This window comes from Pokkaliibacter sp. MBI-7, from assembly GCF_029846635.1.
In the GTDB taxonomy this organism is placed as follows: domain Bacteria; phylum Pseudomonadota; class Gammaproteobacteria; order Pseudomonadales; family Balneatricaceae; genus Pokkaliibacter.
Genome location: NZ_JARVTG010000001.1, coordinates 4264044 through 4321714, shown reverse-complemented (window position 1 = coordinate 4321714; position 57671 = coordinate 4264044). Strand labels below are relative to the sequence as shown.

The 57671-nt window shown below is 57.4% G+C and carries 50 protein-coding genes (2 of these 50 cut by a window edge); 22 read left to right on the top strand and 28 right to left on the bottom strand.

Annotated elements, in window-relative coordinates; genetic code table 11:
* From QCD60_RS19080 to QCD60_RS19060, 5 genes are all read left to right on the top strand, one after another.
* Positions 1-1835: the 3' portion of a PAS domain S-box protein gene (locus QCD60_RS19080; protein ID WP_279787797.1), read on the top strand. Its footprint begins 1174 nt before the window's first position; the window shows 1835 of its 3009 coding nt (coding positions 1175-3009); the start codon falls outside the window, past its left edge; its stop codon occupies positions 1833-1835.
* Positions 1836-1897: 62 nt separating this feature from the next.
* Positions 1898-3676: an EAL domain-containing protein gene (locus tag QCD60_RS19075; RefSeq protein WP_279787796.1), complete on the top strand. Its 1779-nt coding sequence runs from the start codon at positions 1898-1900 to the stop codon at positions 3674-3676.
* Positions 3673-4566: a LysR family transcriptional regulator gene (locus tag QCD60_RS19070; protein ID WP_279787795.1), complete on the top strand. Its 894-nt coding sequence runs from the start codon at positions 3673-3675 to the stop codon at positions 4564-4566. Before QCD60_RS19075 ends, QCD60_RS19070 begins: the two co-directional genes overlap by 4 nt.
* A 465-nt stretch (positions 4567-5031) precedes the next feature.
* On the top strand, positions 5032-5643 hold the full coding sequence (locus QCD60_RS19065; RefSeq protein WP_279787794.1) for a hypothetical protein: 612 nt from the start codon (positions 5032-5034) through the stop codon (positions 5641-5643).
* A gap of 135 nt (positions 5644-5778) precedes the next feature.
* Positions 5779-7062 (top strand): tyrosinase family protein, encoded by a 1284-nt coding sequence (locus tag QCD60_RS19060; protein ID WP_279787793.1) that lies wholly within the window; start codon positions 5779-5781, stop codon positions 7060-7062.
* 93 nt (positions 7063-7155) lie between these two features.
* On the opposite strand, the gene QCD60_RS19055 is transcribed toward QCD60_RS19060, so the two are convergent.
* Both QCD60_RS19055 and QCD60_RS19050 read right to left on the bottom strand, forming a co-directional pair.
* Complete coding sequence (locus tag QCD60_RS19055) at positions 7156-7596, bottom strand: hypothetical protein (protein WP_279787792.1); 441 nt, start codon at positions 7594-7596, stop codon at positions 7156-7158.
* A 136-nt stretch (positions 7597-7732) separates the two neighbouring features.
* On the bottom strand, positions 7733-8650 hold the full coding sequence (locus QCD60_RS19050) for a LysR family transcriptional regulator (RefSeq protein ID WP_279787791.1): 918 nt from the start codon (positions 8648-8650) through the stop codon (positions 7733-7735).
* Between the two features lie 152 nt (positions 8651-8802).
* Here QCD60_RS19050 and QCD60_RS19045 point away from each other — a divergent pair, with 152 nt between their 5' ends.
* The 3 genes from QCD60_RS19045 (at position 8803) to QCD60_RS19035 (ending at position 13061) form a co-directional block, all read left to right on the top strand.
* Positions 8803-9864, top strand: a complete 1062-nt coding sequence (locus tag QCD60_RS19045; RefSeq protein WP_279787790.1) for a 4-oxalomesaconate tautomerase — start codon at positions 8803-8805, stop codon at positions 9862-9864.
* 50 nt (positions 9865-9914) lie between these two features.
* The gene (locus QCD60_RS19040; protein ID WP_279787789.1) at positions 9915-10994 is read left to right on the top strand and encodes a tricarboxylate transporter; all 1080 of its coding nucleotides are present in this window, start codon (positions 9915-9917) and stop codon (positions 10992-10994) included.
* 96 nt (positions 10995-11090) lie between these two features.
* Positions 11091-13061, top strand: a complete 1971-nt coding sequence (locus tag QCD60_RS19035) for a tripartite tricarboxylate transporter permease (protein ID WP_279787788.1) — start codon at positions 11091-11093, stop codon at positions 13059-13061.
* On the opposite strand, the gene QCD60_RS19030 is transcribed toward QCD60_RS19035, so the two are convergent.
* Positions 13058-13240 (bottom strand): hypothetical protein, encoded by a 183-nt coding sequence (locus QCD60_RS19030; RefSeq protein ID WP_279787787.1) that lies wholly within the window; start codon positions 13238-13240, stop codon positions 13058-13060. The two genes, QCD60_RS19035 and QCD60_RS19030, sit on opposite strands and share 4 nt — an antisense overlap.
* A gap of 115 nt (positions 13241-13355) precedes the next feature.
* On the opposite strand from QCD60_RS19030, the gene QCD60_RS19025 reads away from it, so the two are divergent.
* Positions 13356-16766 carry a diguanylate cyclase gene (locus QCD60_RS19025; RefSeq protein WP_279787786.1) on the top strand — a complete coding sequence of 1137 codons (3411 nt, stop codon included), beginning with the start codon at positions 13356-13358 and terminating at the stop codon, positions 16764-16766.
* Positions 16767-16789: 23 nt separating this feature from the next.
* Here QCD60_RS19025 and QCD60_RS19020 read toward each other — a convergent pair whose 3' ends face one another.
* The 3 genes from QCD60_RS19020 to QCD60_RS19010 all read right to left on the bottom strand — a co-directional run bounded on the left by QCD60_RS19020 (position 16790) and on the right by QCD60_RS19010 (position 20103).
* Positions 16790-18016 (bottom strand): glycosyl transferase, encoded by a 1227-nt coding sequence (locus tag QCD60_RS19020; protein WP_279787785.1) that lies wholly within the window; start codon positions 18014-18016, stop codon positions 16790-16792.
* Positions 18009-18860: an HAD-IIB family hydrolase gene (locus QCD60_RS19015; RefSeq protein WP_279787784.1), complete on the bottom strand. Its 852-nt coding sequence runs from the start codon at positions 18858-18860 to the stop codon at positions 18009-18011. The genes QCD60_RS19020 and QCD60_RS19015 overlap by 8 nt, the downstream gene beginning before the upstream one ends.
* Positions 18861-19173: 313 nt before the next feature.
* The gene (locus tag QCD60_RS19010) at positions 19174-20103 is read right to left on the bottom strand and encodes a LysR family transcriptional regulator (protein ID WP_279787783.1); all 930 of its coding nucleotides are present in this window, start codon (positions 20101-20103) and stop codon (positions 19174-19176) included.
* Between the two features lie 166 nt (positions 20104-20269).
* Between QCD60_RS19010 and QCD60_RS19005 the strand changes: the two genes are divergently transcribed.
* From QCD60_RS19005 to QCD60_RS18975, 7 genes are all read left to right on the top strand, one after another.
* Positions 20270-21751 carry an MFS transporter gene (locus QCD60_RS19005; RefSeq protein ID WP_279787782.1) on the top strand — a complete coding sequence of 494 codons (1482 nt, stop codon included), beginning with the start codon at positions 20270-20272 and terminating at the stop codon, positions 21749-21751.
* A 102-nt stretch (positions 21752-21853) separates the two neighbouring features.
* Complete coding sequence (locus QCD60_RS19000; protein WP_279787781.1) at positions 21854-22771, top strand: LysR family transcriptional regulator; 918 nt, start codon at positions 21854-21856, stop codon at positions 22769-22771.
* A 14-nt stretch (positions 22772-22785) separates the two neighbouring features.
* Positions 22786-23688 carry a LysR family transcriptional regulator gene (locus tag QCD60_RS18995; protein ID WP_279787780.1) on the top strand — a complete coding sequence of 301 codons (903 nt, stop codon included), beginning with the start codon at positions 22786-22788 and terminating at the stop codon, positions 23686-23688.
* Between the two features lie 107 nt (positions 23689-23795).
* On the top strand, positions 23796-24422 hold the full coding sequence (locus QCD60_RS18990) for a glutathione S-transferase (protein WP_279787779.1): 627 nt from the start codon (positions 23796-23798) through the stop codon (positions 24420-24422).
* Between the two features lie 31 nt (positions 24423-24453).
* Complete coding sequence (locus tag QCD60_RS18985) at positions 24454-25410, top strand: pyridoxamine 5'-phosphate oxidase family protein (RefSeq protein WP_279787778.1); 957 nt, start codon at positions 24454-24456, stop codon at positions 25408-25410.
* A 28-nt stretch (positions 25411-25438) separates the two neighbouring features.
* Positions 25439-25918, top strand: a complete 480-nt coding sequence (locus QCD60_RS18980) for a nuclear transport factor 2 family protein (RefSeq protein ID WP_279787777.1) — start codon at positions 25439-25441, stop codon at positions 25916-25918.
* Between the two features lie 318 nt (positions 25919-26236).
* On the top strand, positions 26237-28066 hold the full coding sequence (locus QCD60_RS18975; RefSeq protein ID WP_279787776.1) for a vanadium-dependent haloperoxidase: 1830 nt from the start codon (positions 26237-26239) through the stop codon (positions 28064-28066).
* Positions 28067-28247: 181 nt separating this feature from the next.
* On the opposite strand, the gene QCD60_RS18970 is transcribed toward QCD60_RS18975, so the two are convergent.
* From QCD60_RS18970 to QCD60_RS18930, 9 genes are all read right to left on the bottom strand, one after another.
* Positions 28248-28883 carry a DUF6438 domain-containing protein gene (locus tag QCD60_RS18970; protein WP_279787775.1) on the bottom strand — a complete coding sequence of 212 codons (636 nt, stop codon included), beginning with the start codon at positions 28881-28883 and terminating at the stop codon, positions 28248-28250.
* Between the two features lie 406 nt (positions 28884-29289).
* On the bottom strand, positions 29290-29832 hold the full coding sequence (locus tag QCD60_RS18965) for an MAPEG family protein (protein ID WP_279787774.1): 543 nt from the start codon (positions 29830-29832) through the stop codon (positions 29290-29292).
* 77 nt (positions 29833-29909) lie between these two features.
* Positions 29910-30203, bottom strand: a complete 294-nt coding sequence (locus QCD60_RS18960; protein WP_279787773.1) for a cysteine-rich CWC family protein — start codon at positions 30201-30203, stop codon at positions 29910-29912.
* A 343-nt stretch (positions 30204-30546) separates the two neighbouring features.
* On the bottom strand, positions 30547-32604 hold the full coding sequence (locus QCD60_RS18955) for an ABC transporter ATP-binding protein/permease (protein WP_279787772.1): 2058 nt from the start codon (positions 32602-32604) through the stop codon (positions 30547-30549).
* A gap of 72 nt (positions 32605-32676) precedes the next feature.
* A complete protein-coding gene (locus QCD60_RS18950) occupies positions 32677-35682 on the bottom strand; it encodes an insulinase family protein (RefSeq protein WP_279787771.1) in 3006 nt (1001 codons plus the stop codon).
* A gap of 75 nt (positions 35683-35757) precedes the next feature.
* Entirely contained in the window at positions 35758-38541 is a 2784-nt protein-coding gene (locus QCD60_RS18945) for a secretin and TonB N-terminal domain-containing protein (protein ID WP_279787770.1), read from the bottom strand.
* Positions 38542-38734: 193 nt separating this feature from the next.
* Positions 38735-39769 carry a FecR domain-containing protein gene (locus QCD60_RS18940; RefSeq protein WP_279787769.1) on the bottom strand — a complete coding sequence of 345 codons (1035 nt, stop codon included), beginning with the start codon at positions 39767-39769 and terminating at the stop codon, positions 38735-38737.
* A complete protein-coding gene (locus QCD60_RS18935; RefSeq protein WP_279787768.1) occupies positions 39762-40319 on the bottom strand; it encodes a sigma-70 family RNA polymerase sigma factor in 558 nt (185 codons plus the stop codon). Before QCD60_RS18935 ends, QCD60_RS18940 begins: the two co-directional genes overlap by 8 nt.
* Positions 40320-40477: 158 nt before the next feature.
* A complete protein-coding gene (locus QCD60_RS18930) occupies positions 40478-41371 on the bottom strand; it encodes a LysR family transcriptional regulator (RefSeq protein WP_279787767.1) in 894 nt (297 codons plus the stop codon).
* A gap of 222 nt (positions 41372-41593) precedes the next feature.
* Between QCD60_RS18930 and QCD60_RS18925 the strand changes: the two genes are divergently transcribed.
* Positions 41594-42211 carry a LysE family transporter gene (locus QCD60_RS18925; protein ID WP_279787766.1) on the top strand — a complete coding sequence of 206 codons (618 nt, stop codon included), beginning with the start codon at positions 41594-41596 and terminating at the stop codon, positions 42209-42211.
* Between the two features lie 231 nt (positions 42212-42442).
* Positions 42443-43372: a TauD/TfdA family dioxygenase gene (locus QCD60_RS18920; RefSeq protein WP_279787765.1), complete on the top strand. Its 930-nt coding sequence runs from the start codon at positions 42443-42445 to the stop codon at positions 43370-43372.
* Between the two features lie 525 nt (positions 43373-43897).
* Here QCD60_RS18920 and QCD60_RS18915 read toward each other — a convergent pair.
* The gene (locus QCD60_RS18915; RefSeq protein ID WP_279787764.1) at positions 43898-44644 is read right to left on the bottom strand and encodes an AraC family transcriptional regulator; all 747 of its coding nucleotides are present in this window, start codon (positions 44642-44644) and stop codon (positions 43898-43900) included.
* 330 nt (positions 44645-44974) lie between these two features.
* Here QCD60_RS18915 and proC point away from each other — a divergent pair, with 330 nt between their 5' ends.
* From proC to QCD60_RS18895, 4 genes are all read left to right on the top strand, one after another.
* Positions 44975-45802 (top strand): pyrroline-5-carboxylate reductase, encoded by an 828-nt coding sequence (gene proC / locus QCD60_RS18910; RefSeq protein ID WP_279787763.1) that lies wholly within the window; start codon positions 44975-44977, stop codon positions 45800-45802.
* Between the two features lie 171 nt (positions 45803-45973).
* The gene (dctP, locus tag QCD60_RS18905; RefSeq protein ID WP_279787762.1) at positions 45974-47038 is read left to right on the top strand and encodes a TRAP transporter substrate-binding protein DctP; all 1065 of its coding nucleotides are present in this window, start codon (positions 45974-45976) and stop codon (positions 47036-47038) included.
* A gap of 319 nt (positions 47039-47357) precedes the next feature.
* The gene (locus tag QCD60_RS18900; RefSeq protein ID WP_279787761.1) at positions 47358-47864 is read left to right on the top strand and encodes a TRAP transporter small permease subunit; all 507 of its coding nucleotides are present in this window, start codon (positions 47358-47360) and stop codon (positions 47862-47864) included.
* Entirely contained in the window at positions 47861-49189 is a 1329-nt protein-coding gene (locus QCD60_RS18895) for a TRAP transporter large permease subunit (protein ID WP_279787760.1), read from the top strand. The genes QCD60_RS18900 and QCD60_RS18895 overlap by 4 nt, the downstream gene beginning before the upstream one ends.
* Before the next feature lie 302 nt (positions 49190-49491).
* Here the strand turns inward: QCD60_RS18895 and QCD60_RS18890 are convergent, their stop codons facing one another.
* From QCD60_RS18890 to QCD60_RS18835, 12 genes are all read right to left on the bottom strand, one after another.
* Positions 49492-50073, bottom strand: coding sequence for a hypothetical protein (locus QCD60_RS18890; protein ID WP_279787759.1), 582 nt, complete (start codon positions 50071-50073; stop codon positions 49492-49494).
* Positions 50054-51562: a hypothetical protein gene (locus QCD60_RS18885; RefSeq protein ID WP_279787758.1), complete on the bottom strand. Its 1509-nt coding sequence runs from the start codon at positions 51560-51562 to the stop codon at positions 50054-50056. Before QCD60_RS18885 ends, QCD60_RS18890 begins: the two co-directional genes overlap by 20 nt.
* 207 nt (positions 51563-51769) lie before the next feature.
* Positions 51770-52021 carry a hypothetical protein gene (locus tag QCD60_RS18880; protein ID WP_279787757.1) on the bottom strand — a complete coding sequence of 84 codons (252 nt, stop codon included), beginning with the start codon at positions 52019-52021 and terminating at the stop codon, positions 51770-51772.
* Between the two features lie 399 nt (positions 52022-52420).
* Positions 52421-52747 carry a DUF2004 domain-containing protein gene (locus QCD60_RS18875; protein WP_279787756.1) on the bottom strand — a complete coding sequence of 109 codons (327 nt, stop codon included), beginning with the start codon at positions 52745-52747 and terminating at the stop codon, positions 52421-52423.
* 104 nt (positions 52748-52851) lie between these two features.
* Positions 52852-53424 carry a contact-dependent growth inhibition system immunity protein gene (locus QCD60_RS18870; RefSeq protein WP_279787755.1) on the bottom strand — a complete coding sequence of 191 codons (573 nt, stop codon included), beginning with the start codon at positions 53422-53424 and terminating at the stop codon, positions 52852-52854.
* On the bottom strand, positions 53379-53804 hold the full coding sequence (locus QCD60_RS18865) for a hypothetical protein (RefSeq protein ID WP_279787754.1): 426 nt from the start codon (positions 53802-53804) through the stop codon (positions 53379-53381). Before QCD60_RS18865 ends, QCD60_RS18870 begins: the two co-directional genes overlap by 46 nt.
* A gap of 64 nt (positions 53805-53868) precedes the next feature.
* Entirely contained in the window at positions 53869-54225 is a 357-nt protein-coding gene (locus tag QCD60_RS18860; protein ID WP_279787753.1) for a hypothetical protein, read from the bottom strand.
* A gap of 63 nt (positions 54226-54288) precedes the next feature.
* Positions 54289-54621: a hypothetical protein gene (locus QCD60_RS18855; protein ID WP_279787752.1), complete on the bottom strand. Its 333-nt coding sequence runs from the start codon at positions 54619-54621 to the stop codon at positions 54289-54291.
* Positions 54622-54629: 8 nt separating this feature from the next.
* Positions 54630-55370 carry a hypothetical protein gene (locus QCD60_RS18850; RefSeq protein WP_279787751.1) on the bottom strand — a complete coding sequence of 247 codons (741 nt, stop codon included), beginning with the start codon at positions 55368-55370 and terminating at the stop codon, positions 54630-54632.
* 74 nt (positions 55371-55444) lie between these two features.
* Positions 55445-56494 carry a DUF4062 domain-containing protein gene (locus tag QCD60_RS18845; RefSeq protein ID WP_279787750.1) on the bottom strand — a complete coding sequence of 350 codons (1050 nt, stop codon included), beginning with the start codon at positions 56492-56494 and terminating at the stop codon, positions 55445-55447.
* 94 nt (positions 56495-56588) lie between these two features.
* Positions 56589-57155, bottom strand: coding sequence for an integron-associated HEPN domain-containing protein (locus QCD60_RS18840; RefSeq protein ID WP_279787749.1), 567 nt, complete (start codon positions 57153-57155; stop codon positions 56589-56591).
* A 93-nt stretch (positions 57156-57248) separates the two neighbouring features.
* A protein-coding gene (locus tag QCD60_RS18835; protein WP_279787748.1) for a hypothetical protein crosses the window boundary here: on the bottom strand, positions 57249-57671 show its 3' portion. The gene runs 456 nt beyond the window's last position; only the last 423 of its 879 coding nucleotides appear in the window; the start codon falls outside the window, past its right edge; its stop codon occupies positions 57249-57251.

Genomic DNA, 57671 nt, shown 5'->3' with positions numbered 1-57671 from the left:
GGGTGTTTGAGATTACCAAGTCAGCCATGCAGGATAGCAGCGGCAAGATCAATGGCATCGTCAACGTCGCCCATGACATCACCCCGATGCTGGAAGCCAACACCAAAATCAGTGAACAGGAGCAGTTACTGAGCGTACTGCACCGCGGTCTTACCGACTATTCCGCTCTGATGTCAGGCGACCAGCTGTGGGCCTTCCTTAAGCAGGCGCTGCGCAAAATGACCCGAAGCGACTTCGCCCTGATCGGTGAAGTGATCTATCCCGATGCGGTGCCCTCGCTGAAAATCCATGCCATTACTGATCTGTCATGGAGTGAAGAGTCACGCAAGCTGATGGAAAAGCTGAAAGCCGGCGATTTCCTGCTGAACAACCCCCATACCCTGCTGGGTCGGGTATTTGCCGGCGGCGAGACCGTGCTGACCACCGATCTTGCCAACGAGCCGCGCCGCTCCGGCTTTCCGCCCGGTCACCCGCCACTACAGAACTATCTTGGTGTACCGATCTTCGACAATGAGCAGCTGATCGGCATGTATGCCATCGCCAATATTCACAAGCCACTGAATGATGATCTGGTGACCTGGCTGCAGCCCTTCACCGCCACCTGCTCGCTGCTGATCAAACTGTACCGGCAGATGGATGACCGTGCCCGCTTCACCGAAGAGTTACGTCAGGCGAGGGATGAACAGGAGCGAGCCAGCCGCGCCAAGACTGAATTTCTGTCATCCATGAGCCATGAACTGCGCACGCCGCTGAACTCCATACTGGGCTTCTCCCAGCTGCTGCTCAGCAGCCGCAAGGCGCCGCTGACAGAACGTCAGGACACTCAGGTTCAGCAGATATTCAAAAGCGGCCAGCATCTGCTGACGCTGATCAATGAGGTGCTGGATCTGGCCCGTATCGAATCGGGCACCATCAGTTTCTCCATCGAGCCTATTGCACTGGAAGACGTGATCAGCGAGTCGCTGGATACCGTCTCTTCCATCGCGGAGGCCGCCGGTATTCGCCTGCTGCGCGCCACCATGAATCCGGCCCACACACCACGGGTGCTGGCGGACTACACCCGGCTTAAACAGGTGCTGATCAACCTTTTGTCCAACGCCATCAAGTACAACCGGCCACAGGGCAGTGTGCAGCTGGAGTGGTCGCGCCATGCTGACCACACCTACCACATCAGGATCATTGATACCGGCATCGGCATCGACAACGGCCGGATGGACGAACTGTTTCAGCCCTTCAGCCGGCTGGGGGCAGAAAACACCGCCATCGAAGGCACCGGTGTTGGTCTGGCACTGACCAAAAAGCTGGTCGAGAACATGAAAGGCCAGATTGGTGTACGCAGTGAACAGCACAAAGGCAGCGAATTCTGGATAAGTCTGCCGGCCGCCGATGACGACAGAAATGCGCCGGTGGCAGACAGCCCCGCCCCGGCAACCACCGATGTCATGTCTGCGCTGCCCTCGCAGCAACGACGCATTCTGTATATCGAAGACAACCCGGCCAACCAGCGCTTGATGATAGATGTGTTTGAAGATCTCGATGAGTTTCAGCTGATCTGCGCCTATGATGCCGCCCTCGGCATTGAGCTGGCGCGGGCGGAACCACCGGCACTGATCATCATGGACATCAACCTGCCCGGTATGGATGGCTTTCAGGCACGTCGTCTGCTGGCGCAGGACTGCATCACGGCACACATCCCGGTGATCGCGCTGTCTGCCAACGCTATGCGAACAGATGTCGACAAAGGTTTGTCTGAAGGCTTTACTGACTACCTGACCAAACCTTTCGACATTTCCAGACTGATCAACGCTATTGAAACCTATGCCCGCCAGGATTGACCGCCTGCACACCGTGATCACGCGCCAGCAAACACGGTGAGAGGGCAAGGCAAGGAACCACCATGGATACACAGCCGTTTAGCCAGGCACGCATACTCATCGTCGATGACACTCCCGTCAACGTTCACCTGCTGGAGTCCATTCTCGATGAAGCTGGCTACACCGAACTGCACGGACTGACCGACCCGCGCCAGGTCGAGCCGTTTCTGCACAATGAACCCGCACCGGATCTGGTACTGCTGGACATTCGCATGCCCTATCTCAGCGGCTATGAGGTACTGGAACAAATTGGCCGGACGCTCGGCGAGTCAGCACCACCGGTGGTGGTGCTGACAGCCCAGACCGATGCCGAAACCCGTAGTAAGGCACTGGCCATGGGCGCCCTCGACTTCATCACCAAACCCTTCGATCAGCACGAAGTGCTGCAGCGCATTCACAATATTCTGGCGGTGCATTCCCGTTCCATGGAGCGGCGTAACCGCTCGCTGGAGCTGGAGGCGATGGTGGCCGAGCGCACTGCCGAGCTGCAGGCGCAGTCCCTGCAGGAACCAGTCACCGGCCTGCCCAACCGGCGCGCGCTGCTCATGCAGGCAGGCGAATGGCTGAAACAACCACAGCCGCTGGCAGGTTACTTTATTGTTGCCGATGGTCTGGATGACATCGCCCGCCTGCATGGCTACACCATTGCCGAAACCCTGGCGACCCAGCTCGGCCAGCTGTTCAGCCGCAGCCCGCTGGCAGGCAAAGGCATGCTCGGCTGCTGGGGTAACCATGAATTTGTCTTCCTGCTGCCACAGCCTGCCGGTCAGCAGCCCGATGCCCCCTTGCTGCTGCGCACCGCTGAGCGCGTCGCCCGCCTGCTCAGTGGCGAGCACGAGGTGGATGATATGCGCCTGAGCCTGACAGTGAGAATCGGTGTCAGCCATAACAGCAGAGACAGTACCGCACAGGAACTGATCCGGCAGGCGGCTCTGGCCCTGCCCAAAGAAGGCTCATCCGTCAGCTGCCAGCTTTATTCAGCCGAGATGACCCGCCAGCTGGAGCGGCGCAGTCAGCTGGTGCAGCAGCTGCGACTGGCCGTCCAGCAGCAGGAACTGCATCTGGTCTATCAGCCCAAAGTCGATCTTCGTACGGGTCTGCTGCTGGGGGCAGAAGCGCTGATGCGCTGGCAGAATCCGCTGCTCGGTGCCATTTCTCCGCTGGAGTTTATCCCGCTGGCAGAAACCACCGGCCTGATTCTACCCATGGGCGACTGGCTGCTGGACGAGTCCATGCAGCAGCTCAGCCAGTGGCGGACACAGGGCGTGATTGATGACCGTTTTGTGCTGGCGATTAATCTGTCCGGCAGCCAGCTGATGCAGGAGGGTTTCGCCGAACAGTTGCTGAGCCGCTGCCTGCACTGGTCAGTTCCGCCGCAGATGATTCAGGTGGAGATTACCGAGTCGACCCTGATGATCGATATTCACAAGGCCATCGGTCAGCTCAATCGCCTGAGTGAGGTTGGCATCAGTGCTGCCATTGATGATTTTGGCACCGGCTACTCCTCACTGGCCTACCTGCGCCAGTTACCAGTGCAGGTGCTGAAAATCGACCGCAGCTTTGTCACTGGTATCGAGAACAATGTAGAAGACCGGCGACTGGCGGAAACCATCACCACCCTGGCCCATAATCTTGGCTGCCAGGTGGTGGCGGAAGGAGTAGAAACCGAAAGTCAGGCCAGACTGCTGCACCAGCTGAAGTGTGAACAGGGTCAGGGTTACTATTTCTCCCGACCGCTGAGCGTGGCCGACTTCGAGCATTACGCACTCACCCAGAGCGGCAACGGTACCGATCACCCATGACCATCAAACAACTTCGGGCCTTTGTCGCCGTCGCCGAAACCCTGAGCTTTGCCGAAGCCTGCTCACGGGTTCACCTGTCGCAACCGGCACTCAGTCTGGCCATCAAGAGTCTGGAAGAATCTGTCGGCGGCAGGCTGTTCAGTCGAACCACCCGCAGCCTCGCGCTCACCCCCGATGGTGAGGCCTTCCTGCCCGCCGCCCAACGGCTGGTAGCTGACTGGGATGATGCCCAGGAAGACCTGCACAACCGCTTCAAGCTGCGCCGTGGCAAGGTCGCCATTGCGGCCATGCCGTCCTTCGCGGCGAATCTGCTGCCGCAGGCGCTGCTCAACTTTCGTCAGCTGCACGCCAATATCAACATGGAAGTACATGACGTCATCGCCGAGCAGGTGGTGGAAATGGTCAGTAAGGGGCGGGTCGAACTGGGTATTTCCTTTGATCCGGGCCCGCAGGAAGACCTCAACTTCATCACCCTGTTTGATGATGAGTTCATTGCGGTGCTACCTGACGGCCATGAGTTGCAACACTGCGAGGTGATCGAAGGGGAACAGCTGTTCAGCTATGACTTCATCACCCTGCAACGCCCCTCCAGTGTGCGTCTGCTGATTGAGCGCCGCGCCAGTGAACTGGGCCTGATGCCCAAAACTGCCTTCGACACCCACCAGCTCGCCACCGTCGGCCGCATGGTCGCCACCGGCCTCGGCGTCAGTGCCGTGCCGGCATTATGCCGCCAGCAGATGGAAGAGATCGGTGCCATCTGCCGGCCCCTGCGTAACCCTGTAATTTCCCGTCGTGTGGGCATTCTCTCCCGCCGCCGTTCCGGCCTGTCAGTGGCCGCCGAAGCCATGCAGCAGGTGTTGATTGATACCTATCGCCAAACCCTTCGATAGCCTCACGCTTAGATTTTTTCAAAATATACGACCATCGTTAATATTACTTTCACTGAGGAAATTTTTTATAAAAATCATCAGATTAATTTTTATCATCTAAAATACAAATACTTACCCCACATACATTATTCAAAAAACAATCCTGCAAATCTCATTTTATCGGGCAAGGCATAAAAAGCGTTAATTGACAAACCAGTCCAGCCCATCATACTGATAAACCACCAAATACAGACAGATTTCAGAAGAACAACAAACAAAAAGTCTTCCTTGTCTATATCAGCTATTTAATTCATGTAGCAGTATTCTTTATTAGGAACCCACTCTGATAACTTCTGGTGTTCTTAAGTGAGTTTTACAGTAATAGATAGTGTGGATGCCGTTTGACGAAAGGTTCAAGACTGACCATGAGAGATTGAAGCTCAGGGGGTCGAGATGCCACATAATTGCTCAAGCAATACCCGCCATATGCTTAACCTGATGTGTGTGTTGTTCCTGCTACAAACACTCATCACCATTTACCTTGCCGCCCTGCCAGTCATCTGGTCGCTCATCTGGCTCACCATCCTGTTCAGTCTGTTTGGCGGACTGCTATGGCTAACCCGCAATGCCCACATACAGGGGCTGGCAATGCACAGCATTATCTGCTGGGCGGCTGGCGGCTCTGGCATGCTGCTGGGCGGCTGGCTGACAGGTCAGTGGCAGGGTGCGCATATGCACCCTATCGGATCAGAGTCCTTTTTTAATCTGCCACTGGTGTTGATGCTGATATTCTCTGTGCCCTTTTGCTATACCGCATGCAAACAGGATTTGTACAAAGACGACAGACGAACCAGCAACGCAAAAGCCAGACTCATTTTTTTCAACCTGTTGATTTCACTCTGCATGCTACTCGGTATGTACGGTGTTATGTGGTCACTTCTCTTTATTCCACATAGTCATATATTGATGGCCCCCTTTGCCATGCATTACTTAATGACCTTCGGAATGATCACTGGAGGTTCTGTCTGCTATTGGCTTATTACTCATACTCAACGATACGATAGAAAACAACTTACTCACCACCTAACCGAACACTAGCAATCCATCAAAAAACAAAACCAAACAGACTCAAAAATCAGCTTCTACTGATTATCACCATCGCCATAAAAAAGATCCCTGCAAGCACTACTAATAAATACAAAAAACCAATTCAGAGAATACGAGGAACATATCATGAGCGGAGCAGAATCATCAGCCCTGGTACGCAGTGCCAATCGTAATGTACGCGTCAGAAAAAGCCTCTATCGCCTTACCGACAGCGAACTGAATGATCTCCGAAATGCCTTCGAGGGGCTCTATGCCGTATCGGCGGACGGAGGCAACAACGACGAACGCGGTTACCAGTGGATCGCCGGCGTTCACGGTCTGCCCATCCCCTTCTACTGCCAGCACGGCAATCTGAACTTCCCGACCTGGCACCGTGCCTATATCTACGAGTTTGAGCTGCGCCTGCAGGATCAGGTTGCCGGGGTCATGCTGCCCTATTGGGACTGGACCTCCGCTGAAGCCATCGCCAATGGACTCCCCAAAGCAGTGACCGACCAGACCTATATCGATTTGAAGACGGGCGAAACCAAACCCAATCCACTTTATGCCGCCTTCAGTCAGGTGACCGGCACCATGACTCAGCGCAGCCCCAGCCCTTCATCAGCACTTGAACAACTCAAGCTTCAGGTGGAACTGGCATTGCGGCAGAAAACCTATGATCGCTTTTCGCCCGCGCTGGAAAACCCCCATGGCGGTCTGCACGTCTGGGTAGGCGGCGACATGGCCAGTGTGCCAACAGCCGCCTACGACCCGATTTTCTGGATGCATCACTGCAACGTGGATCGTCAGTGGTTCGAGTGGCAGCGGCAGAACGGTGACAGCACGGTACCACAGGCACAGCTGGACTTTGTCTGCGCGCCCTTCACCTACACGGGCGAGCAGACACTGGATACCAAATTCTTCGGATATACCTATGTGGATGCCGAGGCCTTTGTCGAAATCAATCAGGAGACCATGCCCAGAACAGACACAGGTAATGAACTGACCTTTCAGATCCCCTTCCACACCACACCCTTCAAGCATGCTTTTCTTGAATTACAGGGGGTGGCCAAGACTGAAGACAGCTACAAGGTGAATATCTATCTGGGAGACGGTAGCGACAGCAGTGGTGCGGACTCACCTGATCCGGCCGCAGGCTTTGCCAGCACTCTCTATTTGTTTGGCCACGGCCAGTGCGCGGGTGGTAAAGGCCACTGTCAGTATGCCAATCACCAGCAACCTTTTGATCGCAGGCCGGAAAGTCACCTCAAGCCCTATAACACCTACGTCGACATCACCGAGGCACTGAAGCGTTACAAGGTTGAGGATGACAAGGTCAGAGTCACCCTTAAGGTGTATGACTGTGATGCCAATGCAACCCACACCAGAGAGGTGAAAATGCGCGGCGCCTCAATCGTGACTCACGAGTGATGATGACAACCGGCCACCAGTGTTACCTATAGCCTTGTACAGAGCCGGTCGTATCGACTGGCTCTGTACCACCTTCACTTGCGCCGCCTGCAGCTACTCAACCCGCAGCGCGCAGAACCGAATACCGTCGCCCTCGTCATCAACACCCTGCCGGGCCGATACCTGGGGGACAAACAGGACGGTCAGTACCTGCTCTTGCGCTCCGCCAACATAAGCCGCTGACCTCTGCAGATCCAATACGGCAGGATATGACTCCGGTGATTTGTGCCGTACTTCGCCATCGGCTGCCAGCTCCACAATCTCACCTTCCTGCGCAAACCCACTGCCGAAGCCATAACTAAAAATGCTACCGATGTAAAAGCGCTCATCAGTGCACGGTTCCGTGTCATCCTGCCCCGACTCGACACTTGCTCCCGTTGCAGGCACAGCAAACACTTTCACCTCATAGCTGGCTGCACTCGCCAGTATTCCCTCCACCAGCAATGTTCCCTGCGCAGATGGCGGAACCACAATCTGTTGACTGACGATACTCATAGGCGTTCCACACTCTGCCGGTTAATCGTTGTTAGCGTATCCTCGATTCACCTAAGGCTCCTCAGCAGCAAACTCAAGTACTGCGATCCCTTGCGATAGCCATCTCACTTTCAGAGGAGTACAGAGACCAGGACACTCAACCGGCCACCACATCGGTTTTGACGTGGTAGGGCCACACTTCCAGCAGGATCGCCACAAACAGCTCTGCGGCCGGTGAAATACCGGTTGCACTACGTCGTACCACACCGATGGAACGCATGATGCTGTGGGCCAGTGGCCGGCAGGTCAGCATTGAGGCCTCATTGAGAGGCATCGCCATATGCGGTACTACCGATACCCCCAATCCCATTTCCACCAGCCCCAGTGACGTAGACAGGTGCTGCACCTCGTAAAACCCGTTCAGCTTGACCCCTTCCTGCACCAGAGCGCTGTCCAGCAGTGAACGGTTGCCACTGGCACGGCTGACGGTGATCAGTTTGTACGGGGTGAGATCTTCCCAGCTGATGCTGGACTGGCTGGCCAGCGGATGATCCTTGCGGATACAGACCACAAAGGGGTCATCCACCAGCGGAGTGAAGCTGACTTCCGGGTGCTGGGCTATGGCCATGTTGATACCGAAGTCGGCGTCGCCACGAATCACCGCCTCCAGTCCCTCATTGGCACTGGCATCGAGAATCTGGATGCGAATGCCCGGGTAACGTTCGTTAAAAATACGGATCACGCTGGGCAGGAAGTAGAACGCGGCAGTGGGAATACAGGCGATGGTGACCTTGCCCTTCTGCTGCGTAGCCATCTCTTTGATGCTGAGCACCGACACCTCGAAATCCTCCAGCATACGGCGCGCCTTGGGCAAAAACTCACGCCCGGCCGAGGTCAGCCAGGTCTTGCGCGTGGTGCGCTCAAACAGCTGGGTGCCGAGGATGCTTTCCAGCCGTTGCATGCGTCGGCTCAAAGCCGGTTGCGACAGATGCATGGCCTCTGCCGCCTCGTGAAAATTGCCTGATTCTGCGACCCGCACAAAGATCGCCAGATCCTTGAATTCGATTTGATGCATCGTCTTTTCCTGCCGGTTTCCCTGCGCCATTTAATGCACAAAACAAATCAATTAACAGTAATTTTTGCATTTGATGCATCTATCAGCCCTGTGACAACCTAGGCTCCGTTGTCGACATCACTCCCTTTTAGCTTTTGAACAGGCTTGATTCCATGTCACACAGTATTCCTTGCATGATCATGCGCGGCGGCACCTCCCGGGGACCGTACCTGCGCCTGGAGGACCTGCCCAACGACCGTGAGGCGTGTGCAGCTATCCTCCAACACATCATGGGAGCCGGACATGAGCTGCAGCTGGATGGTATTGGCGGCGGCAACAGTCTGACCAGCAAGGTAGCCATGGTGGGGCGCTCGGACTGCGCCGAAGCGGATGTCGACTACCTGTTTGCGCAGGTAGGCATCGCCGAGAAGAAAGTCGATTTCTCCCCCAACTGCGGCAATATGCTGGCCGGGGTCGCTCCCTTCGCCATTGAAACCGGACTGGTTATGCCTCAGGCGTGCTCCACCCTGGTGCGTATCCGCAACCTCAACACCAACAAGATCATCCATGCCCAGGTGCCTACCGTGGACGGCAATGTCGTCTATGACGGCGATACGCTGATCAGCGGCGCCCCCAATCCTGCTGCGCCGATTAAACTGACCTTTATCGACGTACAGGGTGCCAAGACCGGGCGCCTGTTCCCTACCGGACTTCTGCTGGAGGAGATCGACGGTATCGCCGTGACCTGCATCGATGCCGCCATGCCATGCGTGCTGATCCACGCCAGCGACCTGGGTAAGACTGGCAGCGAAACACCCGCCGAACTGGATAGCGACGAAGTGTTCATGGCACGGCTGGAGAAGCTGCGCCGGCAGGCCGGGCAGCGGATGGGGCTGGGGGACGTCAGTGAGCAGGTCATCCCCAAACCGGTATTGCTCTCTGCGGCCCGCCACGGCGGCACCCTGCAGGCACGCTATTTCGTTCCGCAGCGCTGCCACAAGGCGCTGGCCGTCACCGGCAGCATTGCCATTGCCACTGCTGCGGGCTTCCCCGAAACCGTGGCCGGGCAACTGATTGCGCCAGCCACTGAACTGTCGCTGGTGCACATCGAACACCCGACCGGCAGCATTGAACTGGAGGTGGTGCGAGATGAACTCAATCCCGCTCAGGTCAAGGCCGTGTCACTGCTACGCACCGCCCGCAAGATTCTGTCCGGCACCGTGTTTCTGCCCTGAAGCGCACGGCACCACTGCATAAATCACAAAAACAACAAGGTACATTCATCATGAAAAAGCTGACTGCACTCCTCGCCTCCGCCGCCCTGACCCTCAGCCTGAGTGGCACAGGCCAGGCCGTAGCCAACACCCTGCCCTCGACCATCAACTGGACCATTCCGTTTGGCGTCGGCGGTGGCACCGATGTATGGGCACGCTTTGTGTCCCCGCATCTGGATAAATACCTGACTGACTCGCCCACGCTGGTCATCAAGAACGTACCGGGGGGTGGCTCCATCACCGGTACCAACCTGTTCTACAACCGTGCCCGCAGCGATGGCAGCGACATTATTGGCACCTCCGCCTCCACCCTTTACCCCTACATGCTGGGCGACCAGCGGGTGCGCTACGATTTCAACAAGTGGACAGCCATTCTGGCCTCCCCCACCGGCGGTGTGGTCTACATCCAGCCGGATCTGGGAGTGAAAGGCGCAGCGGATCTGGCCAAACTGAAAGACACACCAATGCCTTTTGCCGCACAGGGCCCGACCCAGCTGGAGCTGCCGGTGATGATGGCGCTGGATATGCTCGGCTTCAATCTGAAACCGGTGTTTGGCATGAAGAGCCGTGGCGAGGGCCGGCTGGCCTTTGAGCGCGGCGAAGCCAGGGTAGACTTCCAGACCACCTCGGCCTATCTGGCCTCGGTCAAGGACCTGGAACAACAGGGCAAGGCTGTGCCGCTGTTCTCGCTGGGCATTCTCAATGGCGATGGAAAAGTCGTCCGTGATCCGGCATTCCCCGATATTCCTACCTTCCAGGAGGTCTACAAGGAGTACAAAGGTGAAGAGCCGTCAGGCCCTGAATACGAGGTGTACTTCAAGTTCTTTGCGGCAGGCTTCGCCTTCCAGAAAGTGCTCTTCATTCCGACCGATGTGCCTGCCGCCGTCTACGACAGCTACATCAGTGCGGTAGAAAAGATGGTGAAAGACCCTGATTTCAACAAGGAAGCCGTCGAGCAGATCGGCCCGTACGAGAACATCACTGGCCGCGCTGCCGAGCAGTACATCAGTGATGCCGTCAACATGTCGCCAGAACGCCAGCAGTGGGTGAAAAACTGGCTGCAAACCAAGTTCAACGTCTCCGTCAACTGATCCGGCAGCAGGGTAGCGGCACACTCGCTGCTGCCCTGCCACTCCAAACCCGATGTAACGGTTGTCACCAAAATAACAGTTGATGGACAAGCAGTAATGACTGAATTCTTAGACGCCTTTCAACACTTGCTGACCTTCACCCATCTCGCCTATCTGTCCCTCGGCGTAGTGGTGGGGCTGGTGATTGGGATTATCCCGGGGCTGGGTGGCATCGCTGGTATGTCACTGTTACTGCCCTTTCTCTACGGTATGGAACCCTCGGTCGGCCTCGGCATGCTGATGGGTCTGGTCGCAGTGGTCCCCACCGGCGATACCTTTACCTCAGTGCTGATGGGCATTCCCGGCTCCAGCGCTTCACAGGCCACCGTCATGGATGGCTTCCCGCTGGCCAGGCAGGGCATGGCGGCCCGCGCCCTGTCTGCCGCATTCGCCTCTTCCATGCTGGGCGGTGTGGCCGGTGCCATGATTCTCAGCGTGTTTATCGTGGTGGCCCGGCCACTGGTGCTGTCGTTCTCTTCCGCCGAACTGTTCATGCTCACCCTGCTCGGTCTCAGTGTGGTGGCCAGTCTGGCCGGAGGGAACGTGTTCAAGGGCTTTGCCGCCTGCGGTGCCGGCCTGTTGCTGGGCACCATCGGCAGTGCGCCTGCCACGGGCGAATACCGCCTGAATCTGGGCATCGACTACCTGTTTGATGGCATTCCTCTGGTGGTGGTTGGTCTGGGTATCTTCGCCCTGCCGGAAATCATCGACCTGCTGATCAAGGACCGTGCCATTGCCAACAAACCCAACAGCCTGGGTCAGGGCTGGAGCCAGGGCATTAAGGATGTCTTCAAGAACCTGCCATTAGTTGGCAAATGCTCGGTATTCGGCAGCCTGATCGGCGCCATCCCCGGCCTCGGTGGCTCGGTGGTTGACTGGATGACCTACAGCTACGCCATGCAGTCCAGCAAGGACAAGTCACGCTTCGGCAAAGGTGAAATCAAAGGGGTTATCGCGCCGGAATCTGCCAACAATGCCTGCTCCTGCGGCAGCATGATCCCCACCCTGCTGTTTGGTGTACCCGGCTCAGGCACGGCAGCCGTGTTCCTTGGCGGTATGCTGCTGCTTGGTCTGCAGCCCGGCATTTCCATGGTCGGCGCCCATCTGGACCTGACCTACACCATTATCTGGTCACTGGCGCTGGCCAATATTCTCGGTGCCCTGCTGTGCCTGGGTCTCACTTCACCGGTAGCCATGCTGACCCGCATTCCCTTCTCACGCATGGCACCGGTGCTGCTGACACTGATCCTGTTTGCTGCCTATCAGGCTACCCGCAGCCTCGGTGACTTCATCGCCCTCGGCGCCATCGCCTGCATCGGTGTGCTGCTGAAAGGCGCCAACTGGCCACGCCCAGCCTTCCTGATTGGCTTCGTGCTGGCCCCGGGTGCAGAGAACTACTTCTTCCAGAGTATCCAGTTCTACGGCTACGGCTGGATGCAACGCCCCGGCGTGATCGCCATCGCCAGTCTGATCCTGCTGAGCTTTGTCGCCCCCATGGTACGCAGCTGGCTGCAACGCCGCCGCGATGCCCGACAGGCAGGTCAGTCTGCCGCGGCAGAGGTGAAGCAGCCTGCCGAACGGGAAGCCGTTACCCTGCTGGACTGGGTGATCATCGGCCTGATGCTGCTGGCCTCGGTACTGGCCGTGGGTGACATCTGGTCGGCCTCTGAACTGACCAAGGCCTTCCCGCTGATGGCCATCAGTATCATGGGCTTCTCCGTGGCCATGGTAGTGGTGCGCTACTGGATGCGCTCGACCACCCGTATGGCCGCCAGTATCAGTCGCGAACTGGTGTATATCCTCGCCTTCTTCGCGCTGGCGGTGCTGTATTTCACCGTCGGATTTATCAGCACCACGGCGGTGTTCACCCTGTTCTTCCTGCGCTTTGCCACCCTCGCCCGCTGGCGCCTGTCCGGCAGCGTGGCACTGGGGCTGACACTGTTCCTGATCGGCATGGGCAAACTGATGAGCATCGATTACCCGGCAGGCTTTGTGGACCCTTATCTGCTGGGCATGCTGGGTAACTAAGAAAACACGATGTGCGGCACACCGGTCGCCCGGCGCCGCAAACAGCACAGCAACAACCACTCGCCACTGTCTGACTCAGGCAGTGGCATTTTCATCTCAACAGTTCCCGCCACCACCGCGACGAAAGCGCCAGTTAACGCACCAATATCGCCTATTCCGGCACGCCCCACTTCCTCCATGACTCACTTGGCTATACTGAGGCCAGTGGGCTCAGCAAGAAGCCTCCCGATTCTTGTCGGACATCGGATTCATGGACGATGACGATAATAACGACGTGCAGCAACAGGACGCCCTTTGAAATACGTCTTCTGCCCGCAGCAAGCTCTGTTCGACCCTGCCTCTCGTTTTGGCAGCCTGTCTGCGCTCGTATTCAGCTTTGCCCTCGTCTTCGCCACGACGCTGTTCAGCCTTTCGCTGATCTGGCTGCCCGAAGGCGCGACCTCTATCTGGTTGTCGGATGGTCTTGCCGCAGCACTGGTGTTTCGTACTCATCCGGCGCGCCGGCTATGGATCTGGCTCGGTATTGCCCTGGCCATTGTCGGCTCGCATCTCCTCTACGCTATGCCGCTGACGGTGACGCCGCTGCCGGTACTGGCACACCTGCCTGCCATCCTGCTGCTTTGCCAGCTGCTCGAGCGCCTGCAGCTGGACCACCTCACCCCCAATGAACCGGAGCAGATATTTACCGTACTGGGGCTTGCCGTGCTGCTGCCGCCGCTACTGAGCTCCACCCTGGGGCAGGTGCTGGCCACCACCCTCTACCCCGGTCTGCCGCTGCCAGAGAAAGCCACCTGGCTGCGCTGGCTGATGGGCGACAGCTATGGCCTGATGATCAGCCTGCCGCTGGCACTGAGCTGCAATGGCCAGCGCCTGCGCCAGCTGTGGGAAGAGCGCCCCGTGGCCAATCTGCTTATTCTCGGCATCTCCACCGCAGCCACGTACAACGCCGCCATGTACTTCCCTTATCCCTACATCTTCATTCTGGTGCCGATTCTCGCCGCGGCGCTGTTCCTGCCCTATTTCACCAGTTTGCTGCTCAATGCCTATACCGTCCTGCTGGCGACATTTATCCATGACTTCAAACCGCTGCCGATTGCCGATCTGCAGACCGACAGCATTGCCGCCCTGCACAGCCTGCCGTTCTTCATACTGGTCATCACCTCCTTTGTGTTCGCCTCCTATATCAACCGGCTGCACCATGACCGCCGCCTCATCCTCGAGAATGAGCAGCGCTTTCGGGGAGCAATGAACAGTTCAGCCTTTGGCATGGCGCTGGTATCACCGGCTGGCTATTACCTTGAGGTCAATCAGGCCCTGTGCCGGATGCTTGGCTACAGCGCCGAGGAGCTGCGCAGGATTCGCTATCAGGAGCTGACCGTCGCCCAGGATCTGCCCAACAACGTGCTACTGGACACCCGCCTGCTGCAGGGCCAGCTCAGTGAAGTGCATCTCGACAAGCGTTATATCCGTCGCGACGGCACGACTTTCTGGTGCCATGTGGCCACCAGCATCGTCCGCGACGAGCAGGGAGAGCCACTGTACTTCGTTGCCCAGATTCATGACATCGACCGCGAAAAACGCCTGCAGCTGGTCAACCAGCATCTGCATGAGCGGGTACAGCTGGCACTGCAGGCGGGCAGCATGGGTGTCTGGGAGTGGCGCCCCGGCAGCGATGATCTGATCATCGATGCACGCATGGCGGCGCTCTATCACCTGCCTGCCGAGCAGACCACCCTCAGTCGCGAGTACTGGGAAAGTCTGGTCCATCCGGATGACCGCGAAAAGCTGACCCAGCTGGCCTATCAGGCCGCTTCTGGCACGACGACCCTCGACACCCTGTTTCGTATCAGGGCCCGTGATGGCGGCCTGCGCTATATCCGTACCCTGGCCATGGTGCTGCGTAACAGTGAGGGGCAGATAGAACGGCTGGTGGGGCTGGACTGGGATGTGACCGAATCGCAGAAGATGACCGATGCCCTGTTCGAGGAAAAGGAGCGCCTGCATATCACCCTGCAGTCCATTGGCGATGCCGTGCTCTGCACTGACAATCAGGGTCGCATCACCTTTATGAATCCGGCGGCGGAACGCCTGACCGGCTGGCCACTGGCCGACGCCCTGCAGCGAGACATCGAACAGGTACTGGACATCCGTGATGCCGATACCCTCAAAGTCATGCCCAACCCCGCCAGACGCTGTCTGGAGCAAGGTCAGGAGTCCTGCCTGAATGACAACTCGGTACTGATCAACCGTCATGGCGAGCAGCTGGATATTCATGACTCCGCCGCCCCGGTGCGTACCCGCGACGGTCAGCTGCTCGGCACCGTACTGGTGTTCCAGAACGTTACTCAGGCACGGGAGATGCAGCGCACCCTGCGCCATCAGGCCAGTCACGATGCCCTCACCGGCCTGTTTAACCGCAGTAAGTTCGAGCATGAGCTGACCACCCTGCTGCACAATCTCAACGATGAGGATGCCGAGCACGTACTGGCCTTTATCGATCTGGATCGCTTCAAGATCGTCAACGATTCGGCCGGCCACGCCGCAGGCGACGCCTTTCTCAAGCAGATCGCCGGACTGCTCAGCCAGCGCATTCGTGGCAGCGATATTCTGGCCCGTCTGGGCGGTGATGAGTTTGGCCTGCTGTTCTACAACTGCAGCACCGACAAGGCTCAGCGGCTCTGCGAACAGCTGATCCAGGCCATTGAGTCGCTGCGGCTGGTGTGGGACGAACGGGCCTACGATGTCAGCGCCAGCATTGGCATCGCCGCCATCGGCCAGGGCAACAGCAATATCACCGAGCTGATGAGCCGTGCCGACGTGGCCTGCTTTTCGGCCAAGCATGCCGGGCGTGGCCGGGTGGCCCTGTATCAGTCACACAATGGTGATGTGGCCCGCCATCACTCGGAAATTCTGCTGGCCTCTGGTGTGCGCGAAGCGCTGGAAAATGACCGCTGCGTGCTGTACGCCCAGCCGATTGTGGCAACGTCGGCACTGACGCCCCACGCCCACATCGAGATTTTGCTGCGGATGCTGGATGACAGCGGTGAACTGCTGTCTCCCACCATTTTCATCCCGGCGGCAGAACGCTACGGCCTGATGTCGCAACTCGACCGCTGGGTGGTCAATCAGGTCCTGAAGATCAAGGGAGCCATGCTGGCCGCCTATCCGGGGCTGATTGTCGGTATGAACCTGTCAGCCAACTCGCTGGATGATCCGCGTTTTGCCGACTTCCTGCTGCAGAGTATTGAACAGTCAGTGCTGCCACCCGAGCGTATCTGCTTTGAAGTGACCGAAACGGCCATCATCAACCATCTGGCAGAGGCGACCCAGCTGATCAGCCGCCTGCGGGAACGTGGCTGTCTGATTGCACTGGATGACTTCGGCAGTGGCCTCAGCTCCTTTGCCTACCTCAAGCAGTTCCCGGTGGATGTGATCAAGATTGATGGCGCCTTCATAAAACAGCTGCCGGACAACCCCACCGACCGCGCTATCGTTGAATGCATACACGGGCTGGCGAGCCGCATCAATGCCATTACCGTGGCCGAGTATGTAGAAAACGACGCCATCCGCCGTACCGTACAGGACATTGGCATTCACTACGTGCAGGGCTATGGCATTGCTCGCCCGGCACCGCTGGAAGGCTGTCTGGCCTGGCTGGAAGCCCAGGCGGCACAGACACTGCTGGCCGCCGAACTTCCTCATTAGCCGGCGGCCCTCACGGCCGCCGCTCAGACATGGCCGAGATTGTCCTCCTCCACCGCGGCATGCATGCGTTCCTGCAAATCAGGAATGGCGGCCTGCACCCGGCTCCAGCTCGGGATAAAGGGTTTGTCATGGGGGTTATCGAGGAAGATGCGCCCGGCCTCCATCAGATTCTGGGCAAACAGCTCCACCGCCTGCTCCTCGCTGTGGCGATCGACCTTGAGGCCATTCATCACCGCATCGTTGTAGTAGGTCTCGATAATATCCAGCGCAATGCGGTAGTAGGTGGCCTTGATGGTGCGGAACGACTCGGCACTGATCTGCACGCCGAGAGTGGCCAGCTTGCGGTAGATGGCCTTGGCAATATCGAGGCTCATGCGGTCGAGGCCGCCGCGCTGTTCGGCCTCCTTGTCGATCAGGCACTGGTGCTTGTGATCATAGGCATCGGCAATATCCACCTGACACAGGCGCTTGGTCGAGTAGTTGCGGTGCACCTCTGACAGCACGCCGATTTCCAGCCCCCAGTCGCTGGGGATACGGATATCGTTGAGCACATCGACACGCATGGAGAACTCACCGGACAGCGGATAACGATAGCTGTCGAGGTATTCAAGGTACGGTAGCGGCCCATAGATTTTCTTCAGGGCGCGAATCATTGGCGTCACCAGCAGGCGGCTGACACGGCCATTGAGCTTGCCTTCGGCAATACGCGAGTAGTAGCCCTTGCAGAACTCGTAGTTGAACTGTGGGTTGGCCACCGGATAAATCAGCCGCGCCAGCATCTCGCGGTCATAGGTGACGATGTCACAGTCATGCAGCGCCACCGCTTCAGCCCGTGCCGAGGCCAGCACATAACCACTGCAGTACCAGACATTACGCCCCTTGCCCGGCTCCTGCGGAGACAGCCCTTCGGCTTCCAGCTCTGCATCCAGCGCCCGCAGGCGCGGGCCGTCGTTCCACAGAATGCGGTGATGCTGCGGCAGGCGGGAGAAAAACTCGCGGGCAAACAGAAACTGATCACGGTCGGCACGGTCCAGACCAATCACGATTTCCGACAGGTAAGGCACTTTGGCCAGACAGTTGACGATATTGTCCAGCGCCGGCCCTTCCAGCTCGGAGAACAGCGACGGCAGGATCAGGCTCATCGGCCGCTTGCTGGCAAAGCGCACCAGATCGGCCTCCAGCGCCTCCACCGGGCGACGGGTCAGATTATGAAAGTTGGTGATAATACCGTTCTGATAGAAATCACTCATTGTTATGCTCCAGGCCAGCGACCAGCCAGTAGTCCATCCCTTCCACCCAGCCAGTCGGCCCAGTGGATGCTGTGCGATACAAGCGGGAAGGATCATCCATGTACGAAGGAAGGAGAGGCTGATAACCAGCCCCGCGAATCAATACGCCATAGCGGGCCGTCGCCAGCATCGGCAGATCATTGGCGCCGTCTCCCAGCGCCAGTGTCAGAGGCTGCACCCTGTGCAGCTGGTGATAACGTCCGGCCAGCCAGGTCAGGGCCACGCCCTTACTGCTGCGGCCGGTGACGTGATAAAAACGGCCACCACGAATCAGTGACAGCCCCTGTTGCTGCAAAGCCTGCCGAAACAGCGTGAGCCGTTCGGCACTGTCTTCCCACAGCAAGGGTTCACTGGCTTCACGGGCATGGGCCTGCCGTGCTTTGGCCAACGGCAGTCCGGTATAGTGCTGCACTCCCTCCACCCCGAGATCAGCGAAACCGCGAAAGGCATAGCCGTGCTCTTCACGCAGCGCCGCCACCGCCCGGCGCAGAGTGGCATAGTCTGCCCCCAGATGAATGCGGGTCCAGCCCTGTGTATCCACGGCCGGGTCTGCCATGGCGCGCCAGCCCGGCGGCAGCAGCACACAGCCGCCGTTTTCCACCACACAGGGATAGTCCTTCAGCCCCAGCTCCTGTCGCAGGGTGCCCAGTTCGGCAGCAGTTTTGCTGGTATTGGCAATCACCGGCACACGCTGCTCGCGCAAAAAACGCAACCAGCCCGCCGCGGGTTGCCAGTCATAGCTGTGATGATCGAGCAGTGACCCATCGAGATCCGTCAGCACCATCAGATTGTCTGGCAGGCTCACTTCAATCTCCTCCAAAGCAGGTTCATGTATTCCAGCAAGGGCTGTTATCCAGCCAAACTTCAGCAGGCTTTCTGCGCAAACGCAGAAAACATGCACTCTGTAGAGCACATGCAGAATCAATGCCATTGCTTATGACAAGAAAAATCGCTTATGGATGAGAGGCTTAGCGCAGCAGCGTGTCAGACAAGTTGCTGCAGCGCGAAAAAATTACTGGCACGGTGGGAGAAAAGCACAGCGCAGGCCATGACGGGGGCCAGCTGCTTCTGATAAACGCTTTTTGATAAGAGCCCTTGATAAGGGTTATTGATAGCAATCAGCCCGGCACCCGCTGCTGACAGGTCTTCCTGATCAGCTGGCGCAACCAGCGATGGGCCAGATCATTGTCATTACGCGGATGCCACATCAGCGATACGGTGATGCTCTGCGTCGCCACTGGCAGGGCAAAGGTATGCAGGGCAGCGGGCTGGCCCTGCGCCGCCCCCGTATGCTGATGCAGCAGAAAGGATGCCGGTACCAGCGCCACCAGCTCGGATGCTCGCGCCACCGCCAGTGCCGCGGGAAAGCTCGGCACCACGGCGACCACATTACGGCTGAGACCGATCTGCTCCAGCGCCTCATCCACCAGCCCGACACTCTGGCCACGGCGCGACACCACCACATGGCCATAGGCCACATACTGCTCGGCACCCACTTCTGTCAGCCGGGCCAGCGGGTGCCCTGTTCTGACTACCGCGATAAAGTGATCACGGAACAGCGACTGCACACGGATTTCCGGCCCCATTTGTCCCAGTACGCCGATTTCCAGATCTACCAGCCCTTCACGCAGATAGCGGGAGGTTTTCTCCGGCTTGGGCGCAAAGCTCAGGCGCACACCCGGTGCTTCGGCCGTTACCGCCGCAATCAGTGGCGCACCAAAGGCTTCGATAAAGCCATCGTTAGCACGCAGAGTGAATGTACGTTGCAGCGTCTCGGGTTGCAGTTCGGTCAGTGCCGGACGCAGCAGCGCCTGCACCTCGCGCAGCGCCAGCTGGCTGCGTTCACGAATGGCCTCGGCATGGGGCGTCAGCACCATCTGCCGCCCGGCGCGCACCAGCAGCGGGTCGCCTGTAACATTACGCAGCCGGAGCAGGGTGCGGCTCATGGCCGAGGCACTCAGCCCGAGCCGACGCGCAGCCCCCGCCACACTGACTTCACTGAGCAGGGCATCCAGTGCGGCAAGCAGGTTGAAATCGGGCTCAGACATGGTGATAAGGCTCCTGGCATGAACAGATACATGGCGTCTGCTGCAACTATAAAGTGCAACGGCTGCGCCTTCCGACAGGTATGGAGCATACGTATATTGCCATGACGACGACAACAATCACTGTGCTCAACATTCCCGGCTGAGCCTCCTTGTGAGGGAATACCTGATGGAACTCTTTTCCGATCGCCCAGGCGATCAGGGCCTGCCCGGCAGGCAGCGTGCTCAGGCCATGATCGGGGTCATGCTGCTGACCACCATGGCCGTTTTCGACGGCACCATGATCAATATCGCTCTGCCCCATATCGCCCGGTCGCTGGAGGTCAGCACCAGTGCGGCCATCTGGGTGACCAACGGCTATCTGCTGGCCACGGTGATGACTCTAGCCTTTTTTGCCGCGCTGGCAGCACGAGTAGGCTTTCGTACCCAGTTCACTGTCGGGCTGGTGGTATTCGTGCTGGCCTCGGCCGGGTGTGCCGCGGCGACTTCGCTGCCGATGCTGGTCGCCATGCGTCTGCTGCAGGGGCTGGGTGGAGCCGCGACCTTAAGTATTGCGCCAGCCATTCACCGCTCGATATTCCCCAACCGCCTGCTCGGGCGCATTCTCGGCATCAATGCCCTGCTGATTGCCACCTGCACCGCCGCCGCGCCTTTGCTGGCGGGGGCCATGCTGTCGCTGCTGGACTGGCGCTGGCTGTTCGCCATCAACGTGCCGCTGGGGCTGGTTGCCCTGCTGATGTGTATGCGCGTGCTGCCCAGCCACAAGAGCGACACCCGTGCCCCCTTTGATGTTGCCGGTGCGCTCTGGTCAGCGCTGATGCTCGGTGCGGTAATCATGGCCGTGGAAGCCATCTCGCCGTCATCCGCCGCGGTGGCCAGCCAGCAGCAATGGCTCAGGGCGGCAGGCTTCGCGGCGCTGGCTATCATCAGTGGTGTGGCCTTTGTCCGTCGCCAGCATCGCGCTCCGGCCCCGCTGCTGCCATTAAGCCTGTTCAGCTCTATGCGTTTCTCGCTGGCAGCGCTGACCTCACTGGCCTCCTTTGTCAGTCAGGGCATCACCTTTGTCGCCCTGCCCATCCTGTTCCAGAGCGTCTATGGCTATAACGCCCTGATCGCCGCCCTGCTTTTTATCCCCTGGCCGCTGGGCATCATGCTCAGCGCCCCGCACGCTGGCCGCCTGTCAGATCGCCATTCACCGGCGCAGGTATCGACGGTCGGGCTGCTGATCTTCAGCCTGGGTCTGATCGCACTGGCGTTGCTGCCAGCCGAGCCGAGTGTCTGGGATATTGCCGCACGCAGCCTGATCTGCGGGCTGGGTTTCGGCTACTTCCAGAGCCCCAACAACCGCGAGATGCTTGGCAATGCCCCCCGAGAACTGAGCAGCTATGCCTCCGGCGTGCTGTCCATCGTCCGTACCTTTGGTCAGTGTCTGGGCGCGGCCTGTGTCGGGGTGGCACTGGCGCTGCTGGTATCGTCATCAATGACCGAGCAGCAAAGTCTGCCCCTGCAGGCACAGGCACTGCACTACAGCCTGTGGGTGGCGGCCATCTTCTCCGTCGCGGCCCTGCTGCTAAGTTACAGCCGTATCCGGCGTGCCCGGCAGGAAGTTGAGGTAAGCGACGGGGCCAGCACCGCGCAGAGCAAGCCTTAGCAGGCAAGACGGTGGCAACCATACTCTGACAGGCAGTCTGCGCGTGGATGTTCACGGCAACAGCGCTACACTCAGCAACTCATTGCACAGGAAAGGCCCGCCATGGACAGATTTCAGGAAATGCAGGTGTTGCTGACCGTGGTGGAACAGGGCAGTTTTGCCCGCGCCGCTGAACGGCTGAATACCTCGGCACCGTCGGTGACACGGGCGATTGCCGCGCTGGAGCAACGGCTGGGTGTAGTGCTGCTGTCACGCACCACGCGCAGCCTGCGCCTGACCGACGCCGGCCAGCGTTATGCCGCAGACAGCCGGCGTATTCTGGCGGAGCTGCTGGAGGCCGAAGAATCGGCCGCCGGCAGCCACAGTACCCCGCGCGGTCAGCTGCTGGTAACCGCTCCGGTGCTGTTTGGCGAGCAGTATGTGACGCCGGTGCTGGTGGATTATCTGCAACAGTATCCCGAAGTCGATATCCGCGCCCTGCTGGTAGACCGCGTGGTCAATATGGTCGACGAAGGGGTAGAAGTGGCGGTACGCATCGGCCATCTGCCCGAACAGGACAATGCCATTCGTGTCGGTCAGGTGCGTCGGGTCGTCTGTGCCGCCCCCGCGTATCTGCAGCAGTATGGTTACCCGCGCCATCCCGAGGATCTGCATCAGGCCCGCATCGTCATGCCCTCCAGCAGCGGTTTGTTCACCGAGTGGTGTTTCATCGATCAGGGCGTGGAGCTGCCGTTTCAGCCTTCACCACGGCTGGTCGTCACCGCCATACAGGCGGCCATCAATGCAGCCGTGGCGGGCTGGGGGATTACGCAGGTGCTGTCCTATCAGGTGGCCAGTGAGGTGAAAAGCGGCGCGCTGGAAGTGCTGCTGGAAGACTATGAACAGCCGCCGCTGCCTATTCATGTGGTGTATCAGGGAACACGCCGCAACAGCGCCAAGGTACGCAGTTTCGTCGACTTTTGTGTGGCGCATCTGCGTCAGCAGCTGGCTGCCAACACCGGCGTCACCGCGCTGCCATGAGTCGCCTGCAGCAGATGAGCATTTTTGTCGCCGTGGCAGAGGGTGGCAGTCTGGCGGCCGCCTCGCGCAGCCTGTCACTGTCGATCCAGACGGTGATGCGCAGCATCCATGCGCTGGAGCAGCGCCTTGACACCGTGCTGCTGCAACGCAGCCCACGAGGGATAGCACTGACACCAGCCGGGCAGCAGTTTGCCCGAGACTGCCGCCAGCTGCTGCAGGACAGCGAACAGGCTGAAGCGTCGGTACAGGGCCTGCATCATCAGCCGCAGGGCAAAGTGATGCTGACCGCGCCCCTGTGTTTCAGCCGCCATGCCCTGCCCGCCCTGCTCAGCCAGTTCCTCAGCTTCTACCCGCAGCTTGAGCTGCACTGCCAGTTCAGCGACAGCCCGGTCAACCTGCATCAGGACGGGATCGATGTCGCCCTGCATATCGGCTCCCTGCCCGACTCGACCCTCTACGCCCGACCGCTGGGCAGACTACCGATGCTGTTGTGCGCCAGCCCGGCCTATCTGGCCCGGGCGGGTATCCCGACGCAGCCGGAAGAGCTGCACCGGCATCGCATCATCCATGACCGCATAGACCATCGTCTGGCCGAATGGCCGCTGCGGCAGTCGGGCCAGCCTGTGCTGTTGCGCCTGACCCCGGCGCTGTATACCACCACCACTCAGTCCGCCATCCAGGCCGCCTGCCACGGCGGCGGCATCGTGCGGGCCAGTCGCTTTGAGCTGCAACGCGAACTGGAGCAAGGCACCCTGCAGACCCTGCTGGATGCCTCACAGCCCGCTGCCGTGCCGCTGTCAGTGCTGTATCGCGAAGGGCCGAGGGCCGCCGCACGTATCCGCGCGCTGGTGGACTTTCTGCAACAGCAGTTGAGCCTGCACCCCGCCTTGAACAGTCAGAATAATTACACTGAATGAAATAGTGGATTGCGATTTGTGGTTATTCTGCCCAGATAGTTAAAGGAGCAACATGGTTCTCACTCAACGACGCCACCCCTTCCGGCAACGAGTACAAGGAGAACACCATGTCACAGCCTTCCCTGACCCTGTATCACTTCCCTCTCTCAGGCCATGCTCATCGTGCCGAACTGATGCTGTCCCTGCTGGGGCTGCCGTTCAAACGGGTGCTGGTCAATCTGGCCAGTGGCGAGCACAAACAGCCTGCCTTCCTCGCACTCAATGCGTTCGGGCAGGTGCCGGTACTGGATGACAACGGCACGGTCATCGCCGATTCCAATGCCATTCTGGTCTATCTGGCCCAGCGCTACGGCGCGGAGTCCTGGCTGCCCCAGGCCCCCGTCGCTCAGGCCGCGGTGCAGCGCTGGCTGTCGGTCGCCGCCGGACAGATCGCTTACGGCCCCTGTGCTGCCAGGCTGATTACCGTTTTTGGCAGCCAGCTCAATGCCAGTGAGGTGATCGACCGGGCGCATCAGATACTGGCGATTATCGATAATGAGCTGTCACAGCGCGCCTTCCTTGTCGGTGAGCAGCCCACCATCGCTGATGTAGCCTGCTACACCTATATCGCTCATGCCCCCGAGGGCAACGTCAGCCTCGACAGCTATCCCCATGTGCAAAGCTGGCTGCAGCGTATCGAAGCGCTGCCGGGATTCGTGCCCATGCCACAGACCGCTGCCGGACTGCGGGCTTAACCGGTCAGACATGCAGCGGGAGTAGCCGATCATGAGCACAGGTGTATGGCATCAGGGTGAGCAACAGCTGCAGGCCAGTATCGGCATGCAGGAGCGGCTGGCGTCCGTCGGCCAGCAGGTGTTGCGCGATTATCTGACCGAGCAGTTGCGCAGCTTCTTCCCGCTACTGCCCTTCGTGGTTGCCGCGGCGGCGGATGAAGACGGCTGGCCCTGGGCCAGCCTGTGGCAGGGTCAGCCGGGCTTTGTCAGCAGCCCCGACCCGCAGCAGCTGCATATTGCCACCACACTGCCAGCGGGTGATCCGCTGTCACCCTGGCTGCAGGCCGGTCAGGGGCTGGGGCTGCTGGGCATTGAGCTGGGCACGCGCCGGCGTAACCGGGTGAACGGCGTGGTGCAGCAACGCAACGAACACACGATGGTGTTAAAGGTGGAACAGGCGTTTGGCAACTGCCCGCGCTTTATCCAGCAGCGCCAGCCACTGCCACCCCGGCCTGAAAGTGACGGGGAACAGGCCGAACAGCTGACCACGCTGGATGCTGCCGCCCGCTCGCTGATCAGTCACGCCGATACCTTTTTTGTGGCCAGTCATGCGGGCGATCAGGCCCGACGTGATGGCCATCTGCAGCTGGATGTGTCGCACCGGGGTGGCCCGCCGGGGTTTGTGCAGCTACAGGGGGACCGTCTGCTGATCCCTGACTACGCCGGCAATCGCTACTTTAATACCCTGGGCAACCTGCTGCTGCAGCCGCGCTGCGGGTTGCTGTTTATTGACTTTGAGCAGGGTGAAATGCTGCATGTGCAGGGGGAAGTGGAAGTTATTCTGCCCGATTCAGCCTCCCGTCAGGCACGTATTGCCGCCCTGCCCGGCGCCGAACGCCTGTGGCAAGTACAGATTCACAAGGTGCTGCGGCGCCGGCAGGCATTAACTCAGCCCTGGCAGTTACTGGCCTTTTCGCCAGCCAGCCAGGCCATTGCCGAAGGGCAATAATTCCATCAAAAACCAAGGAGTCCTCACCATGTCTACTCAGGATCAGGCACGTCCACCACTGCCCCCTTTTACCCACGACACCGCCACCATCAAAGTCCGCCTGGCTGAAGATGCCTGGAACAGCCGCGATCCGCAGCGCGTATCACTGGCTTACAGCGAAGACAGTCAGTGGCGTAACCGCAGCGAATTCCCACGCGGACGAGCCGAAATTGTCGACTTTCTCACCCGCAAATGGGCCAAAGAAGTGGAGTACCGGCTGATCAAGGAGCTATGGGCCTTCAGCGGCAATCGCATTGCTGTGCGCTTTGCCTACGAATGGCTGGACCACAATGGCCAGTGGTATCGCTCCTACGGCAATGAAAACTGGGAATTTGATGAACTGGGCCTGATGCAGCTGCGTTATGCCAGCATCAATGATCTGGCCATCAGCGCGGAACAACGGCTGTTCCACTGGCCACAGGGCAGACGCCCGGATGATCACCCGGGGCTGAGCGAACTGGGTCTGTAAGTGAGTGAGAACGCCACACGGTCTCGCGTGCAGTCAGGCCCCAAAGCAGCAGGCACTAAAGACAGGGAACTCAGTGCCTTTTTGCTACGTTCACTGAATACCATTTATTTTGAAACCTTCTGAAACCTTAATGCATCCAACCTCCACACAAGAAACACACCGCAATAACACTGTGTGTTTTTTGTGTGGCCACCGATGTTGTAGCGGCCACGGCAATACCGAATGTGCTTTAAACCAAGCCCCTGCGGCCTGGAGTGAGCCTCGTTATGTTGTCAGCCTCCTTCCGCGCCTGCAGATCGATAACAAGGAAAAACGATCATGCAGAAAACCCCCGTTCCTGTCAGTACCGTTACTAACGGCGATGATCTTCTCGTGTTTGATGGCGCCCGTTTTCTGGGCAACTTCCATAAAACTCTGCCCCACAACGAAAAGGGGGAGGTCGATGCCCAATCCTATATCGCCTTTGAAAAAATCTGTGATCAGCACGGCGATTTTGAACTCACCCCAGCCAGCGCGCCTGTTACCAACCTCAACCTCCCTCCTCCCGCTAACGGTACACCCAGCCAACTCACGGCGGCTCAGCTGGTCAACCCTCAGGCCGGGCGGGCAACCAATATCATTGGCCCTAACCCTATAGACCTGCAGATGCTGCCTGCCCCCAGCGTCCTGTCTTACTCCACCGCTGCCGAAATGGTGGAGCTGTACTGGATGGCCAAGCTGCGTGACACTGACCTCAACGACTTTGCCCTCCCAACTGCTCCGGGCCATCAATGCGTCAACAATGCCTGCAACAATATAAAGCAGGCGTATCAGAAAGCTCTGGATGCAGAGGGTCGTACCACCGGCGACCTGCGTCTGGGTCTGGATTTACCTCAGAACAATGGGCAGCTGCATATCGAGCCTGAAACCCTGTTCCGCTGTGGCCTGAAAGGTGAAGACAAAGGCCCGCTGATCAGCCAGTTTCTGCTGCACGATATCAACTATGGCGCACAGCTGATTCAGCAGACGCTGGTGCCTTACAAAGCGCGACGAGACTATCTGATCACCTTTGACGAGTGGCTGGCGGTGCAGAAAACAGGTAAGGACAAGTTCAACAATGACTATGGGAAGGACAACAACTACACCAGTGGTATTCAGGCCGCAACGCGTGAACTTTACTATGAGCCACAGCGTCGCAGAATCCAGACCCTGCGCGATCTGGCACGCTTAGTAAACCGGGATGCCCTGCACCAGACCTACTTCAATGCGGCACTGCTGCTGGACAGCTGGGGAGCGGATACCGATCCACACAATCCCTACAATGCCCTGCATCGGCAGATTGGCTTTGGTACGCTGGGCGGCCCCAACTTGCTGGCGCTGGTATCGGAGGTAGCTACCCGCGCACTGAAAGTCGTGTGGCGGCAGAAGTGGCTGCACCGCCGACTGCGGCCTGAGGTCTACGGCGGGTTGTTGCACGTTCAGGCCCGTAAAGGCAGAAACTATGGCTTGCCGCTGGAAACATTTGAAGGATTCTTCCCTGCAACCCTGTGGAACAAGACAGGCAGACGGTTTGTCGATCAATACCTGTTGCCGATGGCCTTCAGTGCTGGCAGCCCCTGCCACCCGTCATACGGTGCTGGGCACGCCAGCGTAGCCGGTGCCTGCGTCACCATACTCAAAGCGTGGTTTGACGAAGGCCAGCCTATAACTCAGCTGAAAGCCTTCGCTAACCCCGCTTCGAAAGACCCCTCCCCCTATTTCAGCGGCACCTTCACAGCCCCTCATGCTGCTGAAATTGTGGTAGCAGGCCAAATGCACCCCGGCCAGGCTGGATTCGACCCCGATACCCAGCTACGGATTTATACAGGTAATGATAAAGGTGCCATGACGGTTGGCGGTGAGCTTAACAAGCTGGCCTCCAATGTGGCCATGGGGCGCAGCATGGGAGGCGTACACTGGCGCAGTGACAACACCCGCAGCCTGCGACTGGGTGAGCAGGTGGCCACGGTGATGCTGTCACGCCTGATGCCGACCTATACCGAAAAGCCTACCCTCAGCTATACCAATTTCGATGGTAACGCGGTGAGCATCGGCCCGGATGGACATGTAAAAGTGGTCAATGACCCCGAGCTGGAAGCGCTCTACCAGCGTTTGCACCTGCTTTCTTGAGCTAAAAAAGGGCGCACAGCAGTGCGCCCTTTTAATTATCCAACGCATCCACTTTTGCTGATCATCAACGAGTGACGTCGCGGCTGCTTCAGCTTCGTGTCAGTACGACAAGTCATATAGATAAGCAGCGATCACAGGAAAAGCAGCAGCTCTACTCGCTTTATAAGGGAAAAAGCAGCAGCTAGCGCCTGCTGACGGCCAGCTCATCCAGCCGGAGTACCTCGCGCAGTTGCTCACTGACCGTCGCCGCCCGGTCGGTGATGCGGTTACTGCTGCAGCCGGTGTAATAATCGACGCTCTTGCTCTGCTGACCACTGCGGGCACTGATCTGCACTGACGGGCCGTCGGTGCGGTAATGCTGACAGACCTCGGCGGGGCCGCTGCCATCTTCACTGTGGTTGGTGATATTGCCCGGCAATGAGAAGAAGTCGGTCTGTTGCAGAATCTGGCTGGCCTGTTTAAAGACAGCCGGATCCAGTTTGCGCTCAGTCATACCCTGCTGGGCGGCATGCTGATGACCATTGAAGTATTCCGTCCCGTCGGCCAGCAACACGGCATCGAACACCGGACAGAAGCCAAAACAGGGCGTGGTGGAGTAAGCGATAAAGTCCTGCCCCTTCACCGGCACACTGGCCAGCCCCGGTGGCAGAGGTACTACGTCGGGCACCGGCTCAGCCTGCGATGGCGCAGAAGGTGCGACCTGATTACAGGCCGTCAGCAGGGCGGGCACCAGCAGCGGCAACACCCGTCGGGCAGGTGACGACAGCGCCCCGCCAGCCAGCATAGAGAAACGTTTTTTCCAGCCTTTGAAAGTCATTATGCAGAACCTCGGTATCCAAGAACGTGCCCACGATTTCACGAGCTAAGGCCAGACCGGGCGAAAAGCGCTGAGGAAACGGAGTTGAGCCTCCTTCACAGGCTGTTGAAAAACGTTATCGAGGAAGCCGAGACAAGGAAATACCCCGAGGACACAAGAAACAGGCGAAAAAGCGGAGTTTAGTGGACTAAATGAGCATTTTTAGCCTGTTTTTGACGCGGTATTCGGCAACGCAGATAGATTTTCAACAGCCTGTTAGAAGGTGAGTCACCTTGAATAAGCATTCCGGAGCACTTTTCAACGCTGTGAGGCCGACGCGCAGCAGATCGCGAACACGTTCTGACTGCTTCCATCCGAGCCTTTAATTGGGGATGGTCTGCACGGCAACAAGGAGGGCAACAGGTACTCAGTGCTGTACGAACCAGATCAGCTCGCCTACGCAAAGAAAGACCGAGGAATAGAACGTCAGCGCGAAGCCCAGCGAACGGGCCGCAGCACCGCGGGCATAGCCGAGCATGAACAGCGTCCGGCCGACCAGAAACAGCAGCGCAGCCACCGGCAGTACCGTCAGCGCCTTGATCGGCATGGCGATCAGCCAGATCAGCTGTACGGCAAAGGCCAGCACCGTCTGCTCCAGGGTATTCTGCAGGGTCGCCTGCAACAGCCTGGCACGTTGAGAGCCTTCGCTCAGGGCACTGCCATCAATGTCTTCAGCATGGAAGAAACGATGTTTGGCCAGCAGGGCAATATTGATCAGCAGCGGTAACACCAGCAGCACCAGCCATCTGGCGTGATTGACCACTCCGGTGGCGACATCGATATCCGGCAGCAAAAAGCTGGGGGAGAACCACAGCGCCGCCCCTTCGGCGGTCACCACCATCAGGGCGGCGATGACCATCCCCTGCAACACGCCCTGCTGCTTGCCACTCAACATCACTCTGGTCGTCATCTTGATTCCCTCTAGAGAGCCCAGCGAAAGCCAGACTGCCCAGCTAAAACCAGACTGCTCCGTAAAAGCCTCGCCGGTCAGCGATGGTCCTCTTCGCTCAGCCACCAGGGTTCGGTGGCAGCAGGTTCGCTGTCACTCTCCGAGTGTAGCTCAGACTTACGTACACAGAGTTCACAGATACAGGAAGGCGTGCCGCCCTGCAGGGCAGCCAGCCCCAGTAATGCCTGACTGAAGTCTACCCCGTAACACCAGCAGGTATGCACCGCCGCCACCTGCTCCTGCACGGTATGCACAGGCATCTGGCCAAGAAAGGCACAGTAGTTGGGCCCACCACACAGAGGACAGATACCAGCAGCTTCATTGTCCGCCATCAGTGTGCCCCCGGTTGAGTAGAGGGTTTACGGTAGTTGAGGATTCACGGTAAAAATTGAAAGGAATTGAGTCGTTACCCGCTGTCTGGGTCATACCACTTGCGCCCCATACTGTTCGACTCGCCACAAGCCACCCTTGGGCACCAAGGCTGGATGGTAGCTGGAATCAATCGTTATTTCGATTACAGAAACCACATTGCAGCGTTCTTTACGGAAAAATACCTTTACCTGAATCAAGCTCCCTGCAGAAACAGCGGTGGCGTAACAAGAAAACACAAAGGCCGCTGTTACAGCGGCCTTGCCTGGAAACACAGATAACCAGCCATTACAGGCTGAGCGCCCATCAGGACGACATGGTGCTCAGCTGCCAGTGCTGCTGGTGAAACGGCGCCACCGTTGGCCGGTGCGCCACGCTGATCAGGGTGGTCTCGGGCAGTTGCTGGCGCAGCAGACTGTAGAGGTGATGTTCGGTATCTTCGTCCAGCGCGGACGTGGCTTCATCGAGAAACAGCCACTGCGGCTGTTGCAGCAGGGCGCGGGCGATGGCCAGCCGTTGCTGCTCACCCGGCGACAGGCTGTGGCTCCAGCCCTGCACGTCATCCAGCCGGTGCTGGTACTGACTCAGACGGCACTGCTGCAGCACCTGCAGATAGTCCGCATCACTGTAGCGCGACGTCGCCGCCGGATAAGCCAGCGCCTGACGCAGACTGCCGAGCGGCAGATACGGACGCTGCGGCAGGAACATCATGGCGCCCGGCACCGATACGCTGCCCTGCCACCACGGCCAGATACCCGACATCACCCGCAGCAGCAGGCTCTTGCCAAAACCTGAGGGCGCACTGATCAGGGTATGCTGGCCCGCAGCCACCTGCCCTTGTGCCAGTTGCAGCACCGTCTGCCCGTCGGGCAGGGCAATTTGCAGATTGCGCACCTGCAGCCCGGAGGCGATGTCAGCGACAGCGCTGCTTTCAGGCGCATCCTGATCGCTGGCCACACAGCTGCAGCCCACGCCGCAGCCGCTATTGGTGTGGGCATCGGCATCATCCGGCTCGTCACCGCTGCTATCGCAGGCGCCACAGCCACCGCTGCAGCAGGCCTCCTCACTGTCTGCACAGCCGCAGCCCGCGTCGCAACCACCAGTGCCTGCAGCCTTAACCGCAGCGGCCTGACTGGCCATGATGCTGGCCGGACTGACGCTCACCACCGCCGCGCTTGCTGCCTGCTGAACAGAACGTATCTGTTCATCCTGCTGCACAGAGCGTGCTTGTGCCTCCTGCTCCAGCGCATCCAGCCGGTCAGTAAAGCTGGTCAGACGATCCACCACCGAGCGCCACTTTGCCAGATTGGCATAGGCATCAATAAACCAGCTCAGAGCATCCTGCACATGGCCAAAGGCGCTGTTGATCTGCATCAGGCCGCCCAGTGCCAGCGAACCGCTGAAGTAACGGGGAGCGGCAACAATCATGGGGAACACGGAAGCCACCTGACTGTAGCCTGCAGTAAAGCCAATCAGGCGCTTCTGGGTACGCATCACCTGCCAGGTGTTATCCCATATCTGCTGAAAATGCTGACGCAGGGCACCGCGCTCCACCTCTTCCCCACCATAGAGCGCAATGGACTCGGCATGCTCACGCACCCGCACCAGCGCAAAGCGCATATCGGCCTCGCGACGCTGCTGCTCAAAATTGAGGGGGACCAGACGCCGCCCCAGCCGGTGCGCAATCCAGGTGCCGATGGCGGCATAGAGCAGCGCCACCCACACCATGTAGCCCGGAATAACGATGTCATAACCCGCCAGCGAGAAGGCCAGCTCACCAGACAGGTTCCACAGAATCAGGGTGAAGCTGCACAGCGACACCACCGAACTGAGCAACCCCAGCCCCAGCTGCAGGGTCAGGGTGGTGAAACGATCAATGTCTTCGGCGATACGCTGATCAGGGTTGTCGGTGCCCTGCCCCTGCGCCATGCCGCCACTGACTTCCAGCAGGTAATAGGCGCGCTGACTGAGCCAGCGCTCGAAGTAGACATGGGTCAGCCAGCGGCGCCAGCGCAGCTCCAGAATATTGCGCAGATAATAGCGATACACCGCCGACAGAATGGCCACTGCCGCCACCGGGCAGAAGTAGCCAATCTGCAGCCAGAATCCGGCAGCGTCCTTGTTTTGCAGCGCGGTGTAGAAACTGTTGTACCAGTGGTTAAACCACACCGAGAGATAGACCCCGCCAAGGGACAGGGCAATCACCGCCAGCAGCAGGCCACGGGCCCACCACTTGTCATCGGAATACCAGAAGGGCCGGGCCAGCGCCCACACCTTACTCAGAAAATGCCGGTGCTGGTGGGTATGCAGACGATCTGCGCCACTCTCTGCAGCGTCAGGGGATGGTTTGTTCGTTGTAGTCATGTGTAGCTCTGATCACGGTCGCCGGGCAGGTCAGCACGCACCCGGCAGGTAACATAAAAAAATTCGAAGCGCTCAGTTCACACCCAGCCGGGGATCAGGGCGCAGCACGCCCTCGACCCAGCTCTGCCACTGCCAGCCACTGGCCAGCTGGCGCAGGGCCTGCTCATCGAAACTCTGTGGCAGACCGTTCATGGTGTGCAGATAGCCGGAGTGGCCAAACTGCTCTTCACTGAGCTGCAGACGGTGCAGCAGGGTGGCGGCAACACCGGCGCCCAGTCGTGCTTGTTCTGCCTCAGCAAACTGCGTGCGCTGACGGGCCAGCCACGCCGGGCTGATGGCAGCGGGCAGATGCTGCAGCACCTGCTGACTCATTTTTGCCAGCTGATCGATACGTGCCGGGTCACTGGAAAAACGCAGGCTCAGCTGCAGTCTGCCGGGGCCATTCACCGCCTGCTGGCGGCCACTGGCCTGCAGCACCAGTGGCGGTGGCGTCAGGGTCAGCTCGCTCTCCAGCCGGTAAATTCCCTGCACCTGTTCACGCAGCTGCTGCCTGAGGGTGTCCTGCAGCAGCTGCCCCAGCGCCGCCATCTGCACAGCACGTTCGGGGCTCCAGACCATAGGCAGCTCGGCACGCAGGGAGTACCAGGCCTGCGGCTCGCTGTTGATGGCCAGCTCCAGATGCTGCTCACCCGTCACCGGGCTGGCGACCGTCGTCGGATAGGCTGCCTTAGTATCGCGCGGCACGCTGGCGAGATAACGCAGGGCCAGATCGAGTAGCTTTTCATCCGCCATATCGGTCACTACGTAGTAGCGCACGGGCACCCGCAGCTGAGCCTGCCACTGCTGCTGCAGTTGCCGGGTGTTCAGTGCTCTGACCATCGCCTGCGCTGGCTGTAACCCCTGCTCATCACCGGCACGGGCCTGAGCAAGCGCCTGACTGAACTGCTGCAGCGGCTGTCGCACCGGCTCGGCGAGCTGTTTGAGCAGGGTGTCGCGGGTGTCCGCCACCACTTGCGGATCCAGCCACGGCTGGCTTTGCAGCTGATGGTAGTAGGCCAGCAGCGCTGGCAGGCGTTCATTGCGAAGGGTGGCACTGAAGCTCAGCTGCTGCGGTTGCTGTTCAACACTGAGGTTAACCTGCTGGTTTTTCTCCCACAGCCGCAGCTGGCTTTTGCTCCAGCCCTCAAGACCACTGTTGATAGCCACCTTACCGGCCAGCTGCGGCAGCCACGGATCACTGCCCGGCTGATTAAAGCCAGCGCTGGAGACTGCCCTGAAAGACAAGCGCTCCTGCAGGCTGTCGCCAGCGGGGGCAGAGCGTGCTTGTGCCTCCTGCTCCAGCGCATCTCCGGCGTCGTCCTGACGGAAGTGGTCAGGGCGAATACGTACCAGACTGTCACCGTTGGCAAAGCGCCATTCGGTGATCCCCAGATCAGGCGTGTCCTGCTGCGACAACAGCTGCCCGCGTGGCAGCCGTGGCTCGGGCATCTGCCGCACGGTGACCTGCTGATAAGGCTGCAGCGGTGCCAGCGGCTGCTCCCCGATCTGCCGCCACAACTGCCGGATCGCTGCAGGCTCGGGCAGGCTGACCTCAACACCGCCTGCTGACTGGGTATAGAGCAACCGGTCTTCCGCACTCAGCCAGCGCCGCAGCTGCTGATTGACCTCGGCCAGCGTGATGCTGTCGATCAGCGACAGACTCAGGCGATTACTCAGCCGGGCATCCGGCAATGGCCGCTGGCGACTGACCGCATCCACCAGCTTGACCAGCCACAGGTCACCGCGCTGCTGCGCCGCCTCGATATTGTTCTCGGCGGTCGTGCGTACCTTCTCCTTCGCGCGAGCGAAATCATCGGCATAGATGCCATGCTGCTGCAGCCGGGTGATTTCCGTCAGCAGCGCCCGCAGCCCCTGCTGATAACCCTCCGGCTCGACGCTGACGGCAAAACCGAGAATACCGACATGGTCCGACACTTCGCCCCTGGTCACGCTCAGGCTTTTCACGCCGTCGGGCAATACCTCACGCTGCCTGCTGATCTGCGCGGTCAGCAGCTCGCGGGCCAGATAGGCCACCAGACGCTGGCGCGCGGCTGCCAGCCCGTCTGCCTGTTCACCACTATCGCCTTCAGGAAAGCGCAGCAGTGCCACCAGCTGGTGGGTGCTGCTTTCTTTGTCACTGATGGCACGCAGCTGCAACTGATCATGCAGCTGCGGATCGCGCGGGTGGCGCACAGGCAGGGTACGGGCGGTGGCGCTGCCAAACTGCTGCTCAATCAGCACAGCCAGCTGCGTCGGGTCCATCGGCCCCATTGCCACCAGCGCCATGTTGTTGGGTGCGTACCAGTCGGCATAAAAGCGCTGCAGCGCGCTGGCCGGGGTCTGGTCAATGCTGCTCTCCGTGCCAATGACCGGCCGGTCCACATAGCGGGATCCCGAACGCAACAGCGCTTTCTTCTGATCATTGATGCGCTGACGCAAGCCCAGCTTGCCGCGCCATTCCTCCTTGATCACCAGCCGCTCTTCGTCCAGCCGCGCCTGACGCAGGTTGGCGTGAAAGGCCATCTGCGCCAGCACCTGCAGCAGTGCGGCAGTTCGCTCACTGGTAGGCTGCTTGAGGGTGAGCATATAACGGGTCATTTCCGCATTGGTGACAGCGTTAAACTCTCTGCCCTGCCGCAATCCCAGCGCAACCAGCGCCGCTCGCGTGCCCTGAGGTAAGCCGCTGCTGTCGTGAAACACCATATGCTCAACCATGTGGGCCACGCCCAGCTGGTTTTCCTCTTCATCCAGCGCACCGGCATCCACCAGCAGGTTGATCTGCAGCTGTTGCTGACTGGCACCGGGCAGGGTTCGGGAGTCGAGCAGAAAGTAACGCAGGCCGTTGGCCAGCTCACCGCGGACCACCCGTTTGTCCCAGGCCAGTGCCTGCTCTGCCTGGGCAGGCGTCAGCGCCATAACGGAGGGGTCAGAGGGGCCAGGCACCGTGGCGGCAGCATGGAGCGGGCTGGTCGCCAGACCAGTGACAACCGCCAGCGCAGCGGCCCGCCGTCGCAGGCAGGCCAGAGACAGAAACATCATGGTGGAATCTCTAAATACAGACAGACGAATACAGAATCGGCCGGCTCATGCAGGCGTGCTCAGCCAGCCACGGCATCAGAAGCGCAGGCCGACCTCGACCGAGGCACGACGGCCCGCGGTGTAGGAGGTAGAGCTGTTGCTGGTACTGGTGTCGACCACGTCATCCAGCAGGTTGTTGACCTCCAGCTGAACGTAGCCCTCGTATTTGCTGAACAGCGGCGGGCGCCACTGGAAGCGGGTATCGAGGGTGATCAGATCGTCGAAGTTACGGTCTTCGTAGATGTCGTAACTGCCGCCATCGCTGCCGGTGTAGTCCTCACCACTGTCAACGGCGGTAGTGCCGCCACTGCGCAGGTTGACGAAGTTGGACCAGGTCAGGTGCCAGCCGGGGATCTCGGTAACAGTGCTGAACTTGACGGTGAAGGGAATGTTGTAGTCCCACGCGGGCAGCTGATCGGAGTAGATCAGATTGCCGTGGTAGTAGATCTGCTCGTCCGTGTAGGTTTCGTCATAGCTGTCCTCGCTGCTCTGGGCATTGCTCTCACTCTGCTTCCAGCCGATCCCCAGCAGTGCGCGGGTCTGGCTGCCCCACAGCTGCAGCGCATCGCGGCTGCTGACTTCGAGGGTGATCTCGTCGGTCGAGCTGCGGCCTTCGTTGGTGTAGTAGTACAGGCCATCGTCATCACGGGTACGCTGCACGCCATCACGGCTTTCGCGGTTGACGTACTTGAGTGTGGCCGCCACCGGGCCGAGCTGCTGGGTGATGCCCAGCGCCAGTTCATCGGAATACGGTGTGCGCAGGTTGTAGTCCTGCAGGGAGCGATCACTGGTCTGGCTGGTGGAGCGCACACTGCCATCGCTGTTGTAAGTGGTCGAGGTACGCCATGAGCGCAGGGTGTCGTTGATGGCATAGCGCAGGAAGCTGCGGCCGTAGTAACGGCTGGCACCGGCCATCAGCACCGTCGACTTGTCACCGAAGGCATCCCACTGCAGGGCCAGACGCGGTGACAGATCAAGGTTATCCAGCAGGGTTTCCTGATCGGCACGCAGGCCCGCGGTCAGCTGCCATTTGCCGAGGCTGATGTCATCCTGCACGTACAGGCTGAGCTGGCCGTATTCCTTGCTGAGCTGGTTGGCCTGATTGACGGCGTAGGTACGCAGGTATTCATCGCTGCTGTCATGCACGCCATCGCCGTTACTGTCGTTACAGCCGCTGGCCGCACTGCCGGAAATACAGCTGTAGACGTAGCTTTCGATGTCCCGTGGCAGCTCATAGTAGGCGTTGATATAGCGCAGGTTGCTGCCCGCACTGAGCTGATGACGGGTCGGCCCCCACTGGATGGCATCACGCTGCCAGTCCACCTTGAAGGTGTAGGTATCCTGCTGCTGGTTCACATCACCATAGGCACCGGCATAGGCCGGGCTGCCGTAGTAGTTGGCACTGGGATGGTAAGCAAAGGTGGCACTGTCTGACTTCAGGGTGTCCGCCGCACTGTCGAAGGCCAGCTGCATCTGCAGTTTGCTCTGATCAAAGCGGTACGCCATTTCCGCCCCCAGCCCGTAACCCTGATGCGCCTTCTCGAAGGTGCCGTCGTAGGTGGAAGAGGTCAGGCCGTCGTGATAGCGGTTGGCGTAACGGTAGCTGAGGCCCAGATCCAGCCGGTCGTTGACCGCCATGTCGAAGCGCCCCATCAGGTTGTCGATGGTGTCGTTGTAGTAGATGTCGCGCACTTCATCGGCGGCATTCTCATACTGCTGACGAAAGCGTGAGGTGCGCCGTGACAGGGTGACGGTGGCGCCGAGGTTATCGCTGATGCCCTGCAGGGCGGTCAGGGAAAAGTTCTGTTTGCGGTAATCAGGAGTAAAGCTGCCGTCGTAACTGTCGGCATTACTGAAGTCTTCCTCGTCATCTGCTGCCACATGGAAGGACTCCCAGGCATCGGACTGCATGCCGTATTTGATGGAGACCGAATCCTCGCCGCTGTAGCGCTTCAGCCGCGCCTCCACCACCCCGCCGGTAAAACCACCGTAGGCAGCCGAAATGTTGCTGTCGTGGACCTTGACCATTTCCAGCGCATCGAGATCAACGTAATAGGACTGTGGCGAGCTGCCGCCCAGCATCGACAGATTGGTGGGGGTGATCGGGTTGCTGTAGGTGTCTCCGCCAGAGCCGGGGTTCAGATCGCTGGTGGTATCAATGCCATCGATGATAAAGGCGTTCTGGTAGAAGGCCTGACCGTGGATGGAGATTTCATCCGGGCGCATGCTGCCACTGCTGGCCGAATTACTGCTGGAGCGGCTGTAATCCACCGCCGGGTTGATCTGCAGCAGATCGGTCAGGTTGCCCGCCCCGGTAGGGATCGCCTCGATGGTCTTCTGGTTATATACAGAGACGCCCATCCCGCCTTCACCGTTATCACCAAATACCGTCTCGCTGCTGGCCTCGATGGTGACCGGCGCCAGAATCAGATCGTTATTCTCATCGCGGCCGCTCTGGATGCGCGGTTGCAGCACCACGGCCCGCTCGCCACTCAGGCGGTAACCCAATCCGCTACCCGCCAGCAGACGCTGCAACGCCTCCCCTGCCGCATAGCGGCCCTGCAAACCCGCCGTCTGTTTACCCTGCGTCAGTTCGCCAAGGCCACTGATATACAGGCCCGAGTCACGGGCAAACTGGTTGAGCGCGGCATTCAGCGGCCCGGCAGCAATGGCGTACTGATGCACCTGGCCCAGCATCGCCGACTCGGCTTCGGCAAACGCAGGCAATGCCAGCCCGGTCAGTGACAGGCAGCCAAGATGGATAGCCAGAGCCAGCGGCTTCAGCACGGCGCAACTGCGTCGATGAGAGGTGACAGTCATGAATGACTCTCCGTAACAAGAATAAGAACCTTTCTTATTCCCTTACCGAACGAGTCGGGCAAAAGGGGACATGGCCAATGCAGATTTCTTCAAAATTTTTTCAGAAGCAGAGAATGACGGTTTTCAAAAACAGAGCATGACGGTTTTCAAAAACAGAGAATGACAGCGCTGACCCGCCGCGGCGACAACCTGCTCACAGCGTTACAGCCGGCCGCAGGGAAACCCACCACGGCAGCGGCTGACTGACCGTCAGCGGCAATGACTGCGACAGCATCGACAGCACCAGCGGCAGATCATCCAGCGGGAAAGTCCCCATCACCCGCAGCTCAGCGAGGGCCGGATCAACCCCCAGATGCACACGGTGATAACGCCCCAGCTCCTCCAGCAACTGCGCAAGCGGCATATCATCAGCCTGCAGCACACCGGCTGCCCAGCTTTGCTGGTAAGGCGCCGCCGCACTGATGGTGCCCGCTCCTGCATCGCTGAGGCTGATCTGCTGGCCGGCACGGATCACCGCCAGCACGCGGCCATCAAGACCGCTGCACTCCACCGCTCCGGCAAAGACCGCCAGCGTGGTGCGCCCCTGTTCCGCCCTGACACTGAAGCGCGTCCCCAGCGGCCGCAGCCGGACCTGCGCAGTGCTGACCACAAACAGACGCGGATCGGGCTGATGGCTGGTTTCAATCAGTACATCGCCACTGAGCAGCTGCAACCGCCGCTGCTGCTGATCAAACAGCACATTGGCCGCACTACTGCTGCCCAGCCATAGCTGCGTGCCATCCTGTAACCGGTGCGAGGCGACTTCGCCGACGGCGGTCGAAATATCCGCCGACCAGTGGGCAACCCACTGCGGCAGCGGCGTCACCCGCCAGCTCAGCCAGCTGCACAGGCTGACGCCCATGACACTCGCCAGCCCGCTGAGCAGACGGCGGCGATGTATGTGCCGCTGCGAACTGCCCTGCAGCACGGTGCTGACCGCCAGTCTGTCGCTGTCTTCACGCAGGCTTTCAAAACGCCGGCTGACCCGCTGAATCTTGTTCCATGCCTGCTGATTGGCCGGGTTGGCCTGCAGCCACTGTTGCCAGCGCTGCTGATCCTGCTCGCTGACCTCATCGTCCGTGAGTATGGCGAACCAGTGGGCTGCCTGCTCCAGCCGCTCGAAGGCATCGCGGGAAGCGCTGGCATCCCGGCAAGGTATGGTGGCGTTGTGGCGCAGGGTGTCAGTCATCCTCCACCTCGCTCAGCAGCAGGGTGTCGCCATCGTCATCCAGATCATCCTGCAGCAGCGCACAGTGCAGCATGGCCTCGGCCATATAGCGTTTGACCATGCGCTCGGACACCTCCAGCTGCTCGGCAATCTGCCGGTAGGTCAGGCCCTGCACCTGCGACAGGATAAAGGCGTTGGCGACCCTGGACGGCAGGCGGCTGAACAGGGCATCCAGCTCCAGCAGGGTTTCCATGATGATGGCCTGCCGCTCGGCAGAAGGTACGACAGCCATATCCAGCTGCCGGACAGACTCCAGCCACGCCTGCTCAATCTGGTGGCGGCGCCAGAAGTCCACACATAAGCCCTTGGCCACTGTGGTGAGAAAAGCACGGGCGTCGCCGTCACTGGCAAACAGCCGTGGTCTGGCCAGCAGGCGCATAAAGGTGTCCTGCACCAGATCGGCTGCCGTATCCTGGCAGCCCAGACGCTGTCGCAACCAGCCCGCCAGCCACTGCTGGTGGCCAGCGTAAAGCTCACCCACGCTATCCAGTTCGGAACGACTGCCGCTCATGCCATTCGCCTCATCACCCATACTGACCCGGGCAGCTACAGCGCTGGTTGCGCTGCGGCCCGCGTCCTCAAGTATTACCAAAGGTTGCGGACTTTATAGCAAATGAGAATACTTATCAATTAGAACCAAGGGCGGTTAACTGTTAGAACCAAGAGCGGTTAACTGTTAGAACCAAGAGCGGTTAACTGTGTCAGCGTCTGCTGCATCTGCCCCTGCAGCCAGTCCGCAAACAGCTGCTGGGGGCTGCCTGCGGCCAGAGGCTGTGGCGCCAGTAATACATATTCCGAACCATCCGCCCGGAATCCCCGGGGTGCCTGCAGGCGCCCCTGCTGTACCTCATCCGCCACCATATACAGGGACGCCATGGCCAGCCCCTGCCCCGCCGCAGCCGCCTGCAGGGTCAGGTAGAAATGCTCGAACTGGCGCTGCTGCCCGCTGAACGGCGGTGTGCTGTCGCACTGTGCCAGCCAGTCGGCCCAGGCTTGTGGCCGGGTCGCGGCGTGCAGCTGACATTGCGGCTGTGTCTCATCAAGCCCGGCCGCGCACACCGGGCCGGTCATCTCCGCCGCCAGCCTTTGTACCACCGTGCCCGCTGCCAGTGGAAAATCATTGCGCCGCAACGCCAGATCCACACCGCCACGCTGCCAGTCCGGTACGCCACCTGCGGTCAGCAGACTGAGCTGGATGTCGGGATATTGCTGCTGAAAATTATCCAGTCGGGGAATCAGCCAGCGCATTGCCAGTGTCGGCTCACAGGACAACACCAGCACGCTGCTCAGGCTGGGGGTCATAACTGCATCCACACTGTCGTGCAGCAGGGTGAAGGCCTGCGCACATCCCTGCAGCAACACCCTGCCTTTATCGGTCAGCATGACCCCCTGCGGGGTACGGTCAAAGACGCTGACGCCCAGATGCTGCTCCAGCGTAGCGATCTGCCGGCTGACGGCACCGTGAGTGACGCACAGCTCATCGGCAGCACGGCTAAAGCTCTGGTGGCGGGCGGCAACAACAAAGGCGCGCAGGGAATTGAGTGGGGGAAGGCGTCGGGCCATGGTGACTCCTCAGAACGTGCGCCGTCACAACGGCGGCCTGCCAGAAAAAGCAGGCAGCTGCAAAAAACAGGGATCAACATAAAAATAGTGTGAGTTTATCTCACATAGGGCTGTACCAAATCATCGATTTTTAGCAATTCCCACGCATGGCAGACTGGCCCCCGCAACACCTGACGGCTGTTGCCTGCGTAAACCTGTTTCCCCTGTCTGATGAGAGCCACCATGAACGAACTTGCAGCCATCGTTTCCATCACCTGTCTGGCGGTGATCAGCCCCGGCGCTGACTTTGCCATGATCACCCGTACCAGCCTGATGTACGGGCGTGTTATCGGGCTGCTGGCAGCGCTGGGTATTGCCTGCGGTGTGCTGTTGCATGTCAGCTATGCACTGATCGGCGTGAGTACGCTGGTGCACCACGCGCCACTGCTGCTGACGGCGCTGAAATGGCTGGGCGCTCTGTATCTGCTCTATCTGGGTTTGGGGATATTCCGCTCCGCCCCGGTCAGTAGCGGGGGTGATGCACCCGCAGGCAGCCTCAGCCGCTGGCAGGCATGGCGCTGTGGTTTCTTCACCAATGCGCTGAACCCCAAAACCACGCTGTTTGTGGTCAGCACCTTCGCCCAGGTGGTGCAGCCCACCACCCCTCTGGCGGTACAGCTGGGTTATGGCGCCTTTATGTCGGTAGCTCATCTGCTCTGGTTTGCGCTGGTGACGCTGCTGTTTTCTCACCCACAACTGCGCCAGCAGGTGCTCAACTGGCAGGTGTGCATCAACCAGCTGATTGGCTCCGTACTCATGGGTCTGGGGGCCATGCTGGCACTGAGCCCACTCAGCCACTGACGAAAAGGCCATGAGATAAACACACAGCCAAAGGCACCTGAGCGGTGCCTTTGGCGCTTCTGCGCCCTATCCCGAACGACGGGATTAGATATGCGCTCCCGCCTGCAATACATATCGGCAAGTCAGATTTGTGCCGGCCCCCGGCTCTCCTACACTGCGCCCATCGACAGCCAATCAGCGACTGATCGACCACTCACGATACCTAAGGCATCAGGCACAGGGAGCTGCACCATGACGACTCACCATCACCTCAGCAAAGACTTTCCACTACTGGATCTGCACCGCGTCGCCGGTCATATTGGCGCGGAGATTCGCAACATCAACCTGACTCCGGCACTGGATGAAGGGACCTTCGCCCAGTTGAATGCGGCCCTACTGAAGCACAAGGTGCTGTTCTTCCGCGGCCAGCATCATCTGACCGATGCCAGCCATCAGGCCTTCGGCGAACGCTTCGGCAGGATCGTTGCCCACCCGACCGTACCGGCACCGCAGGGCACACAGATTTTTGAGCTGGACACGGCCAACGGCGGCGGCCGTGCCGACTCCTGGCATACCGATGTCACCTTTGTCGCTGACTTCCCGAAGATTTCCATCCTGCGCAGCGTGCAGTTGCCTGCCTTTGGTGGCGACACGGTCTGGGCCAATACCGCCGTGGCGTTCCAGCGCCTGCCCGAGCCACTGCAGCGCTTTGCCGAATCGCTGCGGGCCATTCACAGCAACGACTATGACTACGGTGCCGACCGGCTGGTACAGGAGCAGCGACGGCTGCAGCACCATCAGCAGATTTTTGTCTCCACCGTCTGGGAGGCCGAGCACCCGGTGGTGCATGTCCACCCGGAAACCGGTGAAAAAGCCCTGCTGCTTGGGCACTTTGTCAAACAGCTAAAGGGATTTAGCAGCCGTGATTCGGCGCGTATTTTTGAACTGCTGCAGCAGCGTGTGACCCAGCAGGAAAACACCGTGCGCTGGCAGTGGCAGCCTCATGATGTGGTGATCTGGGATAACCGCGCCACCCAGCATTACGCCGTCAACGACTATGGTGATCAGCACCGGGTGGTACGCCGGGTGACGGTGGCCGGTGCCGCGGCAGTGGGGGTTAATGGCGAACCCAGCCTCACCCTGCGTCAGGGTAATCCGTCACCTGCCGCCGCTGCGGCCTGACGAACTCAGGAGAGGGAGTGAGGGCAGTCAGATTCAGGCAGAACCTGACCTCATTCCTTCTCAGCCAGCAAGGATTGCTGATTGCAGAAGCATCAACAGGATAAATCTCCGTTCTGATAATCATTATCAGACGCTTGCCGCAAGATGAACGAAGTTCACGAACTTTTCCCGCTTTATTCCATTTAAATGCAGAAAAAATAGCTCCCGGAAATAATGCTATTCCAACGTCTGCATTCAGTTAAAAATAGACTTTTCGCCACATCGATTAATAGCGTCATTCCTTATTCGCCATTTCATATATAAAAAACGCTATACAACATTTACCAGAATGGAATACCAGCCGTTATTTATTGTTATCAGAAAAGCTCAGATATAAATAAGTTTACACTTCCAGAAAGATAACTCCTGGCAATAACTACTTAAACGTTTAGATCGTTGAACAAAAAAACAATTAAGGCGTGACGTGCTATCAGCGGGAATTAAAAGAAATAAGACGTTAGTTGAATATGGCCTGAGCAAAGGCCGTCAGCAGGGCTTGCGCAGGCGGCCAGGAGAGACACCAAAGCGGCGGCGGAAGGCATGGGTAAAGGAGCTCTGGCTGGAGAAACCGGCCTGCTCTGCCACATCCACCAGCGGCAGTGTCGTTTCCAGCAACAGCTGCTGGGCGCGTTTCAGACGCAGTTCCCACAGGTACTGGCCCGGCGTCATACCGGCTTCTTCGCGGAACAAGGCATGAAAATGGCCGGCGCTGACATGGGCAAAACGCGCCAGACGGGACACCGGCAGAGGTTCATTGAGATGACGGAGGATGTATTCCTCCAGTGCGGGGAGGTCCAGCTTGCCGCGACTGAGCAACGTCCGGCGGTTGTCGAAAGAGCGCTGATAGAGTGAGGTCAGCAGGCAGATAGCCACGCCTTCCGCGGCCTCCGGGCTTTTCTCCCACATCGCCGTTTCACGGTGCAGGTAAGACAGCAGCAGCCGCATACTGGTATCCGCCTCGAAGTACTGAGCGGCATCGAACAGCCGCAGCAGCTCCCCTTCCACCACCGTCAGCGGCAGATCAACGATGATATGGGTGTTGTTGCCTATGCCTTCATAGAAGTGCACATCCCCACCGGGAATCAGACAGCCGTGCAGCGGGTCAACCCGGCCACTGCAACCGTTGATCTCGAACTCGGCCCGGCCGCGCAGCGCGATCACCAGCTGGTGGTAATCGTGGTCATGATGCAGACAACTGTTGGGCAACGGACGAGAACTGATACGTGTGTACATGGCGGCGACTCAACTTCGGGAGGTTCGGTGCAAGCACCGATTTATCCCGGGCGGCTAACTGTCCCTAAATCTGAACGATCCCTATAACTGAATTCCCATACCCACTGAATTAGAAAATCAATACCGGCGCAAAATATAGGAAAGAAAATAAAAGGACAAGCTGCCGCCGAAAAATAACGCAATAAATTGGCAACAAAATAAGCGTCTGAGAATAAGTCAAAAGCTTATGAGCCTGAAACAAGACCGCCTGCAGTAATACTGACAAGAATAAATGGATTCGTATGGCTCTCCCGAGAAGAGCACGAAGCCACCCTGCGGAACGTCTTTACCATGTCTAACAAAATTACCTTTATTGGTGCAGGCAACATGGCCAGCGCTATTTTTGGCGGTCTGATAAGCAGCGGCTATTCGCCCAGTCTGATCACAGCCACTTCGCCGGTACAGGCGGAGCTGGACTGCGTCCGGCAGCGCTTCGGCATTCATACCAGCAGCAACAACCTGAGCGCAGCAGCCGATGCCGACATCATCGTACTGGCGGTGAAGCCGCAGATCATGCAGCAGGTGTGTGAGCCGCTGGCTGCCGTGCTGCAACAGCGCAGCGAACGCCCGCTGATTATCTCCATCGCGGCCGGTGCGCAGGTCACCACCCTCGACCACTGGCTGGGCGGTGGCCATGCCATTGTCCGCACCATGCCGAATACGCCGGCACTGGTCGGTGCCGGTGCCACCGGCATGTTTGCCAGTGCCGAAGTGTCAGTGGCCCAGCGCGCAGCGGCGGAACAGCTGCTGGGTGCTGTCGGCATCGTTGAATGGGTCAGCGACGAAGCGCTGATCAATGCCGTGACCGCCATTTCCGGCAGTGGCCCTGCATATTTCTTCCTGTTCCTGACGGCCATGACCGATGCCGGAGTCAACCTTGGCCTGCCGCGGGACACCGCACGCCGGCTGGCATTGCAGACCGGGCTGGGGGCGGCGCAGATGGCGCTGGCCAGCGAACACTCCACCGAACAGCTGATGCGCAACGTGATGTCACCCAAAGGCACCACCGAACGCGCTATCGCCACCTTTGAAGACAAGCAGCTGCGTCAGATCGTCCAGGATGCCATGGATGCCTGTGCGCAGCGTGCTGAAGAAATGCAGTCGGAATTCGACTGCTGATAAAGGCCGACGGATGCTCTCAGGCGCGGCCTGTTTCACCGCACCGGTGAAAGCAGGCAGCGTATGAGCCCCGGCCCCCAACCTGGGCGCTCCGCGCCATGAAGACCACTCGCTCGCTGTAGCGATGCCGGGTTACCAGAGACTCGCCTTTTACCAGAGAAAGGAAATGCCATGGGTAAGCTAACAAGAATTCTATCTGCCGCAGCCCTCTCCGCCGCCATTGCCTCGGTGTCGTTCACCGCTGCCGCTGACGGCACCACTAACTGGCGTATGGCTACGCCCTGGTCTGGCGGCCCCTGGCTGGAGCGCGATGCCCAGTCCTTCGCCACCCACGTCAGGGAGCTGAGCAACGGCAGCATCAATATCGAAGTCTTTCCCGGCGGTACGCTGGGCAGCGCCCTGAAAGTCACTGACTCGGTGAAATCCGGCGTGGCACAGGTCAGCCATAACTACATCAATTACGACTACGGCAAAGACCAGACCACCGCACTGCTGGCCGGTCACTCCAGCGGCCTGACGCCGGAAGAGTTCATGCTGTGGATGTACAAGGGCGGCGGCGCCGAGCTTTACGAACAGTACCGTCTGGACAAGTTCGGTGTGGTGGCCTTCCCCTGTTCGATTCTGGGTACGGAAATTTTCCTGCACTCCAACAAGCCCGTTCGCACGCTGGAAGACTTCAAAGGCCTGCGCCTGCGCACCTCCGGCGCCTGGGCTGAAATTGCCTCGCGTCTGGGTGCCTCCACCGTGGTACTGGCAGGCAGTGAGATCTACTCGGCACTGGAACGTGGCGTAATTGATGCCGCCGAATGGGGCAGCCCGGAAATGAACCGCCCGACCGGCTTTCAGGATGTTGCCAAATATGTGGTGCTGCCCGGCATTCACCAGTCAGGTGGCGTACTGGAATGCCAGATCAACAAAAAAGTCTGGGACGGTCTGAATCCACAACAGCAGACCGTACTGCGTGATGCCGCCAGGCTGTCGGTGTTCGACTCCTGGCTGTCTTCTTCCTATGCCGACCTGAAAGCCTACGAAGAGCTGAAGAACGGCAAAAACGAAATCGTGCGTCTGGACCCTTCGTTCATCAAAGCCGTGTATGAGGAAACCACCAGGTGGGAAGACGAATACGCCGGTAAGAACGAGTGGTTCAAACGCGTACTGGACTCGCAACGTACCTTCAAGAAGGACATGCAGAGCTGGCCCGAGTACCGCTTGCAGATCGGTGTTTCCGAGCTGTAAGCCCGTTGCGCGGGTGGGGTGACCTCACCCGCGCAACAGGTACCGACCCGGCTGCTGCGTCTCCCCCGCTTTGTCAGTGATCCCGCTTGCGGGTTGATGTCAGTTGTCCCGCTAGCGGATTGACAGAGCAACCTCGCAGCCGTCTGGCAGGCAGACACAGCCGGGTCTCCATTCTGACTGTCGGTCTGTTAAGCAACAGCCCGGCAGAGCAATACCGTCACCCGCCCTGCCGTGGCTCTGCACACACAGAAGCCTCGCCGGGGTGGCGGGCGCCCCCGTCTGCTGCCGCCTTCTCAGGTACTTCGATGAAGCAAACAAGATGAAGTTAATCACAATCATTGAGGCCATCACCCGCTTTGCCGGTGCCCTAGCCGCCTTACTCACCCTGCCGCTGGTCGGCGCACTGGTCACGGAAGTGTTCAGCCGTTACGTGCTCAACTCCCCGACTCTGTGGGCCTTTGAAGTCAGCTACATGGTCATGGGTGCGATCTTTATGCTGGGTATCGCCAATGCCCTGCGCATCGGTCAGCACGTCAGTGTCGATGTCATCACCCTTACTCTGTCCAGACGCACCAACGGCGTACTGCGTACCCTCGCCTACCTGCTGTTTCTGCCGCTGAGCGGCTGGCTGACGCTGGAGCTGTATCACTACTTTATGGAGGCCTTCAGCAGTGGCGAGCGCTCCGGTCGATCCGCCTGGAACCCGGTGCTATGGCCAGGTTATCTGTCGTGGTTTACGGGCTTTCTGGTGTTCAGCCTGCAAGTGCTGGCTGAACTGATCAAATCCATTCGTCAGGCGTTGGGCAGAGAGGACTACGCAGCATGAGTGAGTATCTGTCGCTGTTGATGTTCCCGCTGTTGATGCTGTTCATTTTTGCCGGTGTGCAGATCGCCTTTGCCATGATGCTGGTGGCGAGCATTTTCGGCCTGCTGCTGTTTGGTGATGTGGCGGCTTATCAGCTGCTGACCAAGATCGAGGAAACCGCCACCAATGCCATCCTCGCTGCAGTGCCACTGTTTATCTTTATGGGCGCCATTCTGGAAAAAGCCGGGATTGCTGAGCGGCTGTTCCGCGCCATCCATGTCTGGACCGCCAACCTGCCCGGTGGCCTTGGTGTCGGCGCCATTCTGCTGGGGACCGTCTTTGCAGCCGCCAGCGGTGTGGTCGGTGCGACCGAAGCGGTGATCGGCATACTGGCCATCCCGATCATGCTCAAGCACCACTATGACAAACGCCTGCTGTCCGGGGTGATCTGTGCCAGCGGCTCGCTCGGTACGGCCATTCCGCCCTCCATCACGGTAGTAGTGCTTGGGCCGGTGGCTGGCGTATCGGTCGGTTCGCTGTTCAGTGGCCTGCTGTTACCGGGGCTGATGATGGCGGTGCTGTTCCTGCTGTACGTGATCATCATCACCTATCTCAAGCCTGAACTGGCCCCGCGCTCGGCGGCTGACCGTGAGCATTTCTCCATAGCGGAAAAACTGCAGGTGACGGTGACAGCATTACTGCCTGCAGCGGCGCTGATCTTTACCGTGCTCGGCACCATTCTGCTGGGTCTGGCGACTCCTACCGAAGCCGCCGCCTGCGGCGCGCTGGGCTCGGTATTGCTGGCACTGTGCTATCGCAATCTGTCCCTCGCAGTGCTGTGGGATTCCTGCCAGCGCACCGTCTCCATCTCGGCGATGATTCTGATGATCGTGATGGGCGGCAATATGTTTGCCGGAGTGTTCTTCGCCGCCGGCGGGATGGCTACTGTGCAGGCGATGCTGATGGGCACGGGGCTGGCGCCCTGGGCGATTCTGGCGCTGATTCTGCTGATTGCCTTCCTCGCCGGATTTGTCCTCGACATGATGTCGGTGGTGCTGATCATCATCCCGGTAGCGATGCCCGTGGTGCGCCTGCTTGGCTTTGATGAAGTGTGGTTCTGCGTGGCCTTTCTGGTGATTCTGCAGACCAGCTATCTGACGCCGCCGCTGGCACCGTCGATCTTCTATCTGCGCGCCATCACCCCGCCGGAAATTACCCTGCAGCATATGTATCGCGGCGTGGTGCCTTTCATCGTGCTGCAACTGCTGGTGCTGCTGTCGGTGCTGCTGTTCCCGCAGGTGGCGCTGTATCTGCCGCAGGTAATGGGCGGGCCTGCCTGGCAGTAGCACAGCACAGCGTTATGAATACGTTTTACGATTTAGGGTGACCAGGGGGATCAGGCTGGAAGGATTGACGTCTTCAGCCTGATGAATACGCACCCTGAACCGGCAGGCAGTTTCCAATCACTGCCGACCCCAGATGCTGGGGTGCCCGCTACAGTGGCTCATCACCCTGTGCGGGCAGGCCGGACTTTGGGCCGAAGGGCGTCCGCACCCTTCGGCTTTTTTTTGCTTTAAAGAATCAGGTAGCGGCTCAGACAGCAGCGACCTTTTAGCTACGTATTACCTTCGAGCACAAAGGACTGTCTTTACTGCGGTACAGAACAGCTGCTGGCGGCTTCTTCCATGGCTTTGGCGTAGTCCACATAAGTGGCGGGGTCATAGGGAAAGGCGTTGATCTCGAAGCTTGACTTTTTGCTAGAAAAAATAGACTGGTCAACCTCTACTGCCCATTGCTGCCCCTGATAAATGGCAATCATATAGTACGTGTGATATCTAAGGTCGCTGCTTTCACTCAATCCAGAGTAAAGATAACGCAATCCTTTGTACCAACCGGGCGTACTCGTGACAGCGTTAATCACCTCTTCCGCGATTGTAGTATCCCCCTTGTTTGACGACGACAGGTTAGTACTGAGTGAAATCTTCTTAGCACTAGCAAGCCCCTGAGCAGGTACCGGCAGTGGCTCACGACTTACTAAACGTGAATAGACACAGTCAAATACCCACTTACCGGTTCGCACATAGTCATCCGCATAGATCACTAAGCCATTGCCAAAGTCAGTGTTGTATACGCTTGTCATTATCTTGTATCCATAATTGCTTACAGCTAAAAACACGGGAAGTACGAGAGCACTGCCAATCCAGAAACCTTTATTGCGGTAAAAATTCATAATGCCCTCCGGGAATACCAACAGGGGTACTACCTGAAATCACAGGGTTAGTAGCACCTACATTCTGATAGGTAAAATTGCTGCCCTTATGGTTGTTCTGTCGCTCAGCCTCTAATTGCTGCCACCTCGTGCACCACTCTTCGCTGGGCATAGCGTTATCACTCAGTGAACAGACTTTACCCAGTTGCCGCTCTTCCATGGTGCCCCAGGTATTTTTGTAGTCCGAGCGACGAATAAAGGCGCGCACTGGAATGCTCAGATGGTTAGCCAGCAACTGCGCCAGGCTCTCATTGGTTTGCGGGAAGAACTGCACGGCCTCTTCAAACTTGTAGTCTGGCAGGTTGCCCATCCCCGTTCGGCAGGCGTAGCTGTCGATATGAGCAGAGGGAGAAAAGGCCTGAGGTGAAATCTGGCTGTAGTTCAGCACATCCAGTGATAACTGACGGTCCACCGACAGGTCGTAGCCAAAGGCAATACGCTGCGGTACGCCGTGGCTGAAAAGAGACAGTTGCTGAATAGGCGCTTGCTGTCGATCCTGCCCGGAGTTCAGGTAGCGAATCAGTTCTGCCGCGTTCGACACGGTGACAAAGCCCGCTTCATACATCTTTGCAGAGTCGCGGGCTTTTATAAGCATGGTTTCATTGTAAGACGGCGTAAACACCACCAGTGTTCGCGTCATGGCGGGCTGATAGCGTTTAAACTCAGCCAGTTCACGTACCGCCTGACCGATAAACATCATCTTGTTGCCTGAGCTGTTGTCGTGCTGGCTCCCCGCTACAGCAATCAGTTCAGGCTTGGGCAGCTTATTGGCCATATTCAGCACGGCCTGAGCCGCACCCAGCAGGGCATCACCGAAGTTACCGTTCTTCAATGCATCGGCAGCCTGAGATAAGCCACTGATAACGCCGCTGCCTTTACTCAGCGCCTGACTGTAGGGGCTTAACTGTGTCGCCAGCTCAAGCAAGCTATCCATTGGATCAACAGCGCTGGAAGACGAAGCAAAAAGCACATTGACGCCATCAACCAGCGTGCTCTGTATCGGCATGGAGCGGCCTGTCATGCCCAGTGCTCCCGGCACCGTGCTGATGGCAACCGCTGGTCCCGGCGTCATATCAGGCTCATAGCCGCCGACCTTGCTGCTGGCAAAACAGCCCGGCCCCACCACCGCCGGTAGTGGCTTGTCCTTGAGGGTGATAGCGGCATACCCACGGCCATGACCTTTGGGCGCATTACCCTGCGAAAGAAAAAACAGATGCAATTTGCCCTGATCGACCGCTTCGGCAGCAGCCTGCCCCATCTGTACAACATTGCCACTTTGCGCAGCGCGGCTGCCAATATGGCTCAGCGCCTGTGACAGGGACTGACCTGCCAGATCAGGCAAGTTCGTCAGGCGCGCCGAGGGGGCGCGAGCCAAGCCGGAAACACGGCTGGGAGAATCAACCAGCACCAGCAACGCGCCGGTCTGATCCTTAAAGGAAATATGCAACATAGGCAGGCATCATCCATGCAGCCAGAGCTATCCATAAAGCGGAATTGGAAGCAGAAAAATAGGGAAGCAGAATGCCGATCCTTCGGGAAGTGCCGCATCCTGCTGGCAAAACGGCGACGAGTGTAGGAAGGGAATTGCTTTCGGGTCAAGGGAAAGGCGGCCCTGTGATACTGAACTATGAACAGCCTCTACCCTTCTAACGATAAGTTAGGAACGATTCAACGCTGCTCTGGCGACCAACCACTCTGCCCAACAGTTTTCAGGATTGATGTCCACATACCCTCTGGACTCCTCGACTTCCCTTTTGGCATACAGCGGCATGGCAATACATTCTGAGTTATTGGTGATTTCCTGCACTTCAGCTTCTGTGAGTGGAGCACCCTTTTCTTTCTCTTTGCTTAAAAGAACAGCAACGAGAGCAGGCACATGAACCAGATAAAGCTCTTCTGAATTTTTCATTTATCTACTGTCCTTGGATAACTCGGAATAAAGACTCTAACCAAAACCATAAGAATCGCACTACGGATAAAAAAAGGCAAAGTGCGAAAGCGCACTATATTCCTTCACTCCAGTTTTTTCTCAATACGTCTTACATCCACAACATGGTCAAATGTAGGGATATACTTCATTAGCTTTAATAATTCAGCGTCGTCTTGCTCACCCTCAAAGTCCTGAACCTGTATAAGACTCCCATAATTTTTTTGGAGTTTAAAAGGGTACAAGGACTTTCTCTTCGCTAGTTAAATTCCATGCCTGGCACACACGCCTAAAACAGGGGTTGGCACATGCGCAGCGTGCGACAATCTCTTTACTTGTAATTGTTAGGCTTTGCTGGTTCATATTAATTTATAGCTACCCTTAGCCTTCCATGGTTATTTCTTTTATTGCACCAGCTTTATTGAACCTGACGGATATTACGTAATCCGTAACATCATCGGGTAACGTAAAGTCAAAAACGTTGTCGTCATCCCAGTGGCTGCGAAGTACTAACAGATTAAGAATCTGACGAGGTTTGGGTTTTGAAGAGCCCAAATGCTTTTTCCAATACTCTGCCCCAATCTCCTCAATATGGTGAACTACAAACAGAGTCGTTCCGTTCTCGCCTTCGTCGGTGCCATATGACGACTTTATGGCAGCAAGCGCTGCTTCGGTTCGAGTAAGTATTTGATCATTAGTTATGGGCATAAATTTTTATTTTTCAGCCTAACGCCACTGGTAACGAGCCGCTTTGGAGCAGAGCCAAGGCGGAGCGGAAAAGCGGTCCCGTTGACCGCTTGGTTATGGGGCATTCACCGAAACTCGAATGTGGAGATTGAGGGTAATAATTCTTTCGCTATAGTCTCGGCTAATGCTTCCAGTTCCAATTTTACCTCGACCAATCGATTATTCAGTTCTGGGTGTAGTTGCCAGAAACTCTCCGGCAACTTCAAGACGTTGGTCAATAGATCCCCCCGGTACATTGCACCAGCAGCTAATGGATTTTCCTCCAATCGATCCATGGCAAGCGGAACGGTATATTCCAAGCCCACACGTTGTCCCACGAGTAGTCGCAGATCTTCTACTGTCAGGTTTACTAGCGGCACCTTTCTCAGCCGGTGGCTTTCCACGGCCACATGGGACTCTAATTTCGGCGGAGGCCAAAACTCGCCTTCTAATTCTTCAATAGATTTGGTGAGATCCATCACAGTATTCCCTTGCCCCCATAACGCCCCCATAACGCCACCATAACGCCACCATAACGCCACCATAACGCCACCATAACGCCACCATAACGGGCCGAGCGTAGCGAGGTCCAGGGCATGAAATACCCTAACGTTCATGGCCTTTTTAGCCATTTTTTCGTATAAATACAAAATAGCCACCGCAAAACAGCTTGCAGAATTAAAGGTGGATAGCAAGTAATACCAACCCACACGTACTGACTTAACAAATTATTAGACGATAACTTGCCACCGATAATGATCAGTGCAATTGGAACTGCAATAAAAATCGATAGTACAACACCTAATATTGAGCTTTTAACAGCACCAACTACTGACTTATTAAGCCAACAAACTGGACACAAAACAACGAAAGTGATGAACCAACCTGCACCGAAAGGACGTGGAAAATACTCGGTCCAGAATGAATTTGGCATAGTCTTAGAAAACAAAAATTGATTGGGTAAGATAAGGATTGCCAACCCCAACAGAATCGCACTACCAACCGCCGCGAATTTCTCTCTCTGCACTGAATTATCCATGATAGCTAACGTTTGGTTAAGGGGCGGGCTTTAGTCCGTCCCAGCGAGCGATTTGAACCACTAGCTAGAAGTCATGTACTGTTAGCCCAAGTTTGCCATCAAAGATTTTTTCAAGGGCAGCCGATATATTTTTGAACTCAAGATCGTCAACCTGAAATTCAATAATGTATTTTTCATGTCCATCCAATTTATTGGCTTGTTCTGGATGGATCTTTTCCTGTATTTTGTTCATATAAAGATCGACCGCAAGAGTGTCGATTTTTTCGTTTACTTGATCCACAACCATGATTTCTATTTCACTTGAATCCGGTCTTCGAGTTAGCGAGAAACAATAATCCTTGGACTTATCCAAGCGGTAAATTAAGGCCATTTCGTGGAAGGGATCATGCGGTGATGCACTGACTGTCGCATGTAGAATCATGTTGAGTCCTTCTAACGTTTGATATAAGGGGTGCACTTTAGCGCGCCCCGCTTGATGGATGGGTTAGGCTTTAACAGTAATGCATATATACATTTCATCTTTTGCTTCAAAACTCGATAGAAGCCACTGTGTTACCTCAGTTTTTATGGATTCTCGGCAAAATTGAGCCGCGCTTGCTACTGATAAACCCTCTAGGCTAATTGTGCCTTGAGGAGCATTTTGATGACCAATAATGCCACTCTTTGATTTGACCCACCCTTCCCAGCCGAGCACTAGATAGCCCTGAGATTCCAATATATCGATTGCCTCAATGGCTTCAGCTATCGGAAGCACAATCTCTTGCTCTGAGATTGATTTGTCAGCAAGGTGTTTAGGTAATAAGTTTAGGTCTGACATTGAAATGCCTAACGCCTAAATAACCGGCTAAAAAAGCCGCCGGCTTTTTTTGTCCGGTTAATTTTCTTGTTAGGTTGCCGCTCTCCGGTGCCAAAGCTTGCTTCGTTGAGATATTTTGACCAAACGTCAATTCCTAACTCTTTTGATAGACCGCTTATAATCTGTTGCGCTCTATTCTCGACCTCGATTGCTTTTTGAACGAAGATTCCAAAAGGCACACACACGTTTGAGTACTCCTCGTCATAATCAGGATCGATTTGTCTTATGTGAAGATTTTCACCAACCCGAATGGCGTCTACCTGCCATCCCTGATCCATGTCTATATATGGTTCTTCAGTGCCGCCCTTTAACCAAGAAAAAAACTGCTGCATCTCAGATAAGCTGTCATACCATGGAAAGGAAACATGAACATCTTCTTCAGTATTCCATAACCATAGCCTCAACCAAAAATACTGCCTTATATCGTTGAATGGCTTTTCTAGTGCTACCGCTTTTTCAATTATGTTTTTATAGTAGGAAGCAAGCTCATTAGTATTTTCAACTGCCTCGCTTGTTCTAGCCATTGTTAGAACAACACGCTCAAAAGATGGCAGCTCCATGGCCTCGCGGTACTTCTCATCTTGCAATTGCTCATGGCTATTAGGATCGCCTATATAGAAGCTATTCTTAAGCTGGAAGCAGATCTCAACTTCAAGACTATCTATATTTTTTGAATTTTCTATCCAATTCATTTCTTGCTCGATATTCATTAGCAACCTAACGCCTCAATAACCGGCGCAGCTTTGCTGCGTCCGGCGCCGTAGGCGCGAAGTTAATTGACTTGTTAGAGGGCATCTTTCCGAATTGCACGAAGCCGATTCATTATCGAACTTCCGTATGGAGTGAGAGTCCAGTAAGTACCTCGATCCTTAACGCTTCTGTTTTTTAAATTTTGCACAATCAGACCTAAAGCATTTAGCTGAACAATCGCTGTTTCAAAATCTGATTTCTCATATTCAATAGATCTAATGTGACCATGACCTTTTAAATTTTCCGCCTTTGGAGCTTCTTCATGAACTCGTCGACGAACAAACTCTCCAAACCGCTGCGCCAATTGAGAATTGCTCGCCTCGTGCATCATTAAAGGTGATATTTCATAGAATATATCATTCCAAGACGCTTCAATCTCCCAATCCCAACTATAAGGCTCATATTCTTCAAGGGTGCGGGACTCAAAACTACAATGGACTGTAAAAGTATCATCCCCTTGCGCTAAATCTTCGGTGCCTTTTGGCGCTTCTGTTTGAGCAGAAGCCATCTCAGATTCTAATTCTTCAATTCTGCGTCGCAGACGAAGAATTTCGCTGCTAGCCTCTGAGCTTGCAACTTGATCCCCTCTAACCCAACCAACCCCAGGATGCTTCTTTTGCAACATGATTAAGCTTCTACTGACTACAGAGCCTAGCTCAGAAGGAGTGGTCCAATATTTACAGACCTTTTTTTGGGAAAGGTCTCGGAACTCTTTGAGTTTCTTTTTTCCTTCCTCCGTCTGTTCAGTATTCTTTGCAGGTAGCGAGTCTGGGTCTTTGTGCAAAAAGGCTATTACTGGTTTTTCAGTTTCGATGGCATAACGATACTCCATTTCGGTGTAACTAATTCCTTCTGGCCCGATGCTGCCATATCGACCACCGATTACTACGATATAGTAATCACACTCATCAATAACACCTTTGATCAAAGACCACTGATCTTCGTCAGCAGCAGGAAATAATTCCATCCCTGCAGGAATACAATCTAACTCCAGCAGGGCATTCATAATCTCCTGCCTTTCAGTAATTAGATCGACGTAAGTAGAGCTGACGAAGACTTGGTACTTTTTATTTACGCTACTCATTTAGATGTCCATGCCCTCTAACGATTAAGCTAAGGGGCGGGCTTTAGCCCGTCCCAGCGAACGAAGTGAACGCTTTGAGCGCATTGTTAGAGGCTTAGCGCCGTGCACCAAGACCACCTACGACGGTGTCTATATGCTTCACTGTGCTGTAGACAATATATACGACAGACTGTAAATCATCTTTGACATGAACCCATTCGCAAAATTTGAATACATTCTCGGTTACAGGGCTTAATCCAAAGTCAATGATTTTCATTAAGGATTTTACATTGTCATCAAAAGTTAGTGGTCTTTGCTGGCCACCTTTTTCTTTTGAAAATGCATGTGCTACATATTTGCTTCGAAAGGCATACATGTCTTTTTTTTCGACTTCGGATTTTATGCTATACAGAGAGTTGCGTAGAGCTTCTGGAAAGGAACGTATTTCGGCTCCGTAGTGGTCAATGATTTCCTTTAGTCTGCAAAGATTAACTATTAGTGACGTTATGCAGAGCCTGCTTATGGACATGTAATTCTGCTTACTTTCATCCATGACTGGTCTTAACTGGAAAATTAAATCAACGGGAGTTTTAAGGTCGCTGGTTAGGTCATTTAGAAGCCATGCCATATCAATGAGTCTTAGCTTGGTTTCTTCTGAAATATTGTTTTGGTGTGGCTCCATGTTTCAACCTGAAATTTAGTCAGGGTTGCCCTCTAACGCTGCCATAATTTACCGCCTGAAGCGCAGCGTAAGGTGGTCAAATTGATGGCTTTGTTAAACGCTAATTGTATGAGGTTCGTCATTTTGTATCTGTTCCTCTCTAGGGCAATCTAAGAGTGGTACTGATTTTGGAACATGCTTCTCAATTGACGACCCAATAATATACTTAATAGCAGCATCGATGTTTTTATAAGCCCCGCTAGAGTCTGCTAATCCGCTAGTAATCGCAGCTGCTATTACCAGCGCCCCAACTATTTTATTCCATGAAGGTCGATCCTCTGAGAGCTCTCCCTTTGCCTTACATAAGTACTCAACTAGTTGCTTCTTATCATCTTTCGATAGTGGTGAATTTATTTCTATCTCTTCAATTGCAGATTCAATGAGAAATATAATTCTCTCATCACTGAGGTTTGACGGTTTAAATACATCACTGTCGTGTGACCACCCGTGAATATATGATTCTTTTGACATTACCAC

Coding starts and splice junctions, on each gene's coding strand:
- QCD60_RS18950 (WP_279787771.1), bottom strand. CDS start 35,682: ATGATGTTTCTGTCTCTGGCCTGCCTGCGACGGCGGGCCGCTGCGCTG.
- QCD60_RS19005 (WP_279787782.1), top strand. CDS start 20,270: ATGGAACTCTTTTCCGATCGCCCAGGCGATCAGGGCCTGCCCGGCAGG.
- QCD60_RS19050 (WP_279787791.1), bottom strand. CDS start 8,650: ATGCATCAAATCGAATTCAAGGATCTGGCGATCTTTGTGCGGGTCGCA.
- QCD60_RS18970 (WP_279787775.1), bottom strand. CDS start 28,883: ATGACTTTCAAAGGCTGGAAAAAACGTTTCTCTATGCTGGCTGGCGGG.
- QCD60_RS18990 (WP_279787779.1), top strand. CDS start 23,796: ATGTCACAGCCTTCCCTGACCCTGTATCACTTCCCTCTCTCAGGCCAT.
- QCD60_RS18985 (WP_279787778.1), top strand. CDS start 24,454: ATGAGCACAGGTGTATGGCATCAGGGTGAGCAACAGCTGCAGGCCAGT.
- QCD60_RS18955 (WP_279787772.1), bottom strand. CDS start 32,604: ATGACTACAACGAACAAACCATCCCCTGACGCTGCAGAGAGTGGCGCA.
- QCD60_RS18960 (WP_279787773.1), bottom strand. CDS start 30,203: ATGGCGGACAATGAAGCTGCTGGTATCTGTCCTCTGTGTGGTGGGCCC.
- QCD60_RS18920 (WP_279787765.1), top strand. CDS start 42,443: ATGACGACTCACCATCACCTCAGCAAAGACTTTCCACTACTGGATCTG.
- QCD60_RS18935 (WP_279787768.1), bottom strand. CDS start 40,319: ATGAGCGGCAGTCGTTCCGAACTGGATAGCGTGGGTGAGCTTTACGCT.
- QCD60_RS18845 (WP_279787750.1), bottom strand. CDS start 56,494: ATGAGTAGCGTAAATAAAAAGTACCAAGTCTTCGTCAGCTCTACTTAC.
- QCD60_RS19070 (WP_279787795.1), top strand. CDS start 3,673: ATGACCATCAAACAACTTCGGGCCTTTGTCGCCGTCGCCGAAACCCTG.
- dctP (WP_279787762.1), top strand. CDS start 45,974: ATGGGTAAGCTAACAAGAATTCTATCTGCCGCAGCCCTCTCCGCCGCC.
- QCD60_RS19030 (WP_279787787.1), bottom strand. CDS start 13,240: ATGGAGGAAGTGGGGCGTGCCGGAATAGGCGATATTGGTGCGTTAACT.
- QCD60_RS19045 (WP_279787790.1), top strand. CDS start 8,803: ATGTCACACAGTATTCCTTGCATGATCATGCGCGGCGGCACCTCCCGG.
- QCD60_RS18940 (WP_279787769.1), bottom strand. CDS start 39,769: ATGACTGACACCCTGCGCCACAACGCCACCATACCTTGCCGGGATGCC.
- QCD60_RS18885 (WP_279787758.1), bottom strand. CDS start 51,562: ATGTTGCATATTTCCTTTAAGGATCAGACCGGCGCGTTGCTGGTGCTG.
- QCD60_RS18975 (WP_279787776.1), top strand. CDS start 26,237: ATGCAGAAAACCCCCGTTCCTGTCAGTACCGTTACTAACGGCGATGAT.
- QCD60_RS18965 (WP_279787774.1), bottom strand. CDS start 29,832: ATGACGACCAGAGTGATGTTGAGTGGCAAGCAGCAGGGCGTGTTGCAG.
- QCD60_RS19010 (WP_279787783.1), bottom strand. CDS start 20,103: ATGTCTGAGCCCGATTTCAACCTGCTTGCCGCACTGGATGCCCTGCTC.
- QCD60_RS19065 (WP_279787794.1), top strand. CDS start 5,032: ATGCTTAACCTGATGTGTGTGTTGTTCCTGCTACAAACACTCATCACC.
- QCD60_RS18930 (WP_279787767.1), bottom strand. CDS start 41,371: ATGGCCCGACGCCTTCCCCCACTCAATTCCCTGCGCGCCTTTGTTGTT.
- QCD60_RS18880 (WP_279787757.1), bottom strand. CDS start 52,021: ATGAAAAATTCAGAAGAGCTTTATCTGGTTCATGTGCCTGCTCTCGTT.
- QCD60_RS18860 (WP_279787753.1), bottom strand. CDS start 54,225: ATGATTCTACATGCGACAGTCAGTGCATCACCGCATGATCCCTTCCAC.
- QCD60_RS19035 (WP_279787788.1), top strand. CDS start 11,091: ATGACTGAATTCTTAGACGCCTTTCAACACTTGCTGACCTTCACCCAT.
- QCD60_RS18850 (WP_279787751.1), bottom strand. CDS start 55,370: ATGAATATCGAGCAAGAAATGAATTGGATAGAAAATTCAAAAAATATA.
- QCD60_RS18865 (WP_279787754.1), bottom strand. CDS start 53,804: ATGGATAATTCAGTGCAGAGAGAGAAATTCGCGGCGGTTGGTAGTGCG.
- QCD60_RS19055 (WP_279787792.1), bottom strand. CDS start 7,596: ATGAGTATCGTCAGTCAACAGATTGTGGTTCCGCCATCTGCGCAGGGA.
- QCD60_RS18895 (WP_279787760.1), top strand. CDS start 47,861: ATGAGTGAGTATCTGTCGCTGTTGATGTTCCCGCTGTTGATGCTGTTC.
- proC (WP_279787763.1), top strand. CDS start 44,975: ATGTCTAACAAAATTACCTTTATTGGTGCAGGCAACATGGCCAGCGCT.
- QCD60_RS19060 (WP_279787793.1), top strand. CDS start 5,779: ATGAGCGGAGCAGAATCATCAGCCCTGGTACGCAGTGCCAATCGTAAT.
- QCD60_RS19075 (WP_279787796.1), top strand. CDS start 1,898: ATGGATACACAGCCGTTTAGCCAGGCACGCATACTCATCGTCGATGAC.
- QCD60_RS18945 (WP_279787770.1), bottom strand. CDS start 38,541: ATGACTGTCACCTCTCATCGACGCAGTTGCGCCGTGCTGAAGCCGCTG.
- QCD60_RS18855 (WP_279787752.1), bottom strand. CDS start 54,621: ATGTCAGACCTAAACTTATTACCTAAACACCTTGCTGACAAATCAATC.
- QCD60_RS18900 (WP_279787761.1), top strand. CDS start 47,358: ATGAAGTTAATCACAATCATTGAGGCCATCACCCGCTTTGCCGGTGCC.
- QCD60_RS18980 (WP_279787777.1), top strand. CDS start 25,439: ATGTCTACTCAGGATCAGGCACGTCCACCACTGCCCCCTTTTACCCAC.
- QCD60_RS18840 (WP_279787749.1), bottom strand. CDS start 57,155: ATGGAGCCACACCAAAACAATATTTCAGAAGAAACCAAGCTAAGACTC.
- QCD60_RS19000 (WP_279787781.1), top strand. CDS start 21,854: ATGGACAGATTTCAGGAAATGCAGGTGTTGCTGACCGTGGTGGAACAG.
- QCD60_RS18875 (WP_279787756.1), bottom strand. CDS start 52,747: ATGCCCATAACTAATGATCAAATACTTACTCGAACCGAAGCAGCGCTT.
- QCD60_RS19040 (WP_279787789.1), top strand. CDS start 9,915: ATGAAAAAGCTGACTGCACTCCTCGCCTCCGCCGCCCTGACCCTCAGC.
- QCD60_RS18915 (WP_279787764.1), bottom strand. CDS start 44,644: ATGTACACACGTATCAGTTCTCGTCCGTTGCCCAACAGTTGTCTGCAT.
- QCD60_RS18995 (WP_279787780.1), top strand. CDS start 22,786: ATGAGCATTTTTGTCGCCGTGGCAGAGGGTGGCAGTCTGGCGGCCGCC.
- QCD60_RS18925 (WP_279787766.1), top strand. CDS start 41,594: ATGAACGAACTTGCAGCCATCGTTTCCATCACCTGTCTGGCGGTGATC.
- QCD60_RS19020 (WP_279787785.1), bottom strand. CDS start 18,016: ATGAGTGATTTCTATCAGAACGGTATTATCACCAACTTTCATAATCTG.
- QCD60_RS18890 (WP_279787759.1), bottom strand. CDS start 50,073: ATGAATTTTTACCGCAATAAAGGTTTCTGGATTGGCAGTGCTCTCGTA.